Origin of the sequence: Sphingomonas rosea (genome assembly GCF_039538065.1) — a bacterium.
Taxonomy (GTDB): Bacteria; Pseudomonadota; Alphaproteobacteria; order Sphingomonadales; family Sphingomonadaceae; genus Sphingomicrobium; species Sphingomicrobium rosea.
Genome location: NZ_BAABBR010000001.1, coordinates 672,140 through 728,579, shown reverse-complemented (window position 1 = coordinate 728,579; position 56,440 = coordinate 672,140). Strand labels below are relative to the sequence as shown.

Genomic DNA, 56,440 nt, shown 5'->3' with positions numbered 1-56,440 from the left:
CCCGTTGCTGCCGCGACTGCGCAGCCGACCGCTGACAAGGCGAGCGAGGGGCCGCTGATCCTTGCCTTCGGTGACAGCCTGACCGCCGGCTACGGCCTTGGCCGTGGTCTCGGCTTCGCGCCGCAGCTCCAGGACAGCCTTCGCCGGCACGGCCTCAAGGCGACCGTCCACGACGCGGGCGTGTCGGGCGACACCACGCAGGGCGGGCGCGCGCGGCTCGGCTGGACTCTTCAGCGCCTCGGGCAGAAGCCAACGCTGGCGATCGTCGAGCTTGGTGCCAACGACATGCTGCGCGGGGTTGATCCCAAGATCACCGAAGCCAATCTCGACGCCATTCTCGGCGAACTCCATCGGCAGGGCATTCCGATCCTCGTCGCCGGCATGCTCGCCGCGCCCAATCTCGGGCCTGATTTCCGTCGCCGCTACGAAGCCATCTTCCCGACGCTCGCACGCAAATATGACGCCGAGCTCTATCCGTTCATGCTGCAGGGCGTGGTCGGCAATCGCGCACTGCTGCTCGGCGACGGCGTGCATCCCAATTTCGAAGGCGTGAAGCGGATCGTCACCGGCATGCTGCCGACGGTCCAGCGCGCCCTCAAGCGGCGCGACCGAAGCTAACCGCCGAGCTGGGCGAGCGCATCCTCGCTGAGCGGCTCGGCGAACTGTGCGCCGAGCTTGCCCGCGGCGGTCCAGCGCACCACCGCGCTTGCCCGTTCGCGGCCGGGCAGGAGCAGCCAGACCCGCGCACCCACCTCATATTCCGCGCTGGTTTCGGCCATGAAGCCCTCGGCGGAGATGTTGAGCACCCGCGCTTCGGTCCCTGTCGTCCCCATCTCTCGGACATGCGCCTCGAGATCGACCGGCGCGCGCGGCAGGCCACGGCGATCGCCGCCCGACGGGTCCTGGGCGATATGGGCGTCGATGACCAACCGAGAAAACTCCTGGGACTGCAAACTTAGGATGGGATGGCGTCGGCCGGGCCGCTTGCCAAGCGGTCGCTATGGCGCAATCGGCAATTAAAGGCCAGACCAAGCTAAGCCTTGGAGCAACAAGACGAAAAGACTGTTGCGTGAGGTCGAATGTGGCCTGCCGGACACTGGAGAATGACGTTCATCTCGGGTAACAGGAGGCAAGGGCAGAAGGCCCGCCGATAAGGAAGAGCGAAGGGTGGCGACAATGCGTGGGTATGCGGTGGCTTCGGTGGTTCTGGCGTTGAGCGCCGGCACGGCATTGGCGCAGACGCGCCCGGCAGGAACGCCGGCGAACCCGGTGGTGTCGACGCCTCCGACGACCGATCCGCTCGCGCCGCAGCCCGCGCCCGGTCAGGCTGCCACGACGGTGCAGCCGGTGGTTGCGCCGCCGGTGGTCCAGCTTCCGCCACCGGTGTGGCAGGCACCGCAGGTGCTCGAGTTGCTGAGCTACATCCGCGGTGTCGGCAAGGAGGGGCTCGATCCGCGTGACTATGATCCGGCGGTGCTCGACGCGGCGCTGAAGGCTGGCGACCCGGTCGCTTATTCGGCGGTCGCCACCAGCACGTTCGACAAGCTCGCCAAGGATGTGGCGCTCGGCCACGTCCGCGGTTCGGCCCGGGTGCAGTGGTTCGTCAAGGATCCGGACATGCCCGAGGGCCGCAGCCGGACTCTCCTTGACCAGGCGTTCGCGGGCGAGGGGATTGCCGCCGTGCTCGACGGCCTGCTTCCGACCCATCCTCAATATGGGTCGCTCCGCCAGGCACTGGCAAAGGCGAGCAAGACCGACACTGCGACCGTCGCCAAGATCCGTCTCAACATGGATCGCTGGCGCTGGCTGCCGCGCGACCTCGGCAGCCGCTACATCATCGTCAACGTGCCGGGCGAGCATGCGACGCTGGTCGAGAACGGCGTCACGCGCTGGAAGAACAAGGCGATTGCCGGCGCGACCAAGACCCCGACCCCGCAGCTCGCGGTCGAGGCGACCGGCGTGATCCTCAATCCCTGGTGGGAAGTGCCGCCGAGCCTGTCGAGCGACGTTGCCGGCAAGAAGGGCTATGTCGCGGTCAAGGGCAAGGACGGAAAGGTCCAGCGTTGGCGGCAGCCGCCGGGCCCGGGCAATGCGCTCGGCAAGATGAAGTTCGTGATGTACAATCCGCAGAACATCTATCTGCACGACACGAACAATCGCGGCCTGTTCGACAGCCAGGCGCGGTTCTTCAGCCATGGCTGCATCCGCACCAAGGACATTCTCGATCTCGCCAGCCAGCTGCTGGCGGATGATGGCGGCGAGTGGAATGCCGAGCGGGTCCAGACCACGCTCGCGGCAAACAAGACCGTGCAGGCCAATTTCGTGAAGAAGGTGCCGGTCTACATCGTCTATTTCTCGGTCGCGGCCCTGACCGACGGCAGCATCGTCAAGTACACCGACCTCTACAAGCGCGACGCGCCGGTGATGGCCGCGCTGATGGACCGCGACGGCGGGACCAAGCCCGCGGTCAAGTCGGCGGCCAAATAACAAAAGAGGGCTCCGGCGACAGCGCCGGAGCCCTCTTTCTTCTCAGCGCCCGCTGAAAGTCAGGCGATCTTGTCGGCGTAGATGAGGCGTCCGTCGGCAAGCTGCCGCATCACTTCGAAGTGGCTCTGCTGGCCGAAGGCGAAACAGCCTTCCGAACGCCCAAGCTTCCCATGGAGCGCGATCATGTCCTGCTCGGCATACCAGGCCGAGTGGACGACGATGGCGCGGCCCAGGGCATTGTTGTTGGTCCAGTCGAGCCCATCGACCTTCATCGAGAGCCCGTACTTTCCCTGATAAAAGTCGCCGCTCGAATAGGCGCCGTTCGACGTCGCATTGCTACCGAACGCATTCGAGAATTGCTCGAGGAAACCGGTGTGGCCGGTGTCCGACCCGCGGCCGTGCGCGACGAAATGGCTCGCGACCTGACCATTGGCCAGATCGACCACGTGGAAGCGCGCCTCGCGGCTCGCCTTGGAAAAATCCACCACGCCAATCTTGTCGGTGTGCCGAAGCGAATTGCGGTGCCGCTCGAGCGCGTCCTTGGCTCGGGCGAAGAGCGCGGGATCGACCCCGACAGGCGCGGCCGGCATCGACGCAACATTCGCCGGAACGGTCGCGACCGGGGTCACGGGCACCAGCGGCTCGCTTGTCAGCGCCTTCTGCCCGGCAATGAGGCCGGGCAAATCCGCGGCGAGCGCTGCGCCGGAAACCAGGGCGGCCGCGCCGCCGAGGCCCAGATTGCGCAGCATGTCGCGGCGATTGAAGCTCATGAATTCGTGCCCCCGGAAAATCGAAAGTGCAGAAAGTCGTATACATGCCAATAGGTTAACACGCGATAACCATTGCGCGCGCCGGCCCTCGTCCGACCGCGCGGACTCGGCGTTTCGTCGCAGTCGCGGAACGCCGCTTGTCGAATCGGGTCATCGCTGTTAGGTGCCTGCCCTTCCGGCGGGCGACGTGCCTGCGCGGACCGCTTTGGTCGCCTGTACCTTCCGGCTCTGGTCGAGGTCGGTGCGATGCCTAGCCGCTCTTGAAAGGCGCGGCGTGGGCGCAACCTTTAAGACATGGAGTGACGGACCTTTTATGCAAATCATCGTTCGCGACAATAATGTCGACCAAGCGCTGCGCGCGCTCAAGAAGAAGCTGCAGCGCGAGGGCGTCTACCGCGAGATGAAGCTGCGCCGTCACTACGAGAAGCCGTCGGAGAAGCGCGCGCGTGAGCGCGCCGCAGCGATCCGCCGGGCCCGCAAGCTCGAGCGCAAGCGCGCCGAGCGTGAAGGCGCCCGGTAAGGTTCCGGCCGGCTCACTCTTGACCGGTATCAAGGCCGCCCCTTACCGGGCGGCCTTTCCATTTGTGCTCCAGCCAGCGAGAACATCCCGATGAGCGTCACCCAGGTCCCGATCCGCCCCGTCGCCGCCGGCACCAAGCTGCGGCTTGCCTTCGGGCTCATCCTGCTGGTGCTGGCCGGCGCTGCCCTTGCCTGGGCGGGCGCCGCGCCGATGCGACCCGAGGTGAAGCCGAGCGGCCTCGAAATCCGGACGATCAAGCCTGGCCAAGGTCCCAAGATCACCGCGATGGACGGTGTCCTGATCGATTATGTCGGGACCACGCCCGACGGGACCAAGTTCGACGAGGCGCAGGACGCGCCGCTGCTCGTCGGTCAGGTCGTTCCGGGCTTTGCCGAGGCGCTCCAGAACATGCAGCAGGGCGGTCGCTACAAGATCCGCATCCCCGGCGCGCTCGCCTACGGCGCCAATCCGCCCCCGGGTTCGAAGATCCCGCCGAACAGCCCGCTCGACTTCGAGATCACGGTGAAGCGGGTGGTGGCGAATGCGGCGCTGCAGGCAATGCAGCAGCAGGGTGGCCAGCTGCCGCCGGGTCAGTAACGCCCTTTCGCTCGGAGATCTTCTCGAGCGTCACCTTGAGCGTCGCCATGATGGGGTCGGCGAGCAGCAGTCCGAGGAAGCCGAACAGGGCGCCGAAGACCAGCTGCGCCGCCAGCACCATCGCGGGCGGCAGGTCGACCGTCTTGCGGGCGATGTAGGGCAGGATCAGATAGCCGTCGATGTTCTGGACGGCGAAGTAGGTGACGATCGCCCAGATTCCCTGATCGGTCCCGGCCGAGAAGCCGACCGCGACCATCAGCAGTCCCGAGACAATCGCCCCGACATTGGGAATGAACGCAAGGATACCGGTGATCAGGCCGAGCAGGGCTGCCATCGGCACGCCGCCTGCCCAGAGCATGAAGAAGGTGAAGATCCCTTCGACCAGCATGCCGACGAGGCGGCCGAACAGCAGCCGGCGAAGCGTGAAGCCGACGCTCGCGAGGATATGATAATATTCGCCGCGGTGGCGGAGTGGGATCATCCACGCGACGCCCCGGTCGTAGACCTTGGGCTCGGTCGCGAGGAAGATGCCGAGGACGATGATCAGGAAGGCGTTGGTCAGCGCCGCGACGAACCCGCCGATCGCGCTGGTCAGCCGCCCGAAGCCGCTGGTCCCTGCAGAGATCGCCCCGCCGCCGAGGTTACTGGCAAGCCCGCGCAGCACGTCGGTGAAATGTTCGACCGGTCCCTGCGGCACGAGCCCGATCTGCATTGCCCAGGCGTAGAGCCGGAGCGCCTGCGTCTCGATGGTCGCGGCGAGCGCGGCGAACTGGCCGACGAAGGTCGAGCCGGCCGTGTAGAGAACCCAGCCGAGGAAGCCGAAGGCGGCGAGCGTGACGATGGCGAGCCGGAAGCCGCGCTTTATAGGGAGAACCCGACCGAGGAGACGCGTCCCTCCGTCCAGCAGCACCGCGAAGACCATTGCGCCGACGATCAGCAGCAGTGGCTTGGAGAGAAAGATCAGCGCGGCGACGGCGAGGATCGAGCCGATCCAGACCCACGCCTTGCGAAACTCGGTGCGGACCAGCGGGTCCTCGAATTCGGTCGGTCCGGGAAGCTCGACGTGCCCTGCGATCTCCTGCCCCCCGGTCATGCTCAGACCCCGGAGCGAAGGCTGGTGCCGGCTCGGCCTCCGCGCAGGCTGGTGAACCAGCTGATCGGGTTCCACCATTCCGCCTGCCCGTCGAGGCTGAAGGTGACGAACTCGGCCCGTCCACCGATATTCTCCCACGGCACCGGTCCGCCGAGGCCGCCCTCGTCGAGCGTGTAGCGGCTGTCGGCGCTGCGATCGCGATTGTCGCCCATCAGGAAGACGTGGCGTTCGGGAACGGTGACGGGCCCGAAGTCGTCGCCTTGCGACTGGCCGAGGTCGACCGTGTCATAGGTCGCGCCATCGGGCAGGGTCTCGCGGACGATCGGCAGCGAGCAGGCGAACTGGCCATTGCCGGTCTGCACGAGCCGTCCGGCGAACTGGACGGGCGAGCAGGGTGCGTTGGCGTCGACCGGCACGAGGCGCGGCGGAAGGATCTGGCGCTTGACCGGGACGCCATTGAGAATGAGGCGGCCGCCGCGAACCTCGATCGTGTCGCCGGGAAGTCCGATCACGCGCTTGATCCAGTCTTCCTTGCGGCCGGGCGGGGTAACGATGGCGATGTCGCCCTGCTTGGGAAGGCTGCCGAAGATGCGGCCCTTCTGTTCGGGCCAGACGTAGAAGCTTGGGCTCACCCACGACCAGCCGTAGGGATACTTACTGACCACCAGCCGGTCGCCCTTTAGCAGGTTGGGCATCATCGATTCGCTGGGAATGTAGAAGGGCTTGGCGACGAAGCTGTGAAACAGCAGCACCGCGATCAGCACCCAGAACAGACCCTTGATCTCGCGCCACAGGGCCGAGCCCTTGTCGGCCGGCGGCGCCTTGTCGTCGGGCGTCGCGGCGGGCGCCTGCGAAGCGGCCTCGGCCTTTTGGACTACGGTCTCGCTCACTCAACTCTCCGAAAGGGGGACGGCCTCGAGGATCACGAAGGCCTGCGCCCAGGGGTGATCGTCGGTCATGGTCAGATGCACATGCATGGCGTGGCCCGCAGGGGTGAGCGCGTCAAGCCGCGCCCGGGCCCCTCCATCCAACTGTAGCGTGGGGGCGCCGCTTGGTCGATTGACGACCCCGATATCCTTCATGAAGACCCCGCGCTTGAAGCCGGTCCCGACCGCCTTGGAGAAGGCTTCCTTGGCGGCGAAGCGCTTGGCCAGCGTGCCCGCGGCGGTGAAGGGGCGGCGCGCGGCCTTGGCCTGCTCGACCTCGGTGAAGACGCGGTTGAGGAAGCGCTCGCCGAAGCGGTCGAGCGAATTCTGGATCCGCTCGATGTTGCAGAGGTCCGAGCCGAGGCCGACGATCAACGCGCGCTGTCCATCAGGTCGCGCATGCGGCGGATGCTGGTTTCGAGGCCGACGAAGATGGCTTCGCCGATCAGGAAATGGCCGATGTTGAGCTCGGCGAGCTGCGGGATGGCGGCGACGGGGACGACGTTGGCGAAGGTCAGGCCATGGCCGGCATGGGGCTCGATCCCGTTCTTGGCGGCAAGCGCGGCGGCGTCGGCGAGGCGCTTCAGTTCGGCTTCGCGGCCGTCCTCGGGGAGATGGGCGTAGCGGCCGGTGTGAAGCTCGACCACCGGCGCGCCGAGCGAAGCGGCGGCGTCGATCTGCGCCGCCTCGGGTTCGATGAAGAGCGAGACGCGGATGCCCGCGGCGCCGAGCTCGTCGCAGAAACGGGCGAGGTGGTCGCGCTTGCCGGCGGCGTCGAGCCCGCCCTCGGTGGTCCGTTCCTCGCGCTTCTCGGGGACGATGCAGGCGGCGTGGGGGCGGGTCTGGAGCGCGATCCGGAGCATCTCCTCGGTCGCGGCCATCTCGAGGTTGAGAGGGAGGGCGATCTCGTTCTTGAGGCGGACGAGGTCGTCGTCGCGGATGTGGCGGCGGTCCTCGCGGAGGTGGGCGGTGATGCCCTGCGCGCCGGCCGCCTCGGCGATGTGCGCGGCGCGGACCGGATCGGGAAAATCGCCGCCGCGGGCGTTCCGGATGGTCGCGACATGGTCGATGTTGACGCCGAGTCGGAGGGGAAAGGTCATCGGCGGTGCATCACTAAAGGTCCCAGGATCCCCCTGCGATTTAGTGACCCCATCCCCCTTCGTACAGGGTCACGGCGAAAGTCACGTACTGTGACCCTGGCTCGCCTCGCCCCGGAGCGCGAGGCAAGCGCCCCCCGGACCGGCATGACAGGCGAAATCCTATTGTTCAATCATGCGGTCGGACAGGCGGCGGCGGAGAGCAGGTCGTAGACGAACCCCTTGCCCTGCCACACCTCGCCGAGCGCGAAATCGTCGCTGCTGCGATTGGTGAAGAGGACCACTGCCACGTCCTTGTCGGGGAGGATGAAGTTGCGCGCCTGCACACCCTGGATCTCGCCGTCGCGCTGGACGATCTGCACGGGGTCGGCGCAGCCCTCGAGCTTGCCGGGGAAGACCCATTGGCCGAGCGCCTGATAGCTGCGACCGCCCTCCGCAGTCCACATCAGCGCGCGGGCGGCGGGCGAAAGGAGCTTGCCGGTCATCAGCTGGCGGTCAAAGCGAAAGACGTCACGAGCGGTGCCGATCAGGCCGCCCGAGGTCGAGAAGGTATCGAGCCGGAAGCGCGGTTCGGGCTTGCCGGCGACGAAGCCGGGGACGCCGAGCTCGCCCGGCCGCGCCATGGTCATGCCCGCGGGCCAGCCCCGCCACCCTTGTGGGTCGGCGAGCAGGTTGCGACCCATGACCGCGCCGCCAAGGACGAGATAATCGCAATTGTTGTAGGCGAAGTCGGCGCCGGGTTTGCCGGGCCGCGACGAGCAATGGGCGATCGCCTGGGTGAGCGGCTGGTTGTAGAAAGCCGGCACACCCGCGGCATCCTTGGGCGTTTCGTCGGGGTTGGGAAGACCGCTGCGGTGGGTCAGCAGCATTCGCCAGGTGACGTCGCCGAGCCCGTCGATCGGAGTATCGAGCGACCCGGGCACGCGACCTTCTTCCATGGCCTTGAGGAAGAGCGTGGCCGTGACCTGCTTGGTGATCGAGGCGAGGCGCCAGTGCGCGCCGACCTGGTGCTTCGCTTTGCCGCTCGGTGCAACGGCGCCATAGGCATTGTTGAGGACAATCTTGTCGCCCTTGCCGATCAGGATCTCGCCGGCAAAGCCGCTGTCGGCGGCAATCTTGTCGACAGTCGCGCCGAGCGGAGCGGCGGCAAGCGCAGCGGCGGCGGCGAGGGGCATGATCACGCGGCGCGGCTGCCGGGCTTGATCGCGGGGATGGCGGCGAGGTCGGGGGGAAGCGCGTCGGCTTCGTAGGTCGGGACGTCGAGGCGGATGAGGGGTGTGAAGGGGACGCCGAGGTCGGCGGTGCCGTTCGATCGGTCGACCAGCGCGGCGGCCGCGATCACCTCGCCGCCGGCCGCCGTGATCGCCCTGATCGCCTCGCGGCTCGAAAGGCCGGTGGTGACGACGTCCTCGACCATCAGGACCCGGGTGCCGGGCTCGAGGCGGAAGCCGCGGCGCAGCTCGAACGTGCCGGTCGGGCGCTCGACGAACATGGCCGGGAGGCCGAGCGCGCGGCCCATTTCGTGGCCGATGATCACCCCGCCCATCGCGGGCGAGACGACCGCCTGCAGTTGGGCACGGAGCGACGGATCGATGCGCTCGGCGAGGGCGGTGGCGAGCCGTTCGGCGCGACGCGGATCCATCAGGACTCGCGCGCACTGGAGGTAGCGCGGGGACCGAAGACCCGAGGAAAGGATGAAATGACCCTCGAGAAGCGCCTCGGCGGCCCGGAACTCGGCCAGAATATCGTTTTCGGTCATTGTTTTGGCCCCTTCCCCCGGCGGATCGGACACCGCTTTTCGGATGGGTTGTTCTATGGCAGCCCGGCGGGCACAGACAAGCGCTTGAGCGTGCGGGAACCCCTGCCTATAAGGCCGCCGATTTCAGGTGGCCCGGCCGGGTCGACCGATGGCTTGAACCTGTGACCGGGGCTGAGATGAACTTGAGAAATTGGTTGATTGCGCTTGCTGCCGCCGGGATGGTTCCCGCGGCCGCCCAGGGACAGACGGCGACGACGGCGGCTCCGCAGGAACAGCAGCAAGCTGCGACCCCGGCCGGCCCGAGCGCCGCCGCCGCCAATCCGGCCGCGACGCCTGCTGCGACCGCGACCGATCCCACCCCGGGTGCGAGCGCCGTTGCGCCCGCCACCGGCGCCGCGCCCGCCTTCCAGCATGCCGCGCCGACCCCCGGCATCGGCGTTCCCGATGGCCGCGCGGGCCTGCAGGACCAGTTCTCGCCGGTCGGCAAGGAGGCCGCCGCCTTCCACAACAACTGGCTGCTCGTGCTGTGCGCGATCATCAGCGCGGTCGTCCTGATCCTGCTGATTTACGTGATCCTGAAGTTCCGCCGCGGCGCGAACCCGGTCCCGAGCCGCACCAGCCACAACACGGTGGTCGAGGTCATCTGGACGCTGGCGCCAGTGCTGATCCTGGTCGCGATCGCGGTTCCGTCGATCCGCCTCATCCGCCACCAGTACAGCCCGCCGCCCGCCGACCTCACGGTCAAGGTGGTCGGCAACCAGTGGTACTGGACCTACCAGTATCCGGACAACGGCGGCTTCGAGATCGTCTCGAACATGCTCCACGAAAAGGGCGAGCAGCCGGCCGGCGCCAAGTTCCGCACCGACGCCGACGGCCCCAAGCTGCTCGCGGTCGACGAGCGGCTGGTGATCCCGGCGGGCAAGGTGGTGAAGTTCATCGTCACCTCGAACGACGTGATCCACAGCTTCGCCATGCCGGCCTTCTGGATCAAGACCGATGCCAACCCGGGCATCCTCAACGAGACCTGGGTCAAGGTCGATCGCCCCGGCGTCTATTTCGGCCAGTGCTCCGAACTGTGCGGCGCGCGCCACGGCTTCATGCCGATCGCGATCGAGGTCGTGACTCCCGAGCGCTACGCGCAGTGGGTCGCCACCAAGGGCGGGACCATGCCGGGCGCGACCCCGGCCGCGGCGCCCGACAGCACCGGCTCGACCACGGTGAGCCCGGCCGCGGTGACCGCCGCGCCGACGCCCGCCGCCGCCCCCGCCAATTCTTCCGCCCCCGCTGCGACCCCCGCGGCCGGCGCGGCCAACTAATCTTCGAGAAGCGGACCCAAGATGGCCACCACCGCCGACACGCTGAAGCTGACCCCGACCGAGGGGCACCACGCGCACGACCATGCCCATGACGACCATGGCCACCCGGGCTTCTTCGCCCGCTGGTTCATGTCGACCAACCACAAGGACATCGGCACGCTCTACCTCATCTTCGCGATCATCGCGGGGATCGTGGGCGGCGCGCTGTCGGGCATCATGCGCGCCGAGCTCGCCGAGCCGGGCATCCAGATCCTGACCAAGGCCTGGCCGATCGGCGCGGGCAGCGCCAACATCGACGAGGCCTATCACCACTGGAACGTGCTGATCACCGGCCACGGCCTGATCATGGTCTTCTTCATGGTCATGCCGGCGCTGATCGGCGGCTTCGCCAATTGGTTCGTGCCGATCATGATCGGCGCGCCGGACATGGCGTTCCCGCGCATGAACAACGTCAGCTTCTGGCTGACGGTGGCGGGCTTCTGCAGCCTCATCCTCTCGACCTTCACCAGCGGCGGCACCGGCATTGGCGCGGGCACCGGCTGGACGGTCTATGCCCCGCTCTCGACCAGCGGCTCGGCCGGGCCGGCGGTCGATTACGCCATCTTCGCGCTCCACCTCGCCGGTGCGGGCTCGATCCTTGGCGCGATCAACTTCATCACCACCATCTTCAACATGCGCGCGCCGGGCATGACCCTGCACAAGATGCCGCTGTTCGTGTGGTCGATCCTGGTCACCGCCTTCCTGCTGCTGCTGGCGCTGCCGGTGCTCGCGGGCGCGATCACCATGCTGCTGACCGACCGCAACTTCGGCACGGCCTTCTTCGACGCGAGCGGCGGCGGCGACCCGCTGCTCTACCAGCACCTGTTCTGGTTCTTCGGCCACCCCGAAGTGTACATCATGATCCTGCCGGCGTTCGGCATCGTCAGCCAGATCATCGCCACCTTCAGCCGCAAGCCCGTCTTCGGCTATCTCGGCATGGCCTACGCCATGGTCGCGATCGGCGTGGTCGGGTTCGTCGTCTGGGCGCACCACATGTTCACCGTCGGCCTCGACGTGAACGTGAAGATGTACTTCACCGCCGCGACCATGATCATCGCGGTCCCGACCGGCGTGAAGATCTTCAGCTGGATCGCGACCATGTGGGGCGGGTCGATCACCTTCCCGACCCCGATGCTGTTTGCGATCGGATTCATCTTCCTGTTCACCGTCGGCGGCGTGACCGGCGTCGTGCTCGCCAACGGCGGCGTCGACACCTACATGCACGACACCTATTACGTGGTGGCGCACTTCCACTACGTGCTCTCGCTCGGTGCCGTGTTCGGCCTGTTCGCGGGCTTCTACTACTGGTTCCCGAAGATGAGCGGGAAGATGTACAACGAGCCGCTCGGTAAGCTGCACTTCTTCGTCATGTTCGTCGGCGTGAACCTGATCTTCTTCCCGCAGCACTTCCTCGGCCTCGACGGCATGCCGCGGCGTATCCCGGACTACACCCCGGCGTTCGCCTACTGGAACTACGTCTCGTCGATCGGTTACCTCGTGACCGTGGCCTCGATGGCGGTGTTCTTCGGCAACATCATCTGGTCGCTGATCGGCGGCAAGAAGGCGCCGGACAATCCCTGGGGCGAAGGTGCGACGACGCTCGAGTGGACCCTCCCGAGCCCGCCGCCGTTCCACCAGTTCGAGACCCTGCCGAAGATCGACTGAGGCAGTCCGGACCCGAACAAGAGAAAGGCCCGTCCCGCGCGATGCGGGGCCGGCCTTTCTCGTTTCAGGCGACGGCGGTCAGAGGCTGCGCTTGAGCGCGGCGAGGCAATCGGGGTCGAGCGCGGTGCCGGCGGCGGCGTCCATCGTGGCGAGCGCCTCGTCGACCGACATCGCCGCGCGATAGGGGCGGTCCGAGGTCAGCGCGTCATAATAGTCGCAGGTGGTGATGATCCGGGTCTCGCGGCCGATCGCGGCGGCGGGAAGGGCGAGGGGATAGCCGGTGCCGTCGAGCCGCTCATGGTGGGCGGCGGCGATGTCGGCGATGTCGGCGAGCGCGCCGATCCGGCCGAGGATGGCGCGAGTGTGGGTGGCATGCGTGCGCATCTCCTGCCACTCGCGTTCGTCGAGACCGGCGGGCTTTTCGAGAATCGCGCTCGAGACGCCCAGCTTGCCGACATCGTGGAGAACCGCGGCGCGGCGCAGCCAGCGCGCGCGGTCGGAATCGAGACCGAAGGCGCGGGCCATCCGCCCGGACAGGTCGCCGACGCGCTGCGAATGTCCGGCGGTAAACGGGCTCTTGGCGTCGATCACCTGGCCGAAGGCGTCGGCGATGGCGTCGAGATAATCCTCACCCAAGCGCTCTGTGTCGTCCATGGGCGCGAGGCGGACGACCCGGCCTTCGAGCGTCGGCGAGCCGAGGTTGGTCCAGAAGGTCGGGCTCAGCGCGGCTTCCTCGAGCGCGCGGACGAGGTCGGGATCGAACCAGATGCCGCTGCGGCGGCGGGCCTCGTCGAGTGCGGCCTCGGGCCCAGCATGGCCGTGAAAGACGTCGACCACCTGCGCGAGGAGCGCGATGCGCGACACGAGCGGGATCGCGAAGCCCTGGAGCCGGCCCGGGCGGCCCGAGCCGTCCCAATGCTCGTCGAGACGGTAGATGCCCTCGCATACCACTGGCGAGAAGCGCAGCGTGCGGGCGATGTCGGCGCCGCGGGTGCAACGCGAGACGATCAGCTCCTGCGCAATCTCGTCGCCGTTCCTCAGGATGTTGCCGATCGCCGACAGGCGGCGACCGAGCGGCTTTCCGCGGGCGGTCTTGCTGAAGACGAAGTGCAGGGTGGCGGCGAGGCTGGTCCCGACGGTCTTGTAGCCCTGCTTGAAGGCGCGATCGTCGGCTTCGTAGAGCTCGCAGATGCGCGCCGCGTTGCTGCTGCAGCCAAGGTCCTTGAGGAGCAGGGTGTAGTAGAGGTCGCCGAGGTCGCGCCTGGGGAGGCCGAGGGCCCGGCCGACCTGCATCCCGATCCAGCAGGCGCGGATGCAATGGCCGGCGGGCTGGCCTTCGGTGAGGTCGAGGGCATAGCTGAAGGCGGCAATGATCTCGGCGCGGGTGGCCATGGGGACGCTGATCGATCGATGAAACATGCAGCCCGTTTAGCTGCTCCAGGTTAACGTCAGTCCCAGCGGTTAGGGTTAAGGACGCCCTTGGCCCGAGCAGTCCCGCTCGCTATCCTGCTGAAAGATGGAAGCCTCGGGCGACTATTATGCGACCCTCGGGGTCGAGCGCGGTGCCGACGATGCCGCGATCCGTCTCGCCTATCGCACGCTGATGCGGCGCTATCATCCCGACATCAACCGGTCGGACGATGCGGCGATCCAGGCGCAGGCGATCAACGAGGCCTATGCCTGCCTCAAGGACCCGGACACGCGGGCGGCCTATGACCGGCAACGGGCGTCGCCCAAGCCCGGGCCGATCTTCACCGGACCCGACCAGAGCTATCGGCGCCCGCGGCCGCGCGCGACGCACTGGCAGCCGCCGCGGCCCTATGAAGTCGAGGTCGAGCCGCCCTCGCGCAAGGCGAAGGTCGTCATTCTCGGGCTGGCGGCGCTGGTGACGATCTTCTTCTTCACCTTCACCTCGATCACCCCGCCGCCCGAGCCGGTGCCGGCCCGAACGGCGCAGGCGGGCCAGACGATGGTCGACCCGACGCGCGAGCCCGGGTGCCGCTATGCCGACGGTCCGTGCACGGTGATCGGCGCGGACGGCAAGGCGCCCGCACCCGCGCGCTAGCCGGCGACCCGCTTGGCCGCGGTGATCTTGATTCCCGGCGAGAGCATCTGCCCCTTCATTGCGCCGAGGCCCTTTTCGGGATCGGTGGGCGAGGCGAAGATCGCCTTCACCACGTCCATGCCCTCGACCACATGGCCGAAGGGCGCGAAATCGTCGCCGAAGGGGATGGCGCCGATCGTGATGAAGAAGTCGCTCTTCGCGGTGCCCGGCCCGGCATTGGCCATGAGGATGGTGCCGGGCTCGTGTCGGATCCCGGTCTTGCTCGCCGGCTCGTGGGCAATCGCCGGGTAGAGCAACTTGGCGTCCCTGGTGATGCCGCCCTGGATGAGGCCATTGTCCTTCCCGTAGGGCATGGCGCGGTAGAAGGTGATTCCGTCGAAGCGCCCGGCATCGATGTAGCGGAGGAAATTGGCGGTCGTGACCGGCGCTCGGCCGCGGTCGAGATCGAGGACGATTCGCCCCTTTTCGGTGTCGAGCGCGACGCGGACGAGGTCTTCCTTGGCGGGAGCCTGGGCGGCGGGAGCGGCGGCGCTCGGCAGGGTCGCCTGAGCAACGCCGGCGGCGAGCGCCAAGCTGCTGATCGCAATCAATAATCCATTGGTCATGCAACGACCTTATGCCGCCTTTCGCTGCCACGTAAAGCGGACTATAGGGCGCCCATCCATGAGCATTGCCGTCCCCACCCGCGACCTTCCGGCCGACTGGCGCGACCTGTTCGCGCTGACCAAGCCCCGGGTCATGACCCTGGTGGTCTTCACCGGTCTCGCCGGCCTGCTGGCCGCGCCCGGGACCATGCACCCCGTGCTGGCCTTCACCGCGATCCTGTGCATCGCGCTCGGCGCGGGCGGGGCGGGCGCGCTCAACATGTGGTACGAGGCCGACCTCGACGCCAAGATGAAGCGGACCGCCGGGCGGCCGCTTCCCGGCGGTCGGCTCGACCCGCAGACCGCCTTCCAGTTTGCGGTGGGCCTGAGCGCGGGCAGCGTCGTCCTGATGGACCTTGCCGCCAATCATCTCGCGGCGGCGATCCTCGCCTTCTCCATCTTCTTCTACGTCGGCATCTACACCGTCTGGCTCAAGCGCCGGACGCCGCAGAACATCGTCATCGGCGGCGCTGCGGGCGCCTTCCCGCCGCTGATCGGCTGGGTTGCCGCGACCGGCAAGATCGAGCTGCTGCCGGTGCTGCTGTTCCTCAACATCTTCCTGTGGACCCCGCCGCACTTCTGGGCGCTGTCGCTGTTTGTGAAGACCGATTACGCCAACGCCGGCGTGCCCATGCTCCCGGTGGTGGCGGGCATCGAGACCACGCGGCGGCAAATCGCGCTTTATTCGGTGCCGATGGCGGCGGTCGCGATCGCGCCGTGGCCGCTCGGCCTGACCGGGCCCATCTACGGGGTCGTGGCGAGCGTGCTCAGCGTCTACTTCCTGTTCCTGAGCCTGCGGGTGCTGGCCAACAAGGCGACCGAAGCGGCGGGCATGGGACCGGAGAAGGCGTTGTTCAAATTCTCGATCGTCTATCAGTTCGCGGTGTTCGGCGCGCTGGTCGTGGACCGCTTCCTGTGAGCCTGCCCGAGGACGAAGTGGTCCGCGCGCGGCAGCGCAAGGCGGCCAAGACCACCGCGATGCTCCTGTTCGCTTTCATCGCGCTGACCTTCTTCATCACCATCGCCAAGATGACGGTGAATCGGTGACCAGCGCGGCGGCGCCCGATCTCGCCCGCCGCAACCGGACGGTCGCGCTGCGGGCGGTCGCCTTCGTGCTATTCATGCTCGGCCTCGCCTATGCGAGCGTGCCGCTGTACCGGATCTTCTGCCAGGCGACGGGCTTCGGGGGTACGCCGATGCGGGCCGATGCGGCTCCCGGCGCGCAGGCCGCGCTGGCTCCGGTCGGGGTCCGCTTCGATGCCAATGTCTCGCCGGCCATGCCGTGGGAATTCAAGCCCGAGACGCGGCTGACCAAGGTCGTACCGGGCGAGCGGATCGTGACCTATTACAGCGCCAAGAATCTGACCGCGCGCGAGACCACGGGGACTGCGAGCTTCAACGTCTCGCCCGAGATCGCCGGCCAATACTTCAGCAAGCTCGAATGCTTCTGCTTCACCGAGCAGACGCTGCACGGCGGCCAGAAAGTGCAGATGCCCGTGGTGTTCTTCGTCGATCCGAAGATCCGCACCGACCCCGCCACGGCGCACATTGACGAGATCACGCTGTCCTACACTTTTTATCCGGTGGAAAAGCGCGCCGAGGCTCGCTAGAGCGCGGGCGCAGTTTTCACGATTTCGAGCTTTCGAGGACCCATGGCCGCGACGCGCAACCATCCGTATCACATCCTGCCCCCGAGCCTGTGGCCCCTGATCGGTGCCTTCTCGGGGCTCGCGCTGACCGCAGGCGGCGTGCTCACGATGCACGACAATCCCTACGGCAAGTTCGTTCTGCTGCTCGGCGCGGCGGGCGTGCTGCTGACGATGTTCAGCTGGTGGCGCGACGTGGTGCACGAGAGCCATGCCGGCGATCACACCCCGATCGTGCAGCTCCACCTGCGCTACGGAATGATCCTGTTCATCGCCTCGGAAGTGATGTTCTTCCTCGCCTGGTTCTGGGCCTTCTTCGACAACGCGCTCTTCCCGAGCGCGGTCGACGCTGTCGGCGGGGTCTGGCCGCCCAAGGACATGGCGGTCATCAACCCGCTCGGCTTCCCGCTCCTGAACACGCTGATCCTGCTCTGTTCGGGCACCACGGTCACCTGGGCGCACCACAGCCTGATCAACAATGATCGCAAGGGCCTCGAGACCGGCCTCCTGCTGACGATCATCCTCGGGGCGATCTTCAGCGCGATCCAGGCCTATGAATATGCCCACGCGCCGTTCGGCTTCACCACCACCAGCGGCGGCAACGTCTACGGCTCGACCTTCATGATGGCGACCGGTTTCCACGGCGCGCACGTCCTGATCGGGACCATCTTCCTGATCGTCTGCTACATCCGCGCCAAGAAGGGCGATTTCACCCCCGAGAAGCATTTCGGCTTCGAGGCAGCGGCCTGGTACTGGCACTTCGTCGACGTCGTCTGGCTGTTCCTGTTCGTTTCCATCTACCTGTGGGGCGGCTGGGGCGCCGAGTGGCACGGCTGATTTCGAACACGGGACCGGCGGGCGATGTGCTCGCCGGTCGCTGCCCCCAATGTCACGAGGGCCGGCTGTTCGCCGGCCCTGTTCGTTTTCGCGCCCGCTGCGAGCGCTGCGGGCTCGACTTCGCGCAGTTCAACGTCGGCGACGGGCCGGCGGCCTTCCTCATTCTCATCGTCGGCGCGCTGCTGGTGATCGGCGCGGTCTGGCTCGACGCCGCGCTCGAGCCCGCCTGGTGGGTCCATCTCGTCTGGCTCCCGCTGGGGCTCGGGCTGACGCTCGGCGGGCTGCGGCTGGCCAAGGGGTGGCTGCTCGGTGCGGAATATCGCAATGCCGCGCATGAAGGGCGGCTGGTCCAATGAGGCGCGTTCCGGTGTTCGCGACGATCGTCGTCCTGGCGGCGGTGGCGGTGATGATCGCGCTCGGCTTGTGGCAGCGAGACCGCGGGCAAGAGAAGGAGGCGCTGATCGCCCGCTTCGCGCGCAACGTCGATGCGCCGCAGCTTACGCTCGCGCGCGGCACCGATCTTTCGCTCAACCAGCTGCGGCCCGTTCGCCTCGACTGTGAGGATGCCGCGACGCCCGATCTCGCGGGGGCGGGCAAATATGGCTTCCGGGTGATCGCCCAATGCCGGCGCTCGTCGCTCGGCGAGCCGATCGCGGTGCAGCTCGGGACCCAGGCACGCCCCGGAGCACTGCCGGCGTGGAAGGGCGGGCTCGTCACGGGATATCTGTCGACCGCGCCCGACAGCCGCTCGCTCCTCCGGCTGCTGAGCGATCACCGCCCGGCCCCGGCGATGGTGGTGGCCGATCCGCCGCTGGCCGGCCTGTCGGCCAATCCGGGGCCGGACCTGTCGGAAATCCCCAACAATCATCGCAGCTACATGGTGCAGTGGTTCGCCTTCGCGGCCATCGCACTCATCATTTACGGCGTCGCGCTGCGTGCCCGGTGGCGCAAGGCATGAGCGCGGTCAGCCAGCTCGGCAATGGCCTGACGGTCATCACCCGGGCGATGCCGGGGCTCGAGACCGCGAGCATCGCGCTGTTCGCGGACGTCGGTTCGCGGCACGAGGAGGCGCGGCTGAACGGGCTTGCACACCTGTTCGAGCATATGGTGTTCAAGGGCGCCGGCGGCCGCTCGGCGCGGGCACTGAGCGAGGCGATCGAGGACGTCGGCGGCGAGCTCAACGCCTGCACCGAGCGCGACGGGACGAGCTTCACCGCGGCGGTGCTGGGCGAGCATGTCGCGCTTGGCGTCGAACTGCTCGGGGCGCTGATCGCCAGGCCGCATTTCGACGCGGACGATCTCGTGCGCGAAGCCGAGGTGGTGCTGCAGGAACTGGCCGAGGCGGAGGACACGCCGTCGGACATCATCTTCGATCAATTGTGGAGCGCGGCCTTTGCCGACCAGCCGCTCGGGCGCTCGATCCTCGGCAGCGAGGAGAGCGTGCGCGGGATCGGTGTCGCGGACCTCTTCGGCTGGCGCGACACGCATTATCGCGGCGGCTCGATGGTGCTGTCGGCGGCGGGCGCGGTCGAGCATGAGGCGGTGGTTGCCCTGGCGGAGCGGCATTTCGGCGGGCTTGCCGGCGGGACCGCGCCCAAGCCCGTGGCGGGGCGGTTCACGGGCCACCGGCGGCGCGGGCGGGCCAAGGCGGACCAGGCACAGCTGACGCTCGGCCATGCGGGCCCCGGGATCCACGGCGAGGAGTATCTGGCCGCGCGGCTGTTCGCCGACGTGGCCGGCGGCGGGACCTCGTCGCGATTGTTCCAGGCGGTGCGCGAGGAGCGGGGGTTGGCCTATACGGTGAGCGCGGGGCTTCACCCGCATGACGAGATCGGGCTCCTCCATGTCCATGCCGCGACGGCGCGCGAGCAAGGCCGGTCGGCGCAGGCGCTGATCGCGGACACGCTGGCCGAAACGGCGGCGGGGCTCGAACAGCGCGAACTCGACCGGGCGCGGATCCAGGTGCGTGCCGGGCAGGCGATGGCGCTCGAGACGCCGTGGGGGCAGGCGGCGCAGGCGGCGCGGCAGTGGCTGACCCACGGGCGGCTGATCCCGCGCGCCGAACTGCTGGCAAAGCTCGACGCGCTCGATGTCGACCGGGTCCGTGCGGCGGGCTCGGCGATGCTGGCGAGCGGACCGGCCGAAGCGACGCTCGGGCTTCCGGCGGCGAGGGCGGCATGAGCGGACTCCTAACCATCGTCGCCGAACCCTGGGCCGACTGGGGCCTCGTCGACAGCGGCAATGGCGCCAAGCTCGAGCGCTACGGGCGGTTCACCGTCGCTCGGCCCGAGCCGCAGGCGATGTGGGCGCCGGCGAACGAGCAGTGGGATCCCGATGCGACGTTCGTTCCCGGCAGCGACGAGGATGGCGGCGGACGCTGGGTCCAGCACCGGGTGGTGCCGGGTGGCTGGAACCTGAAGCGCGACGGGGTACGGTTCGAGGCGAGCCTGACCAATTTCCGGCATCTCGCCTTCTTCCCCGACATGGCGCCGCAATGGGACTGGATGCGGGCGCGCGCCGATGGCGCCGAGGTGATGAACCTGTTCGGCTATACCGGGGTGGGGACGCTCCTGTTGAGCGAGGCGGGGGCGCGGCTGACCCATGTCGACGCGTCCAAGAAGAGCGTGGAGCAGGGCAAGGAAAATGCCGCGCTGTCAGGGCTGTCCGACCGGCCGATCCGCTGGATGATCGACGATGCCGCCAAATTCACCGCACGCGAGGTGCGGCGTGGGCGGCGCTACGACGGGATCCTCCTCGATCCGCCCAAATTCGGGCGTGGCCCGACGGGGGAAGTGTGGCGGCTCGAGGAGCAGCTCGCCGGACTGATCGAGGACTGCGGGCGGCTGCTCGACGAGAACAGCCGGTTCCTTGTGCTCACGGTCTATGCGGTGCGAATGAGTGCGATCAGCCTCGGCGTGCTCCTGAACCAGAAGCTCGCGCATCTCGGCGGACGGGTCGAGGTCGGCGAGATGGCGATGCGCGAGGAAGCGCGCGGGCTGCTGCTACCGACCGCGTTGTTCGCACGCTGGGTGAAGGACTAGGTCCGGGCCGCGCGCATGGCGGCGCCCGCGACAAAGGGCGCGCCGATCACCAGGAACAGGCTGACCGCGGCTTCGAGCTGGAGTGCGCCCGCGCGTGGATCGCCGGCCGCGCTGGCAGCGAAGATCAGCAGGGGAATGGCGAGCGGGAGGAGGAGAAGGCCGCCGAGTGCGGAGGCCTGACGAAGGCCGGCGGTGAGGCTGGCGACCGCGATCGCGAGCGCGGCGAGGCCCGGGGTCCCGATCGCGAGCGTGACGAGCGTCCGTGTGAGCGCCTCGGCGGGTAGTCCGAGCAGGACCGATCCCGGAACGGCGGCCAGCAGCAGTGGCGGGCCGAAACTCAGCCAGTGGGCGAGCACCTTCGCCAGCGCGACTTCCTCCATGCTGAGGCCGCGCAAGGCCAGCTGGTCGAGGTGGCCAGAGGCGCGGTCAGGCTCGACCAGCCGCTCGACCGGCAGCAGCGCGGCGGTGAGCGCGGCGACCCACATCAGGCCGGGGCCGACGCGCGCGAGGAGCCTGGCGTCGGGGCCGACCGCGAAGGGAACGAGCGCGGCGACGAGCAGGAAGAAGATGATCGGCAGGAGCGCGCTCCCGCCGAGCGCACGGCGAAGATCGCGAGCGACGAGCCGGCGGATCACGGCCGTAGCTCCAGCGTCCGCCAGTCGGCGCCGGGAAGTGGCTGGTGCGAGGCGGCGAGGATCGCGCCGCCGCCGGACAGATGGCCCGCGATCAGACCCGAAAGGCGCTCGACCGAGGCGGTGTCGAGGCCGTTGGCGGGCTCGTCGAGCAGCCACAATGGCGCGCCCACGACCTGGACCCGGGCAAGGGCCGCACGGCGGAGCTGGCCGGTCGAGAGGAAGCGGACGGGGACCTCGGCGATCCCGCCCAAGCCGACCGCGTCGAGCGCCTGCGCGGGGGTCGGTGCGCTCGGCACCGCCCAGAAGGCGAGCGAGCGCTCGAGGGCAAGCTCGGGATCGAGCGCTGGGCGCTCGTCGGCCAGCGCGCCGGGCGCGGCGGTGACCCGGCCGGCGAGCGGACGGAGGAGGCCGGCGGCGAGGCGCAGGAGGCTCGACTTGCCGGTGCCGTTGGGGCCGGTGACGAGCATCGCCTCGCCGGGCGCCAGGGCCAGCGACAGGCTTTCGAACAGCAGCCGCCCGCCACGCCAGCAGGCGACGTCCTCGAGGACGAGCAGGCTCATTCGCCCGCCGCTTCCTCGAGCCCGTGGATGTCGTCGTCCGACAGGCCGAAATGATGCCCGATCTCGTGGATCACGACATGGGCGACGAGATGCTCGAGCGTTTCCTCGCTTTCGCACCATTCGAGCAGGATCGGCGCGCGATAGAGGAAAACCTGGTCGGGGAGCCGGCCGCTGTCGTCGACGCTGCGCTCGGTCAGTGGGCGGCCGACATAGAGGCCGGTGAGCTCATAGGGATCGTCCATCCCCATTTCGGTGAGCGTCTCTTCGTCGGCGAACTCCTCGACCAGCAGCACGACCTCGCGCGCGGTGGCGGCGAAGGGCTCGGGCAGGCGGGCGAGCGCGGCGGCGGCGAGCGCCTCGATCTCGGACAGGGACGGGGCAGGACCGAAGGGACGCATCGTCCGCGGGTGTAACGATCCGCGGCGCGAACCCCAAGCGGGTTGTGGGCCAGCCCGCCAACCCCTAAGAGCGCCGCCATCCAGGCACGAAGAACAAGTGCGGAGCGGTGGCCGAGTGGTCGAAGGCGCTCGCCTGGAAAGTGAGTATACGGCAAAACCGTATCGAGGGTTCGAATCCCTCTCGCTCCGCCACTTCTTCAGCTGAAGCGAAGCGCTTGTGCTCGCGGCCTCCACGAACGGGATGGCAGTGGGCGGCCTCGTTGATCTGGAACCTTGGCCGACGACTTCCCAGCGGGGACATCCTCACGATCAACTGGCATGGCCTCAAGGCCCGCGTCGTGGCTTTCTCTTCGCCCCATGCGCCGAAACGTCGTCCCGACAACTTTCAAGCCTGAGGTGATCGTGATGAAGTGACAAAGCAATGCAGATTCATGGCAACATGATGGACGCCTGCACCAAGACACGCGATCTCCGTCGTCATGTATCTCTTTTATTGATGACTGTTCGACCGGCGTTTAATTGCCGTTTAGACCCATCATGGTTCGTCATCAAAGCCATCTTGGAACGCCATCTTGGCGTTTGCGGTGAGTATAGCGCTCCCCTTATTGGGGGAGTTGTCGGCCTTGTTGCGTATTTCTGGTTCATCCACGGGCATTGCGGGGACGCTGCGGAGCGTCCGAGCCGACCGTCCAGATACGCCGGTTGCAGCCTCCGGTCGACGCGGCGCGGGGGCGACGAACATCGATACGCTCCGCGGTCTCGCCTGCCTGTTCCTGGTCGGTTACCACGCCGCGCTCGGTGCGACGCAGCACCTCGACACGCAGAGCGCGGGCCTCGCCTTGTTCAACGAGGTCTTCGCGCTGGTCCGGATGCCGCTGTTCAGTTTCCTGTCGGGCTATGTCTACGCCTACCGCCGCGCCACTCCCGGCAATCTTCCCCGATTCACGGCGGCAAAGATCCGGCGTCTCCTCATCCCGTTCGTGACAATGACCATCGTCTTTCTGGCGATCAGGACGATCGTGCCGGGGATGGCCGGGCCGACGATCGCCGATGCCCCGCATGCGCTGATCTTCGGCTATTCGCAGCTATGGTTCCTTCAGTCGATCATGGTCGTGTTCGTGATCGTCGCGGTCACCGAATGTCTCCTTTGGCGCAAGCCGCAACTCGCCGTCGCGGTGATCATGGCGACAAGCCTCATCCTCTATTTCACGCCGATCCGGGACATTCAGACCTTTTCCCTTGGGCAGGCTTTCTATCTCTTGCCGTTCTTCGCCTTCGGGGTGGTGATCAACAGCTTCGGCAAGGAAGTCGCCCGTCTCCAGCGACTGCTCGTCCCGGTCAGCGCGGGCCTGTTTGCGATCCTCCTCTGGGCAGCGGTGCGGGAGATTTCGGCCACCAGTGCGATTTCGCGGTTCGGCGTGACCGGCCTCGGGGTCGGGCTGACCAGCCTCTACCTCCTGCAGGTCGCAATGCCGCGGTCGAGGGCACTTTCGGCCGTCGGCTCCTATTCCTTCACGATCTTCCTGCTGCATTCGATCTTCATCGCGGTCGTGGTGCGCGTGGGGCCGGCCGATCTCTGGAGTCTCCTCCCGATCGTCTTCGTGGTGGCCCTGGCGGGTCCCGTGCTGATCGAGCTTCTGGTCCATCGCTTCGCCCCCGAGGCGGCGTGGGTGCTGGGGCAGCGCCAGCCAGCGACGCGGCGCGACCCGGCTATTGCACTCGCTCACACCTGAGCGAAAAGCCGTAGCCGAGGCGGGCGGACCAATGGCTCGCGCACGCCGAAAGGCCTTTTCGGGTTGCGCATGACGGCCCGGCATGGAAACGCGGGGCGACCGTCAACGGGGAACCGCCGCGCGCCATGAAGACAAACGACGAGAGTATCTCCGCCGCCCGGGCCTCGCTCGGCACATTTGTCGGGGTGCTTGCGGCGCTGGCCTTCTTCATCGCGACCGGGGTCATCACCTATCTCAACATCCAGGCGGTGCGGTCGGAGACCAACCGGGTCACCGCGACCCACGAGGTGATCACCAGCCTGGGTGACCTGCTGTCGGCGATGCAGGATGCGGAAACGGGGCAGCGCGGGTTCCTGCTGACCGGCAACCAGGCCTATCTCCAGCCCTATCGCGATGCCGAGGCCCGGAGCCAGGCGACGCTGGCCAATCTCGACCGCCTGACCCACAATGATTCCGCGCAGCAGGCGAGCCTGCGCGCGTTGCGGCCGCAGATCGCGACCAAGTTCCGGAGCCTCGCGACATCGATCAGGCTGCGCCAGAGCGACGGGCTCGCGGGGACTCTCGCGGCGGTCAACCCCGACCGCGACAAGAGCGAGATGGACGCGGTTCGGGCACGGATCGCGCAGATGCGCTCGGACGAGCGACAGAGCCGCGTGGCGCGGCTGGAAGCGCGCGATGCGGCCTTCCGGACGGCGACCCTCAGCGCGATCATGGCCGCGCTCCTCGGCATGGCGCTGACGATCGCCATCGGCTTCCTCACCCATCGCTCCACCGTGGCGCGCCGCCGCCAGCTCTGGCTGCAGACGGGCGAGGCCGAGCTCGGCCAGGCGATGCTCGGCGACAAGAATGTCGCGGAGCTGAGCGGCGACATCGTCGATTACCTGACAGGCTATACGGGCGCGCAGGCGACGGTCCTGTTCAAGGGCGAGCATGGCGTGTTCGAGCGGATGGCGATGCTCGGCGTGCCGGGCGACGCCAATGTCCCGCAGCGCTTCAAGCTGCGCGAGGGGCTGCTCGGGCGGGTCGCCGAATCGGGCAAGCCGATGGTCATCGACGACATTCCCGACAGCTATATCTCGATCGGGTCGGCGCTCGGCCAGGATCGCCCGCGTCACCTCGTCATCGCTCCGCTCAAGGCCGACGGCCTCGTCAATGCGGTGATCGAGCTCGGTTTCCTCCAGCCGGTCGATGGGCAGGTGCTCGAACTCCTCGACCAGGTGGCGGGCCTTGCCGGGACCGCGCTCCGTTCGGCCAAGTATCGCACCGAGCTCCAGACCCTGCTCGGCGAGACGCAGCGGCAGTCGGAAGAGCTGCAGGTCCAGAGCGAGGAGCTGCGCGTTTCGAACGAGGAGCTTGAGGAACAGAGCCGCGCGCTCAAGGAATCGGCGGTCCGACTGGAACAGCAGCAGGTCGAGCTCGAACAGACCAACTCGCAGCTCGAAGAGCAGGCGCAGCTGCTGGAGCGGCAGCGCGACGACCTCGCGAAGACCGGCGCGGCGATCGAACTCAAGGCGCGCGAGCTCGAGCAGGCGAGCCAGTACAAGTCCGACTTCCTCGCCAACATGAGCCACGAGCTGCGGACGCCGCTTAACTCGCTCCTGATCCTGTCCAAGCTGCTCGGCGACAACCCGACGGGCAACCTGACCGACGAACAGGCGCAGTTCGCCAAGACGATCCAGGCGTCGGGCAACGACCTTCTCAACCTCATCAACGACATCCTCGACCTGTCGAAGATCGAGGCCGGCCATATCGAGGTGCGGCCCGAGGCGGTGGAGATTGCCCGGCTGACCAAGGACCTCCGGCGGACGTTCGACCCGATCGCGGCGGAGCGCGACCTCGAATTCGAGATCGCGGTCGACGAGGACGTACCCGCCGACATCGTGTCGGATCGCCAGCGGCTCGAGCAGATCCTCAAGAACTTGCTCGCCAACGCCTTCAAATTCACGGGCAGCGGCAAGGTGACCCTCGGGATCGCGCGGGCCGGATCCGACCGGGTGGCGCTCACCGTCACCGATACGGGGATCGGGATCGCGCCGGACCAGCAGCAGGCGATCTTCGAAGCCTTCCGGCAGGCCGATGGCTCGATCAACCGCAAGTTCGGCGGCACGGGTCTCGGGCTGTCGATCTCGCGCGAACTCGCGCGGCTGCTCGGCGGCGCGATCACGCTCAAGAGCGAGCCGGGGGTCGGCAGCAGCTTCACCGTCACCATTCCGCTGGAATACGATCCGGGGCTGGTGGCGGCGCGGGCCGAGCCGCGTGCCCTTTCGGCGGCACCCAGGCCCGAGGTGCCGGCCGCCGCGCCAGTCGCCAAGCCGAAGCGCAAGCCCGTGCGGCTGTCGCCGCTCGAGGACGATCGCGACCGGCTGGAAGGAAATCGCCGGGTGCTCCTCATCGTCGAGGACGACCGGACCTTCGCGGGCATCGTGCGCGACATCGCGCGTGAAGCCTCGTTCCAGACGCTCGTCGCCGGCACCGCCGAAGAAGCGCTTGAACTCGCCCGCGAGCACAAGCCGAGCGGGATCGTGCTCGACCTTGGCCTGCCCGACCAGTCGGGCCTGTCGGTGCTCGACCGCCTCAAGCGCGAGGACGAGACCCGGCACATCCCGATCCACGTCATCTCGGCGAGCGATCAGACCCAGACCGCCTTTTCGCTCGGCGCGATGGGCTATCTGGTGAAGCCGGTGAAGCGCGAGGAGCTGGCGCATGCGCTCGAGACTCTCGAAGCACAGCTGACCCGGACGATGCGACGGGTGCTGATCGTCGAGGACGACGACCGCCAGCGCGAGGCGGTCGCCAAGCTGCTCGCCGGGCCCGAGATCGAGACGGTCGGGGTCGGGACCGCGGCCGAGTGCCTGAAGCTGCTGAGCGAAGAGACGTTCGACTGCATGGTGCTCGATCTCTCGCTGCCCGATGCCTCGGGCTATTCGCTGCTCGAGACATTGAGCAAGGACGGCGAACACAGTTTTCCGCCGGTCATCGTCTACACGGGGCACGACCTCAGCCAGGCCGACGAGCAGCGGCTTCGACGCTATTCGAACTCGATCATCATCAAGGGCGCGAAATCACCCGAGCGCCTGCTCGACGAGGTGACCCTGTTCCTCCACCAGGTCGTGTCGGAACTGCCGCCCGAGCAGCAGAAGATGATCCAGCAGGCGCGCAACCGCGATGCCCTGCTGGAAGGGCGGACGATCCTCGTCGTCGAGGACGATGTTCGGAACGTCTATTCGCTGACCAACATTCTCGAGCCGCGCGGGGCCAAGGTCGCGATCGCGCGCAACGGACAGGAAGCGCTCGACGCGCTGGCTCGATCGACGACTGACGGCAATTCGATCGATCTCGTACTGATGGACGTGATGATGCCGGTCATGGACGGGCTCGAGGCCACCCGGCGGATCCGCGACGAGCAGCGCTGGGCCAAGCTGCCGATCATCATGCTGACCGCCAAGGCGATGCCCGACGACCAAGAGAAGTGCCTCGCGGCCGGCGCGAGCGACTACATGGCCAAGCCGCTTGACGTCGACAAACTGCTGTCGCTCGTCCGGGTGTGGATGCCGCGGTGAACACGGAGCCGACCCCGGCGGTCGAGGATATCGAGATCCAGCTACTGCTGGAGGCGCTCGCGCTGCGCTATCATTACGACTTCCGCCATTATGCGCGGGCCTCGATCAAGCGCCGCCTTCGACAGGCGCGCGAGCAGCTCGAGTTTTCGACCTTTTCGGCAATGCAGGATGCGCTGCTGCACAACGAGGGCATGGTCGGGCGCTTGCTCGACTATCTGACCGTGCAGGTCAGCGAGATGTTCCGTGATCCGAGCTACTTCAAGGCGTTGCGCGAGAAGGTCATTCCGCATCTCCGCACCTATCCCTCGCTCAAGATCTGGATTGCCGGGTGCAGCCATGGCGAGGAAGTCTATTCGTTCGCGATCATGCTGCTCGAGGAGGGACTGCTCGACCGGACCATGATATACGCGACCGACATCAACCCGGCCGCGCTCGATGTGGCGAAGAGCGGCGTCTATCCACTCGACCGGATCGCGAGCTTCACCCGCAATCACCAGCAGGCCGGCGGCAGGACCTCGCTCGCCGATTATTACGCCACGGCCTACGGGCGCGCGGTGTTCGACAAGAAGCTGCGTGAGAAGGTCGTGTTCTCCGACCATAGCCTGGTGAGCGACGAGGTCTTCACCGAGTGCCAGCTGGTCTCGTGCCGCAATGTGATGATCTATTTCGACCGACCATTGCAGGATCGCGCGGTCGGACTGTTCCGCGAGTCCCTGACTCGGCGCGGATTTCTTGGGTTGGGCTCGAAGGAGACATTGCGCTTCTCCGACCATGCCGACGCCTTCACCGAGTTCGTCCGCGAAGAGAAGATCTACCAGCGGAGCGACGCGTGACCGCGGCGGTGGTGATCGGGGCGTCGGCGGGCGCGGTGCAGGCGCTGTCCGACATTCTTCCGCGGTTGCCGGCCGAGTTTCCGCTGCCGATCCTGGTCGTCGTCCACGTGCCCTCGGCGCCGTCGGGGCTGACCCAGCTCTTCTCCGCCAAATGCGCGGTCGCGGTGGTCGAACCCGACGACAAGGAGCAGATCCGTCCCGGCACCGTCTATTTCGCGCCGCCCGGCTATCACCTGCTCGTCGAACCGGACGCAAGCATCTCCCTGTCTTCCGACGAGCCCGTGCTCTTCTCGCGTCCGTCGATCGACGTGCTTTTCGAGAGTGCGGCCGACGCCTTCGGTGCGGAGCTCCTCGGGATCGTCCTCACCGGCGCCAACGAGGATGGATCGCGCGGCGCGCTGGCGATCGAGGCGGCTGGAGGGCAAATACTGGTCGAAGACCCCGCGACGGCCTATGCCGCCGCCATGCCGACCGCTGCCCTTGCCCGTTGCGCGACCGCAAGGACCCTGTCGCTCGACGCCATCGCGGACCATCTTCTCGGCTTGGTAGAGCGATGAGCGTTTCGACCATGCCCGTCGACCTTCTGATCGTCGACGACCTCCAGGAAAATCTCGTCGCGCTCGAAGCGCTGCTCAAGGCACCGCACCTCACCTTCCTGCGCGCCCGGTCGGGCGAGGAAGCGCTCGAATTGCTCCTCAAGCACGACATCGCGCTGGCGTTGCTCGATGTGCAGATGCCCGGGATGGACGGATTCGAGCTGGCCGAGTTCATGCGCGGCAACGAGCGCTCGCGCCGGGTCCCGATCATCTTCGTGACTGCCGGCAGCGGCGACGTCCATCGCCGCTTCCGCGGCTACGAGGCGGGCGCGGTCGATTTCATTCAGAAGCCGATCGAGGCCGACATCCTGCGGAGCAAGGTCGGCGTGTTCGTCGACCTTCACCAGCAGCGGCTCGCGCTAGCGCAATCGGCCGACTTGCTCGAGGGGCAGGTCCGGGCGCGAACCGCCGAGCTCGAGCAGGCGATGGAGCGGCTCCGGCAGGAAGTGGCCGAGCGCGAGCGGGCCGAGGCGTCGCTCCGGCAGAGCCAGAAGATGGAAGCGGTCGGACAGCTGACGGGCGGGATCGCGCACGACTTCAACAACATGCTGACCGGCATCATCGGATCGCTCGACATGATGCGCCGCCGGATCGCTGACGGGCAATATGATCGCGTCGATCGCTACCTCGACACCGCGCTGACCTCGGCCGAGCGGGCCGCGTCGCTGACCCACCGCCTGCTCGCCTTCGCGCGCCGGCAACCGCTCGACCCGCGGCCGGTCGCGGTGGCCGAGGTCTTGCACGCGGTGGCGTCGCTCGCCGCGCACGCGCTGCCCGAGAATGTCCGCCTTCGGCTCGATATTGCGGAGGGGCTTCCGCCCGCGCTGGTCGATTCCAATCAACTCGAGAACGCCGTGCTCAACCTTGCGGTCAATGCGCGCGATGCGATGCCCGAGGGCGGCGAGGTGACGATCTCGGCAAGGATGGCCGAGCAAGCCGACGGGCCGCTCGCGCCGGACGGCGGCGAGCTCCTTCTCATCTCGGTCGCCGACACCGGCAGCGGAATGTCGCCCGAGGTGCTCGAAAAAGTGTTCGAACCTTTCTTCACGACCAAGCCGCTGGGGCAGGGGACCGGGCTTGGGCTGTCGATGGTCTATGGCTTCGCCAAGCAAAGCGGCGGCACCGTGCGGATAAACAGCGCGCCGGGCGAAGGCACGCAGGTGTGTCTCTATCTTCCGACCAGCAAGGCCGAGACGGTCGGCGATGTCGAGGATGCCGCCCCCGCAATCCAGGGCTCGGGCGAGCGGGTGCTGGTCGTGGAGGACGAGGAGGCCGTGCGGATGCTGATCCGCGAGGTGCTCAAGGAACTGAACTACGAGCCGATCGAGACCTCGGACCCCGAAGACGCGCTCGCTCGGCTTGGGTCGGACGAGCGCATCGACCTCATGGTCTCCGATATCGGCATGCCGGGGATCAATGGCCGCGAACTCGCCGACCGGGCCCGCCAGCTGCGGCCCGACCTGCCGATCCTGTTCATTACCGGCTATGCCGAACACGCGACGACGCTGACCGATTTCCTCGGTCCCGGCATGTCGCTGATCACCAAGCCCTTCTCGCTCGAGAAGCTGGCCAGCAGTATCGGCGGGCTCGCCGAGGCGGCGCGAAGCTAGGCCGCGACGCCGGCCGGCATCCCGCCGGCGGGGCAATAGCGCGCGAGATACTCGGCGTGCGAAGGCATGCGGTCGATCACGTAGCGGACCGACTTCTCGATCTCGTTGAACTCGCCGCGCAGCTTGTCGGCGGGGATCCGCGCGGCCATCGGATTATGGCCTTCCATCGCGATCCCCTGGCCCATCATCACCGCCGCCCAACTGGTCTCGGTGAAGAGTTCATCCTCCTCGCGGAAGATCTGCCCGTTCAGGCGGAACAGCTCCATCTTCTCGGTCAGCGTGTCGGGGACGGCCATCGTCCGGACGTGATTCCAGAAGTCCGAGTCGGTGCGCGCGGTGGCGTTGTAATGGAGGATCAGGAAGTCGCGGATGCGAAGATATTCCTTGGTCGTCAGGCGATTGAAGGCTTCTTCCTGGACGGGCGTGATGCCCTCCAGCGACAGCAGGGAGATGAGCTTGTTCACGCCGGTGTTGATGAGGTGGATCGAGGTCGACTCGAGCGGCTCCATGAAGCCCGCCGCGAGGCCCAGCGCAACGACGTTGCCGTTCCAGAACTTCTTGCGGCGGCCGGTCGTGAAGCGAAGGAAATTGGGATCGGCCTGCGGCTTGCCCGCGAGGTTGCCGGTCAGCGTCTCGAGCGCGGCGTCGTCGGACAGGTATTCGCTGCAATAGACATGGCCGTTGCCGTTGCGCTGCTGCAGCGGCACGCACCATTGCCAGCCGGCCGAATGGGCGGTGGCGCGGGTGAAGGGCGCGGGCGGCGAGTCGTCCTCGCGCAGGCACGGCAATGCGACCGCGCGATCGCAGGGCAGGTAATGGCGCCAATCCTCGTAGCCGGTCTTCAGCGCCTGCTCGATCAGGAGCCCGCGGAAGCCCGAGCAATCGACGAACAGGTCGCCCGCCACGACCGTGCCGTCCTGCATCGTCACCGACTGGACGAAGCCCGTTTCGCCGTCGAGTGCCGCATCGGCGACCCGGCCCTCGCGCCGCACAACGCCGCGCTTCTCCGCGAGGAGGCGGAGGTATTTGGCGTAGCGGCCGGCGTCGATGTGATAGGCGTAATTGACCGGGGGCAGGTCCTCGCGGCGATAGTCGTCGGTGCGCGCAAACTTGCCGAAATAGGCGGCCATCGTCTCGAGATTGAAGACCTGGATCGGGCGCGGGTCCCCGAGCGATCGCGCCCGGTGCCAATGCTGCTGGAAGCCGACACCGTCGATCGGATAGCCGTAGGCGCCGAACGGGTGGATGTAGCTTTCGCCCTGCTGGCCCCAGTTGACGAACTGGATGCCCAGTTTGAACGTCGCCTGCGTCGCGGCCATCATCTCGCGCTCGTCGATGCCGAGCAACTGATTGAACTCGACGAACGGCGGGATGGTCGCCTCGCCGACGCCGACGGTGCCGATCTCCTCCGATTCGATCAGGGTGATGGCGAGGTCGTTGCCTTCGCGCAGCCGCGACAATGCGGCCGCCGCCATCCACCCGGCCGTGCCGCCGCCAACGATGACGATGTGCCGTATAGCCGCCACTGCCTGTCCCTCCACAATGCGGGATGAAACTCGCCGAGCACAGTGCGCGAGGCAAGATGTGAACGTTCATTATTTTTTGTTGTGAACGTTCACGAGCCAAGTTATCTCTTGGGATAGGTATCGGGGGTAGTGCGCCCCGCGCCGACGCCATCTGGCAGGGGGAGACACACTTTGATTCGTCGTCATCGGAACGGGATTGGTGCAGGCCGGCTCTGCATCCTGACCAGCGCCTCGGCCTTTGCGCTGATGGCCGCGCAGCCCGCGTTCGCGCAGGATGCCGCGCCGGCCAATCCCAAGGCCGGCGACGAGGAAGAGGTCGCCAAGACCCCCGAAAAGGATCCCAACGAGATCGTCGTCACCGGTTTCCGCGCCGCGCTTGGCAGCGCGCAGTCGCGCAAGCGCCGGGCCGACACCGTGGTCGACGTCATCACCGCCGAGGACATTGGCGCGCTTCCCGACCGCTCGGTCGCCGAAGCCCTGCAGCGCGTCCCCGGCATCAACATCGGCCGCTTCGAGAAGAGCAGCGATCCCGACCGCTTCTCGGTCGAAGGAACCGGCGTCATCCTGCGCGGTCTTCCGTTCGTGCGCTCCGAACTCAACGGCCGCGACATCTTCTCGGCCACCGGCGGCCGCGAGCTGAGCTTCAACGACGTCTCGTCCGAGCTGCTTGGCCGAGTCGAGGTGTTCAAGAACGTCACCGCCGACATGGTCGACGGCGGCATCTCGGGCACGGTCAACCTCGTCACCCGCAAGCCGCTCGACCGCAACGGAATCCACGTCGCCGGCTCGATCGAAGCCAATTACGGCGACATGGCCAAGAAGTGGACGCCCGGCGTCTCGATCCTCGGCTCGAACACCGTCGATACGCGGATCGGCCGCTTCGGCCTTCAGGCCGGTTTCACCGATTCGCGCCTCATCTCGCGCACCGATGCCTCGCAGCTCACCGATCCCTGCTATCGTGCGGCGACGCTCGACGGGCCCTGCCTTCGCGTGAACGCGGTCAATTCGGGCGGCATCTTCGGCGATCCCAATTTCACCGAAGCCAACTTCCCGCCGCCCGGCACGGTTGTCGCGCCCAAGGGCGCCGGCGTCCGCACCACCGAGCTCGAGCGCAAGCGTCGCGCCTACAATGCGTCGGTCCAGTGGGAATCGTCCGACGGCAAATTCATCGCCACCGGTGAGTGGCTGCGGTCCAAGACCAGCTTCTTCACCGACGAATATGCGCTGCTCGCCCTGGTCAACGACGACGCGCTCTACCCCGTCCCGCGGGCTGGCAGCACGTGGCAGTTCGACAGCAATGGCGTGTTCCAGAGCGGCATCCTGACGCAGCGCCCCGGCGATGCCTATGCTAACCCGTTCGGCCGCGGCGGCATTCCGCTCGAAAGCCTGCGCTTCCAGCGCGAAGCCAAGGGGACGACCGAGGACTTCTCGTTCGACGCCAAGTGGAACGTCAGCGACCGCCTGAAGCTCAATTTCGAGGCCCAGCGGATCACCTCGGACCTTGAGCGCAATTCGGTCATCGGCGCGATGAGCACGTGGGCCGACGTCGCGATCGACGCCACGGGCAAGACTCCCAAGGTGTCCTTCCTGGCGCCGATCGGTTCGCCGTCGGATTATTTCTCGAGCGGCTTCTACAACTATTACTGGTTCCTCCTCGACAGCATCGAGAAGAACGACGCCAAGCTCAGCAGCCTGCGTGCCGACGCCGAATACAAGATCAGCGATACCGGCTTCATCAAGAACGTCCGCTTCGGTGCGCGTTGGGCCGATCGCGATCGCACCACCCGGAACACCAACTTCAGCACCTGGGGCAATCTGTCGGCGCCGTGGGCCGGCCGCGCCGGCTGCGCGCCGTGGAATGCGGGCCCCAACTGCCCGTTCGTTCCGGGCCGCTTCTACACCGGCCTTCCGGGTCAGGAATTTGCGATTGCGGGCGGCGCCTTCGTCAGCGACTTCCCCAACTATTCGTCGGTCCGCAGCCCGTTCGGTGACAATTTCCAGCGCGGCAATGTCCCGATCCCGATCCCGAACGGTTCGTCCTATTTCTTCGGCGGCGATGACTTCCTGAAGGAATATCTTGCTGGGATTAGCAAGCAGCAGGCGACCGAGATCAACAATTTCTCGCAGACGCCCAACCCATTCTTCGGCGTGCAGGGTCGTTCCTACACGCAGATCGACGGCAAGACCGTCGCCTGCACGCCCTACTGTCCGCCGGAAATCTCGGCAGTGGGCGAAGTGACCAAGGCCGCTTACGGCCGGGTCGACTTCGGCGGCGGCCTCGGCGGCGACGTCAAGGTCGATGGCAATATCGGCGTCCGCTACGTCCAGACGCGGGTCAAGACGACCGGGCTGATCGGCTTCCCGAACGGCTTCTCGTTCGACAACGGGCCGAGCGGCAACAAGGACGGCAAGGTCCAGGTCGCCGAGATCGTCGCGGCCTGCAACCAGACCCCGCCGGGCCAGTCGCTGCCGGGCTATTGCAGCCTGTCGCCGGCGCGCCAGCAGGAATTCGCCAACGCCTTCACCGGCGAATTCCTCAACGACAATCGCGCGATCACCTTCGATCACTGGCTGCCGAGCTTCAATGCCAAGTTCGACTTCGGCCGCGGCAAGCTTGTGCGCGTCGCGGTGTCGAAGGGCATCTCGCGCCCCGACCTCAACCTGTTCTCCTCGGGTGGCACGATCGGCGACAATACCAACGACCTGCGCGCCGCTGGCACGCTCGAAACGGGGCCGCTATTCCAGTTGTTCACCGGCAACCGCAACGTGCGCCCGGTGACCTCGTGGAACTACGATCTGTCGCTCGAGTGGTACTTCGCTCGTGTCGGCTCGCTCACCGGCGCCCTGTTCTACAAGGACATCAAGGGCATCGTGAATGGCGGCGTCGATCTGCAGCCCTTCACCAGTCCGGGCGGCCTGACCATTCCGGTCGAGGTCAACGGTCCGATCAACGGAAGCAAGGGCAAGCTCAAGGGCCTCGAAATCGCCTATCAGCAGGTCTACGACTTTCTGCCCGGCCTGCTCGGCGGCCTCGGCACGCAGCTGACCTACACCTATGTGGACGGCGGCGACTTCCGCAACACGCAGGTCGGCGGCGCTCAGCGCAGCTCCTTCGCCTCGCAGCAGCCGCTCGCCGGCATCTCGAAGCACACGGTCAACGCCGTGCTGTTCTACGAGAAGGGCAAGTTCGCCGCGCGCACGGCCTACAACTGGCGATCGGACTTCCTGATCACGCCGCGCGACGACATCTTCCCCTTCTCGCCGATCTGGCAGGAGTCGAGCGGGCAGCTGGACGCGTCGGTCTTCTATTCGCTCAACAAGCGGATCAAGTTCGGCGTGCAGGGGGTCAACCTGCTCGACGAGGTGACGCGCACGACGCAGGTCATCGACTTCGACGGCAACCGGGTGACCCGTTCGGCCTTCCGCAACGACCGGCGCTTCACCTTCCTCGCCAGATTCGACTTCTGATCGAAGGCGCGGGGGATCATGTCCCCCGCGCCGTTTCGCGCGTGTAGAAGGGAAGGCCGATGACCTTGCGTCCCGCCATGTTGCTCGCCGCGCTCGCCCTCGCGGGTTGCACCGCCGCGGATGGAGGGCGTGCCGTCGCCGCTCCGACGCCGGTCAAGCTCGGCCCCGACAGCCCGAAGAAGATCGTCGCCACGGTGGCCATGCCGGGGCCCGGTGAGGCGCGCGAGCCGGCACGGGAACGCGGCTGGCAGCTCGTCTGGTCGGACGAGTTCGAGGGCACGGCCGTCGATCGGACCAAGTGGGACTTCGACCGCGACTGCTGGGGCGGCGGCAACAACGAGCGGCAGTGCTACACCGACCGAACCGCCAATGCCGCGGTCGGCGGCGGCCTTCTCACCATCACCGCCCGCAAGGAGCGCTTCACGGGCCCGGCCCAGCCCGCGCAACTGCGTCCGGCCTCGGGCGCCGTCGAGAAGGTCACCAAGGACTTTACGTCGGCGCGCATGGTGACCCGGGGCAAGGCATCGTGGACCTATGGCCGGATCGAGATGCGCGCCAAGCTGCCGGCCGGGCAGGGGACCTGGCCTGCGTTCTGGATGCTGCCCGAGGACAAGACTTACGGACCGTGGGCGGCGTCGGGCGAAATCGACATCCTCGAGGCCGTAAATCTCGGCGTTCCTTGCGCTTCCTGCCCGGGCAGTCGCGAGAACACGATCCTCGGCACGCTGCACTTCGGCGGCCAGTGGCCCGCCAACGCGTTCAACAGTACCGAAACCAAGGCGGTCGATGTCCTCGACGGCTTTCATACGTTCGGCGTGGTGTGGGCGCCGGGGCGGATCGACTGGACCTATGATGGCCGGGTCTATGCCACCAAGCGCCGCGGCGAATGGTGGAGCGCGGCATCGAACAGTCCCGACGCGCCGTTCGACCGCGCCTTCCACCTCATCCTGAACCTCGCGGTCGGCGGCGGCCTTTCCGAGGAGCGCGGCGTAACGGGCGTCGACGAGACGATCTGGCCGCAGACGATGCAGGTCGATTGGGTGCGGGTCTGGCAATGCCGGCCCGACGGGGCTAGCGGGCAATCCTGCCAGGGAGACCGCTAAGCCGATGCCGAGAAGGCGCCAGGCCGTCACGATCAAGCATGTCGCCGCCGATGCCGGGGTTTCGCTTCAGACGGTAAGCCGGGTCATCAACGCCGAGCCCAATGTCCGCGAGGAGATGCGCGAGCGGGTACAGGAAGCGATCGACCGGCTGGGATACATTCCCTCGATCGCGGCGCAGCGGATGAGCGGCTCGCGCTCCTACCTCATTCTCGCGCTCAACGACCGTGACCGCACGATCGAGGCGTGGCGCGCGCGGCAGGGCTCGGACTGGGTCGACCAGATGCTGCTGGGAGGCATGCTGAAATGCGCCGAGCATGGCTACCGGATGCTGTTCGAGTTGGTCGACACGCATGACGATCATGTCGAGCGCGAGCTGACGGCGACGCTTGCCGCGCTTCAGCCGGACGGCGTGATCCTGACGCCGCCCCATTCGGACAATCCCAAGATCACCGCCTTCCTCGAAAGCCGCCGCGTGCCCTATGCCCGGATCGGCTCGACCGGACAGGCCGGCGGGATCCCGCTGGTCATGGGCGACGAGGATGCGGCGCGTGACGCGACCGCCAAGCTGGTCGCGCTCGGCCACCGGCGGATCGGCTTCATCGCCGGCTCGGCCGAATATTCGCTGAGCGAGTGGCGCAAGGCGGGCTGGCGCGACGCGATGGCGGAAGCGGGGCTGCCGCGCGAAGGGCTCTGCGTGCGGGGCGACTTCAGCTATGACTCCGGCGTGGCGGCAGCGCGGGCATTGCTGTCGCTCGAGCCGCGGCCGACCGCGATCCTGGCCAGCAACGACCAGATGGCGCTGGCGACCCGCGACGTCGCCGAAGCCATGGGGATCGCCATTCCGCAAGCGCTCTCGCTGGTCAGCTTCGACAACACCCCCGTCACTACCTTCGCCAATCCGCCGCTGACCGCGATCGATCAGCCGATCGCCGAGACCGTGAGCCAGGCGGTCGAATTGCTGATCGCGGCGAGCCGGGGCGAGAAAATGCCCAGGCTTCCGGTGGTGGTGCCCGCGCGGCTGATCGAGCGCGGCTCGACCGGACCGGCGCCCGTTTGACGCAGGGCAGCGTCCCGGCGCTTCAGTCGCGGCGCTTCCTGTGGCTCTATGCGCTCGCGGTGGCCGGCGGATCGGTCGCCTATGTGCCCTTTCTCACGATCCTGCTGCCGCTTCGGATCACCGCGATGGCAGCCGACCAGGATGTCGCCTGGCTGGCCTTTGCGACCTTTTTCGGCGCGATCTCGGCGAGCCTGTCGAACATCGGCTTCGGCTGGGCGAGCGACGCGACCCGCCGACGAGTGCCGTGGATCGCGGCGGGTTTGCTATTGTCGTCGCTGCTGCTCGGCGCCTTCGGGATGACCCGCTCGCCGTGGCAAGTGATCGCCCTGCTCGTGGCGTGGCAAGTCGGGCTCAACATGATGCTGGCGCCCTTGAGCGCTTGGGCGGGGGACGTGGTCCCTGATCAGCAAAAAGGGGTTCTCGGCGGATTGCTCGCTTTCGCGCCAGCGGCGGGAGCCGGGGCGGGGGTGCTGGTGACCCTGCCTGGACTGGCCTCGGCGGACGTGCGGCTGTGGCTTGTCGCATTATTGGTCTTCCTCTGCGTCATGCCGGTGCTGCTTGTCGGACGACCGCGCCGCATTACCGATGTCGACGGACGCCCGACGGAAGCCGGCCCACGTTCCCGGCGGCGGGGCGAGATCGTGCGCATGTGGCTGGCGCGGCTGCTCGTGCAGATTTCGGAGGCGGCGCTCTTCGCGTTTTTGTTGTTCTGGTTTCGCGCGATCGATCCGGCGATGACCGACGCCCGCGTCGCGCAGATCTTCGGCTTGATCCTGCTTGGTGCGGTGCCGCTGGCGCTGGCGGCGGGGCGCTGGGCCGACCGCCACGATCGTCCCTTCGCGCCGCTCACCTTGTGCGCGGCCGGCGCCGGCGCGGGGCTCCTCGTCATGGCCTCGGCGAAGGGGCTTGAGGTCGCGATCGGGGGCTACGTCCTATTCGGCTTGTCGGCCTCGGTCTTTCTCTCGCTCCACAGCGCACAGACACTGCGGGTGCTGCCGCGGCCCGACCATCGCGGGCGCGACCTTGGCGTCTTTAACCTGACGAACACCGGACCCTCGCTCGTGATGCCGTGGCTGACGCTTGCGCTGGTGCCGAGCTTCGGTTTCACCGGCCTGTTCCTCGCGCTCGCCGGCTGCGCGCTCGCGGCGACCATTCTTCTGTGGCGGATGCGCGCGGCGCGTTAGCCGCTTGCAAAGGCAGGGGGTGCATGCGAGACATTTCTTGAGAACGTTCTCATGGAGCGGGGCGGGTGAGCGTGACACAAGGATCGAGCAAGCTGTTGGCCGCGGCGGCATGGAGCTGCCTGCTGGCCGGATGCGCCACCACCGAAGTCGCGGCGCCGCCCGCGACGGCCCCGGTTGCCGCCGAGAGCGAGGATGCCCGGATCGCGGCCCTGCTGTCGCGCATGTCGCTCGAGCACAAGGTCGCGCAGCTCATCCAGCCGCAGATCAATTCGGTCACGCCCGAAGAGATGCGGACCTATCGCTACGGCAGCTATCTCAACGGCGGGAACGGCGGTCCCTACGGCAATGAATATGCGCCGGCCGCCGACTGGCTCAAGCTTGCCGACGAAATGTGGGACGCCTCGACCGCGCCGCTTTCCAACGGCGAGCCTGCGATCCCCGCCATCTGGGGTACGGATGCGGTGCACGGCCACACCAACGTCGTCGGCGCGACCATCTTCCCGCACAATATCGGGCTCGGCGCGACGGGCGACGCCGACCTCGTCCGCCGCATCGGTGCGGCGACCGCGGCCGAGATCGCGGCGACCGGCATCGACTGGAATTTCTCGCCCACCGTCGCGGTCGCGCAGGACGACCGCTGGGGCCGGACCTACGAAAGCTATTCGGAAGATCCCGCCGTCGTCGCCGAGCTTGGCGCGGCGCTGGTCGAAGGGCTGCAGGGCAAGACCAGCCCGGGCGGCCACATCGGCGCGGGCCATGTCATCGCCACGGCCAAGCATTTCTTCGGGGACGGCGGCACCACGCACGGCGTCGACCAGGGTAATGTCGACGGCGATCCCGCGATGCTCGAGGCGCTCCACGCGCGCCCCTATCCGGCGGCGATCGCGGCCGGGGTCGAAGCCGTGATGGCGAGCTTCAACTCGATCAACGGCACCAAGATGCACGGCAACAAGCCGCTGCTGACGGGCCTGCTGCGTGGCCGGATGGGTTTCACCGGCGTGGTGGTCGGTGACTGGAACGGCCATGCGCAGATTCCGGGCTGCACCAATTCCAATTGCCCGCAGGCCCTGCTGGCCGGGCTCGACATCTACATGGTGCCCGACGACGCCAAGGCGCTTCACGCAAGCCTTCTGGCGCAGGTCAAGGACGGGACCATCCCGATGACTCGGCTCGACGAGGCGGTGACGCGCGTGCTTCGGATGAAGCTGCGCGCCGGACTGCTCGACGCAGGTGCCAAGCGCCCTTCGCAGCGCGTGAACGGCGGCGATCTTGCGTTGCTCGGGTCGCCTGAGCATCGTGCCATCGCGCGCGAGGCGGTGGCGAAGAGCCAAGTCCTGCTCAAGAACGACGGCGTTCTCCCGCTCAAGGCCGGCGCGTCGATCCTCGTCGCCGGGCGAGCGGCCGACGACATCGCGCAGGCGGCGGGAGGCTGGACGCTGACCTGGCAGGGCGGCGATGACCTCACCAATGCGCATTTCCCCGGCGCGACCTCGATCTGGGCCGGACTTCGTGATGCCGCGACACAGGCCGGGGGCAGGGCGGTCTATTCGCCGAGCGGCAGCTACGCCGCCAAGCCCGATGTCGCCATCGTCGTCTTCGGCGAGAAGCCGTATGCCGAGTTCGCGGGCGACCGAAAGGACATGGTGTTCGCCGACACCGAGGGCCTCGATCTCCTGCGCAAGTATCGCGCGGCGGGCATCCGGACGGTCGCGGTGTTCCTGTCAGGCCGTCCGCTGTGGATGAACCGTGAGCTCAACGCCGCCGACGCCTTCGTCGCGAGCTGGCTTCCGGGCGGCGAAGGCGCGGGCGTCGCCGACATGCTCTACGGCCGCCGCGCGGCGACGGGGCGGCTCGGTTTCAGCTGGCCGGCGGGGTGCAACGGCCAGCCGGTCAACGGTCCCGAAGGAGCGCTCTTCCAGCGCGGTTACGGCTTGTCCTTCGGGCAGACCGCGCCGGTCGCGAAGCTGCCCGAGACGTGCGCGATCCTCGATGCCCGGTCGGCCGAATGGTTCGATCTCGGCCGGCTCGGCAATGGCATCGTGGCGCGTGGCGGCGACGTGACGCTGCCCAACCTGCGCGGGAGCGGCGGCGGGATCACGGCGCGCGGGATCGACCGCAACCGCCAGGAGGACGCCCGCGAGATCAGCTTCGCGCCCGGCGCGACCCTGACGCTCGCCGATAGCGGTCGCGGCACCGGCGGCTTCCGGCTGGTCTACGAACTTGCGAATGCGCCGACTGCGCCCGTCACCCTCACGACCGGCGGCAAGACGATCGATATCACCGCGGGGCTGACTACCTCGGCCGGCAAGGGCTGGCGCGAGATGATCGTCACCGGGGCCTGCGCACCCGGCAATGGCCGGACGTTGTCGATCACCAGCGCGGGGGCGCTGACGCTGCGCATCGCCCGCATCGCGAGGCAGGACATTCCGGCCGGGGTCGACTGCTCGTTCTGATTTTCCATAACGGAGGCGAAACGGCAGGAACCGGCGAAACGGACAGGGCATTAACCAAGCCAAAAGGGGTTGTGGGAGAAAAGGAGCGGGCGTCGTGGAAGGAAGCTTTACGTGCCCGCTGCTGCCATTGCCATGTTCCGAGCCCTGAGCGAGCGCCTCCACGGTCGCTCGACCGGCATGCTCGCACGGCTCGAGCAGCGGCTTCCGCAGATCGCGGTCGGCTGGTTTCTCCTCGTCGCCGTCGCATCCGTGCTTCGCATCCTGTTCAGCCCTGCGGCAAGCGCGGGCGAAACGACGGTTGCGCCCTACATCCTCCTGACCGTCGCGCCCGTCGCGACCTTCGTCCTGGCGCTGCGCTGGTTCGCCGATGGCGACCGGCTGCCGCAGCCGAGCTTGCGCCTCGCGCAGGTCGGTCGCTGGCGGGATGTCGGACGCCATGAAGCAGAGCGCCATGCGCTCTACGGCACCAGCGGGATCATGCTGTCGCTGCTGATCGGCATGCTGATCAATGTGCCGGTCCGCACCGCCGAATATCTCGTGACCATGCCCGCCATCTCCGCCGGAGCACCCGCGTGGCTTGCGACCCTGCATCTAGCGATGACGGTCGACGTGGTCCTGCTCAGCAGCCTCTACGTCATCGCCTTCGTGATGGCGCTGCGCCGCGTCGCGCTGTTCCCCCGTTTCCTCCTCCTGGTGTGGATGGTCGACATCGCGTCGCAACTCTTCATCGCGCATGTCAGCATGGCCGTCGGACTGCCGACGGGCGTCGCGGGCGCGTTGCACGGGCTGCTCGACGGCAATGTGAAGAAGGTGTTGATCAGTATCGCCCTTTGGCTTCCTTACCTCCTACTTTCGACCCGAGTGAATGTTACTTTCCGACATCGCTTGCCAGCGTGAGTCATCACGACTCGTTCTGATTCCGAATTGATTCTCTTGGCGGGAATCGCGCTAAATCTGCCACTTTGTGATCCTGAACGGTAAAATCAGAATCCCGAAGCGGAACAGTTTGGCGGTGCCAAAATCAGCCCAACTCAAATCCTTAGGCGCCATTCACAATTCATCGACGCTCGTCGGCGCCAAAGTGCGTCGTTGACATAAAATCAGGTTTAACATTCTCTTAACCCTAGCCGACCGGCCTGGGGGTCCGTCGGCGCTGCCTTGGGGGGCGTATTTCCCGGGTTTCGGCCGCGCCGAAATACCAATTGTCGAGGGGGGAACCTCGACACCAGTCCGTGACGCTTGATCCGGGGACGTTCCGCGCTGGGGCGGGTCCTTCAGGGAAGGAGAATGCACGTGACTTTCATCAAGATGCTCAAGGACGACGCGGGCGCCTCGGCGGCCGAATATGCCCTCATCCTCGCCATTGTCGGCTCGGGTATTGCCGTTGCCGCGCTCGCGCTCGGCGGGTCCATTGGTAACGCAATGAACAACGCTTCGGGCTGCATCGACGATCCGAGCGACACCACCTGCGCGCCGGCGGCCGCGGGCTAAGTCGTTTCCGGGCTGTTCGTGTGACAACGCGAACAGCCCAATCGACTGATGACTGGCCGCAGCTCTCGATAGCCGACGATGCCGAATAGTCTCTAGCGGGGAATAAGACTGATGAATCGCCAATCCTTGATGGCTCTGGGCATCGCGGTCTTTATCGGCCTGATCGCCGTCATCCTCGCCAATGCCTTCCTGACCGCGGGCAAGAACAGCCAGACGCCCGACGGCATGGTGAAGGTCGCCGTCGCCGCGGTGCCGCTCCAGTACGGCACCGCGCTGAAGCAGGAGAATATCCGCTTCATCAACTATCCCAAGGACGCGCTTCCGGCCGGCAGCTTCAGCGAAGCCGCGGAGCTGATCGCGCCCGGCAAGCGTCGGATCGCGCTGATGCCGATCGCCGCGAACGAACTCATCCTGGCCGGCAAGGTCACCGGACCCGGCGCGGGCGCGTCGATCGCCGCGCTGTTGCCGGAGGGCAAGCGGGCGGTGTCGGTCCGGATCAACGACGTCTCGGGTGTCGCGGGCTTCATCCAGCCGGCCGACAGCGTCGACGTCCTCATCACCCGCCAGATTGCCGGCAAGACCGGAAGCAACGAACAGGTGACCGATGTCCTGCTGCAGAACACGCGGGTCATCGCCATGGGCAAGCGCGCCAAGAGCGACGAGGAAGGCAAGCCTCTGGCCGCCAAGACCGCGACGCTCGAAGTGACGCCGCTCGAGGCGCAGAAGCTCGCGCTCGGCCAGCAGGTCGGCGATCTGAGCCTCGTGCTGCGCAAGCCCGGCGAGCAGGACGATGCACTCGCGCTCTCGACCGTCAGCCTCGAGGACCTGCGTTACGGCACCTATGCCGGCACCTATCGCCCGCAGCTCGCGGCGGCGAACCTCGCCGCGCCGCCGAACCCGGGCTGGACCGCGGTGAAGCCGGCACGTGCGCCCGTTCGCAAACCCACGCCAAAACCGCTCGCCCAACCGATGGTGCAGGCCGTGCGAAACAGTGTCGACGTGGTCAGGGGGACCACGCAAACCAGTTACGAAGTGGGGGGCTTTGGTGGTTAGTCGATCGATCCTCGCTGCCTTGGGCAGCATGGCCGCGCTGGTGCTCGCGCCGGTCTCGGCCGCCGCCCAGGTGGCGACCCTGACGCAGGCGCAAGGGGTGCATGCCGGCGAGCTCGTCGTGCCGGTAGCGAAGAGCCAGGTGCTTCGGTCGGACCGGCCGTTCGCCAAGGCGCTGATCGGCAATCCCGAGATTGCCGACGTCCTGCCGCTGACCAGCAGCAGCCTCTACGTGCTGGGCAAGAAGGCGGGCACCACCAGCCTCACCCTTTACGATCGCAACAACACGCTGATCGCGGTGATGGACGTGGCGGTCGGGCCCGATGTCCTCGGCCTGCGCCGCCAGCTCGCCGAGCTTTTCCCGGCGGGCCAGATGGGGGCGCGACTTTCGAACGATGCGGTGGTGCTCGAAGGCATGGTGCCGAGCGGGCCGATGGCGGACCGCGCGGTCCAGCTCGCCGAAACCTATGCGCCGGGCAAGGTCGTCAATCTCCTCTCGGTCGGCTCCTCGCAGCAGGTCATGCTCGAGGTCCGCTTCTCCGAGGTGAAGCGCTCGGCCTTGAAGCAGATCGGCGTCGGCACCTTCGTCGGCTCGGACGCGGGCAAGCTGACTGGCGCGATCGGCGGCGGCGCGGGGCTGGTCGGATCGGGCCCGCCGACGCTCGGCGCGATCACCGACAGCTTCGGCATCATCTCGCGGACGTTTCGGGCGTTCGGAAGCAACTTCAACCTCACGCTCGACGCGCTCGAGCGCAAGGGCGCGATCACCACGCTCGCCGAGCCGACCCTGATCGCGCTGTCGGGCGAGACGGCGAGCTTCCTCGCGGGCGGCGAGTTCCCGATCCCCACCGTCCAGGGCAATGGCGGGGGGACGAACAACGGCGGCGGCAGCCAGGCGATCACCGTCCAGTTCAAGCCATTCGGCGTCAGCCTCGCCTTCACCCCGACCGTGCTGGCCGACGGGGTCATCAACCTCGTCGTCGAGCCCGAGGTCAGCTCGATCGATCCGACCGCCTCGGTGATCATCAACGGGCTTCGCGTGCCGGGCCTCCAGACCCGCCGCGCCAAGACCGTGGTCGAGATGCGCGACGGCGAGAGCTTCGCCATGGCGGGCCTGCTTCGCCGCGACTTCCAGGATACCATCCGGCAGGTGCCGCTGCTCGGCTCGCTGCCGATCATCGGAACGCTGTTCCGCTCGACCGGCTTCCAGCGCGAGGAGACCGAGCTGGTGATCATCGTCACCCCGCGGCTCGTCCGGCCGGTGCGGCCCGACCAGCTCAAGGTCCCGACCGACCGGGTGCGCACCCCGAACGAAGCCGACCTCTTCCTCCTCGGGCGAACCGACACCGGCGTCGGCGCCGCGCCCGAACTCGGAGTGACGAGCCCATCAACGCCGCCGCCTGCAGCGGGCGGGGCCCCATCCACTGCCGCGGCCAAGCCGACCGGCTTTGAAAAGGATTATGGCCATGTCCTCTAAGCACCGCCTGATCCTCATCGTCGCGACGGCCGGCCTTGCCGGCTGCAATACGGTCGATGCGCGCACCGGCTCGGTCGATCGCCAGTTCGGCGAGGCTGTCGCCTGGAACAAGGCGGTGCAGACGATCAATCCGGATCCCGTCTACGCCGCCGACGCGCGCCAGCCGGGGAGCGATGCCGACAAGGCCGCCGCGGCCGCGAAGCGCTACCGCACCGACAAGGTGAAGGACGTCCAACGGGTCAGCACCTCGCAGGCAGTGAGCGGAAGCGGTGGTGGTGGTGGCGGCGGCGGGGTCAACTAAGGGGAGTTTTGAGTCGTGCTCGGTAAGTGCCGATGGCTGGCGGGAGAGGAAACGGGAGCGGTTGCTCCGATCGTCGCGCTGTCGCTTGTCGGTTTGATCGCGGCCGGAGGTATCGCCTTCGACTATGCCCGCATGGCGACCCTCGACACCGAACTTCAGAGCGCCGCCGATCAGGCCGCGCTGGCTGCCGCGAGCCAGCTCGACGGTGAAGCCGGCGCGTGCGGCCGGGCCGTCGCCGCGGCCCGCGAAGTCATTCAGAACGAGACCCGCCTCGCCAATGACGGCGGGGGCCTGCCGGTGACGATCGCCGAAACGGGAGTCTGCGACGCCGATGGTTCGGGCATCACCGACGACACGGCTTCAAGCATCCGCTTCTTCGCCGACAAGGCTGCGACCACGCCGGCCGAAACGGTCGCGGAAGCGCGGTTCGTCGAAATTGTCGTGGGCGCGCGGCGCGCCAATTTCGCGCTGACGCCGATCGTCGGGGCGATCACGTCCGGCGACCTTCCGGCCAAGGCCCGGGCGGGTCTCGGCACGGCGCTGTGCAAGGTGCCGCCCTTGATGATCTGCCCCCCGACCGGCGCGGCGATCGACTGGGACGCGATCCGCGGCGCCGGTATCCGGGCCGTCTCGCAGACGGGCAACAACTGGTCGCCGGGTAATTTTGGCTACATCGGCCCGCAGGATGCCGGCTCGACGCAAAAGGGGCTGGCATTCGAGAATCCGGTATTCCAGTGCCAGCAGATCGAGGGCAGTCAAAGCGTCAGCACGGGTTCCCCGACCCCGGCGATCACGGCGATCAACACCCGCTTCGACATCTACGACATCAGCAGCGGCGCCGGCGTGACCCTGGCGCCATGCCTCGGCTCGGCCTGCCCACCGGCACAAAACGTCACCAAGGACCTGGTTCGGTCGAGCGGCGCCAAGCAGTGCGGATTCAAGGCGAACCATACCACCAATCTCAATAATGAAGGCTGGCACCTCATCGGCACCGCGGCCAATCGTTTCTCGCCGCGGGCCAAGCTGGCCGGCGATACGGCGATGACGCGGATCGACGCGAACAACGTGATCGACGCCATGGGGCTGCCGCGCGACAACTGCCACTACACGAGCTACAACTCGGCTTGTCCCGGCACGAACCCGCGCTTTGGTGACGGCAAGTGGGCGCGCGGCGACTATTTCAACAAATATCATGCGTCCCGGATCCCGGCGAACGCGTCGACGATGACCCGGTACGAGACCTATCGCTGGGAGATAGACAACAACTTCATTCCCGGTGACACGAGCGGGACCGACCGCCAGTTCGGGACGCCCCAGTGCAACGCCACCGTGCCCGATCCTTCCCGTGACCGCCGTGTGGTGCAGGTCGCGGTCGGAAGTAATTGTTCCGCCCTCAAAGGTGCCTCCACGCCGGTAAAGATCGGCAAATGGGTCAACATGTTCCTCGTCGAACCAGGCGTGGCGCCTCCCGGACGCGGAAATGGGGACGGCGGCAACGAGATCTATCTGGAAGTCATCGGAACGGTCGATCCGGGCGGCGCTGCCGCGCAAGTGGTGCGGCGCGACATGCCGTATCTGGTGCGGTGATGGGGTTGATCCGCCGCCTTGCGAGCGAAGAGCGCGGCACTGCCGCCGCCGAGACCGCGATGGTCACGCCGCTGCTTCTGATCCTAATGTTCGGGGCGCTCGAGACCGGCAATTTCTTCCTCGACGAGCATGTCGTGGTGAAGGCCGTCCGCGACGGCGCGCGATATGCGGCGCGGCAGAATTTCGGCAGCATGCCCTGCGATGGCACGGCCGCCGACGAGGAGGCGATCAAGAACCAGGTCCGCTTCGGCACGCCAGCGGTGGCGGACGGCGACCAGCCCCTGCTCCGCTACTGGACCAGCAACGACACGATCACGGTCACCATCCAGTGCGCGGATAACAGCGCCGACGCGACGACCGGGGAGCGGCCATTTGCGGGTGTTTACACCGCGCGGGACGATGTTCCCTATGTCACTGTCTCGGCGACGGTGCCCTATTCGCCGCTCGCTCGGCTGATCGGTCTCGACTTCGACGGGCTGAGCGTCACGGCGTCGAACCAGGCGCCGGTGGTGGGCATATGATCCGCCGCGCCCGCGCCATCCTTGCCTGCGAACGAGCGGCGAGCGCCGCCGAATTCGCCCTCGTGCTCCCGATTCTCGGCCTGCTTCTCCTCGGTACGATCGATGCCGGGCGGCTGATGTGGGAAATGAACAAGGCGGAGAAAGCGACCCAGATGGGCGTCCGTTATGCCATCGTCAGCGACCCCGTGGCCACGATCGTCGACAACGACTTCGTCGGCTCCGACAACATCCCGGGGGGCGACAAGGTGTCGGTGGCCTTGTTCGACAATGCCGTGTGCACGAGCGCGGCCTGCGATGTGACGGGCACCACGAAAGCGACCGGTGACATCGATACCGACGCGTTCGATGCGATCGTTGCCTGGATGCAGAAGTTCGATCCGACGATCGCGGCGGAAGACGTGACGGTCACCTATCGCAACGTCGGCCTCGGCTATGCAGGAAATCCGACCGGCCCCGACGTCTCGCCGCTAACCACGATCGAGGTCGGCAATCGTACCTTCACGCCACTGATCCTGTTCGGCGCGGCGACCCTGAATCTGCCGCCCGCCAAAGCCTCCCTGACCCTCGAGGATGGCGATTGCTCAAGCACGGATGAGTGCGGTGCGTCGAACTGAGCCTGACCGCGAGCGCCGCTTCGAGCGTGCACGGGCCGCCTGCCGGAGGCACGGGCAATGACAATGATGAATCACAGCGACACGGCCAAGGTCTGGCGACTTCAGGGCAAGGAGGTGGGCGTCCATCTCTATCTGAGCGGAGCCGACGGCGACCTCGACGCCCTGTTCGGCGCACGCGTCCTCGGCATGCCATTGTCGCTCAGCATCCTGCCGGTCACCGAATGGGTCGATCCGACCGAGATGTCGCATGCGGCCGTGGCGGTGATCCAGGTCGATGCCGACACGCCGGCCTCGATCAAGCGGTTCGAGCGGCTGGTCGCGGCGGCGGGCGACATGCCCATCATCGCGGCGGCCTACGAGCCGCCTCTGGCGCTGGTCCGGTCGCTGCTCCGGAGCGGGGCGCACGACGTGCTTCCCCTCCCGCTATCCCTCGACGATCTCGAAACCTCGATCGCGCCGCTGATGGCCGAGATCGAGCGCAAGGACGTTGCGGCGGTCGCGCGTTCGTCGCGGCTCGTCAGCGTGATCAAGGCGCGCGGCGGCTGCGGCGCGACGGCGATGCTGACCCAGCTCGCCTGCCGCTTCGCGCACAACGAGGCTGCGCACGGGCGGGAGGCCTGCCTGATCGACCTCGACGTCCAGTTCGGCGACGTCGCCTTCCAGCTCGGCCTCAAACCCAAGCTGTCGCTCGCCGACCTTATCGAAGCCGGCGCCCGTCTCGACAGCGAGCTTCTCCGCTCGGTCGCCGTTCAGCATCCGAGCGGGCTCGCGGTCGTCGCTGCACCGCCGCAGATGCTGCCGCTCGAGGCGATCACCAGCGACCAGGTCCTCGCCGTCGTCGAGCGGGCTCAGCGCGACTATGGGACGGTGTTCGTCGACCTTCCGGCCAACTGGACCCACTGGTCGCTGTCGCTCGTCGCGCGGAGCGACCGCGTCCTGCTCGTCACCGACCTCAGCATCCCGGGCCTCTACCAGGCGCGCCGCCAGCTCGACCTACTCGCCGAACAGGAGCTTGGCGCAGTACCGGTCGAGATCGTCCTCAACCGGATGGAGAAGTCGCTCTTCAAGACCGTGAAGACGAGCGACGTCGAAACCGCGCTCGGCCGAGACGCGGACTATACGCTCGCCAGCGACCCGCAAGTGATCGGCCCGGCGATCGACCGCGGCGTCCTCATCGACGAGATCAAGCGCAAGAGCGTGCTCGCCCGTGACCTCGACACGCTGGAGGCCGGCCTGGTCTCGAAACTCGGGCTGGAGCGCTGAACCATGTGGCAGATCCGCAAGCCGTCGCAGACCGCCGACACTCCGACCGAGGAGCGGGTCGCCCCGCTGCAGGAACGGCGGGTAATGAACATCGGCGATGCCGGGGCCTTCGCCAACCGCGATATCCACACCGACCTCAAGGTCGAGCTTCACCAGCGGCTGCTCGACCTCATCAATCTGTCGAAGCTCGACTCGATGTCGCGCGAGCAGATCGAGGAAGAAGTGGGCGAGATCCTGCAGGAGGAGATCGCCAAGCAGGCCCATGCGCTGAACCTCGCCGAGCGGCGCCAGCTGGTCGACGACGTTCTCGACGAATTGCTTGGCCTCGGACCGCTCGAGCCCCTGCTCAAGGACGGGACGATCACCGACATCCTCGTCAACGGGCCGAACCGCGTGTTTGTCGAGCGCTACGGAACGCTGGAGATGAGCCCCGCGCGGTTCAAGGACGAGCGGCATCTGTTGCGGATCATCCAGAAGATCGTCTCGGCGGTCGGACGCCGCGTCGATGAAAGTTCGCCGCTGGTCGATGCCCGGCTTGCCGACGGAAGCCGGGTCAATGCGGTCGTGCCGCCGCTCGCGCTCGACGGCTCGCTGCTGTCGATCCGCAAATTCGCCAAGGTGCCGATCTCGATGGAGCGGCTGGTCGAGATCGGGGCGTTGCCCGAGCAGGTCGCCGAAGTGCTTCGCGCGGTCGTGCGTTCGCGCCGCAACGTTCTTATCTCGGGCGGCACGGGCTCGGGCAAGACCACGATGCTCAACGCGCTGTCGGCCTTTATCGACAATCGCGAACGCATCGTGACGATCGAGGATTCGGCCGAACTCCAGCTCCAGCAGGTGCACGTGGCGCGGCTCGAGACCCGTCCGCCCAACACCGAAGGCAAGGGCGAGATCGCCCAGCGCGACCTCGTCCGCAACGCGCTGCGCATGCGGCCTGACCGGATCATCGTCGGCGAGGTCCGTTCGGGCGAGGCATTCGACATGCTGCAGGCGATGAACACGGGCCACGACGGCTCGATGACCACGGTTCATGCCAACACCGCGCGCGACGCGCTCTCCCGCGTCGAGCAGATGATCGGCATGTCGGGCATTGACATTTCGCCGCGCTCGGCGCGCGCCCAGATCGCCTCGGCAATCAACGTCGTGCTCCAGCTCGTGCGCCTGTCCGATGGTCGCCGCCGGCTGACCAGCGTGTCGGAGATCACCGGCATGGAGGGCGACGTGATCACCATGCAGGAGATCTTCCGCTTCCGGCAGACCGGGCGGTCGGCCGACGGCGAGGTGCTCGGCCGGTTCGAGGCGACCGGAGTCCGCCCGCGGTTCCTCGACGATGCGATGGCGCACGGCATCACGCTCTCGGCCGACCTGTTCCGGCCGGACATGAGGTTCGAGCCATGAGTGCCGAACTGCTGAAGGTCCTCGTCCTCGTCCTCATCTTCGCCTCGGTGCTTCTGCTGTCCGAAACGCTGGTGAGTGCCATTGCTCGCGCGCGCGGCACGCACAGCGCGGTGAACGAGCGTTTGCGGATGATCGGGCGCGGGGCGACCCGGGCCGAGGCACTGAGCCTGCTCCGCCGCCACAACCTCGACCTCGAGGGCCGCGCTCCCGCGCCATTCCGCCCGCTCATCCGCTCGCTCGAGCGGACGTTGCTGGCGGCGGGGGTGGCGATGCCGACCTCGCAATTCCTGATCCTCTTGGTCGCCGCGCCGCTCGTGATCCTCGCGATCATCGTCATCGCGATGCTTGTTGCCGGTGCGCCGGTAGGGCCGGGACGGATCGTCCTGGTCGGCACCGTGGCGCTTGCGATCGGGCTGTTCATCCCGCTGCTCGTCCTTCGGGCACGGGCGCAGAAGCGGGTCCGCAAGATGCAGGAGCAGTTTCCGGTGGCGCTTGATGTGTTCGTTCGCGGGCTTCGCGCTGGCCACCCGGTCGCCGCCGCGCTCGACCTCCTTACGGTCGAAATGCCCGACCCGATCGGAAGCCAGTTCGGGATCGTGGTCGACGAGGTCACTTACGGCGCCGAGATGCGCGATTCCCTGGGCGCGCTGGCGGAGCGCTGGGACCTCGACGACATGCGGATGTTCGTCGTCTGCCTCGCCGTCCAGAACGAAACCGGCGGCAATCTCGCCGAAATCCTCGAAAATCTCTCAAAGGTGATCCGGGACCGCGCCTCGATGCTGATGAAGGTCCGCGCGCTGTCGAGCGAGGGCCGGATGACCGGCGTGATCCTGACCCTGCTCCCGATCCTGACCTTCGGCGGCCTGTTCGCGCTCAATCCCAAATTCTACCTCCAGGTGGCGGACGATCCCCTGTTCCTGCCCGGCTTCCTCGCTCTCATCCTCCTCTACCTCGTCGGCTTCGTGACGATCCGGCGGATGGTCGATCTGAAGGTCTAGACGGTCATGTCCGAACTCCTCGTCGACAACAGTCTCGCGCGCTTGAGCCTGCTCTTGCTGCTATTCGTGATCGTCGTCGGCGGCGCCTTCACGCTGTTCAACCTCGTCGTCGCCCGGAACCAGGCGCGTCAGCGGCTCGTGGTCGGCAGCGCCGGCATCGAGGAGACGGTGCGGGTCGGTTCACTGCGCAGCGACCGAACCGAGGGCATGTGGGCGAAGCTCGTCGACGCGATCGAGAAGAGCGGGCTCAGCCTCACCGACACCAAGGACCAGGAACTGCGGAAACGGATGGTCGCCGCTGGCTTCACCAGCCCCGTCGCGCCCCGTGTCTACACCCTGGTGCGCCTGTCGCTGGTATTGCTGCTGCCCTCGCTCGTGCTCCTGATCCACTATGTTCGCGGCGACGGCACGGGCCTGATCTCGCTTTACGTCCAGGCGATGGTCGCCGCCCTCGCGGGGCTCTATTTTCCGGCGGTCTTCGTCCGGGCCAAGGCCGACCGCCGTCAGCAGGAACTCGTGAACGGCTTTCCCGATGCCCTCGACCTCATGCTGGTCTGTGTCGAAGCAGGTCTCGGGCTCGAGGCGGCCTTTGCCAAGGTCGGACAGGAAATGGTGCAGTCGCACCCGCTGATCGCCGAGCAGCTCGGCACGGTGGTTCTCGAACTGCGCGCCGGCCGCAGCCGCGAGGAAGCCTTGCGCCGCCTCGCCGACCGTGCCGGTGTCGACGAGATCCGTGCGTTCGCCACGCTCCTCATCCAGTCGACCAAGCTCGGCTCCTCGGTCGGCCAGACCCTGAGAATCTACGCCGCCGAAATGCGCGAGAAGCGGCGCATGCGTGCGGAGGAAAAGGCGCATCGCCTGCCGGTGCTGATCTCGATCCCCCTCGTCGCCTGCATGCTTCCGGTAATGATCGGGGTGCTGATGCTCCCGGCTTTCATCCGGGTGATCCGCACGATCCTTCCAGCCATGGCCGCGGGAGCGGGAAATTGACGCGCGCCGCCGCCTGGGTGCTCGTCGCTGCGCTGGCAATCCTTCCTGGGTGCACGGCGCCGCAGGTCGCGATCCGGCCACAGGCTTCGCCGCTCGCCGCCGGGCAGCAATCGGCCGCTTTCCGTGTCGCAGAGGCGCGCGGCCATTTCGCGCTCGGCAATATCGCGCTCGCCTCCGAAGGATTTCGCCGGGCACTGCGCGAGGAGCCGGTCAACGTGGACGCGATGAACGGCCTTGCCGCCTGCTACGACCGGATGGGCCGGTTCGACCTGTCGCGTAGCTATTACGAGCGGGCCCTCGCGCTCGCGCCGAACGACCCGCGGCTCTACGCCAACCTCGCGACCTCGCTCGCGCTCCAGGGAAAGGCCGACGAGGCGGCAGCGGTGCGGGCCGAGCTCGCGCAGCGCCTCGGCACCGGCGGTCCGGTCAGTGTGGCGCTCCCGGCGCCCAGGCCCGTAGTGACCGCGAGCGACGAGGCCGATCCGCTCCCTCTGACCGCCGCCGCAAGGCTCGAGCGGATCAGCCTTGCCGAGGTCATGCTGGTGACCCGCAACCGGCCCGAGGTGCCCAAGGCCGCCGAGCGGATGGCGATGACGTCCGCCGCTCCGGCCCCCGCAGTCGTGCTGCTCAACGCCGCGCGGGTCGAGCGCCTCGCGGCAACGACCCGCGAGCGGCTCGTGCAACTCGGCTGGAAGGACGTCGCCATCGGCGATTCGACGCAAGTCCTGCCGGTGTCGCGCATCACCTATCCCGAGCATCGCCGCGAGGAAGCCAGGCAGGTGGCGCGGCAGCTACGGATCGATCTTCGCCAGCCGCTGGGCGGCAAGGGCGACAAGGTCGTTGTCCTCCTCGGTCGCGATCTTGCGGGACGGAAGCCCGGCGCATGATCCTGCTTGTCGCGGCTGTAGTCGCCCCGGGCCCCGCCGTCGCCGAAGCCGTGCGTGCGCTCGACGCCGGGCGGCCCGAACAGGCGCGCGAGATGATCCGGATGGCGGTCGCGCAAGGCGCATCCGGGCCAACCGTCGACCGGTTGCTCGCCGACCTCGCCTTTACCGAGCGGCGATGGGACGAAGCCGTGGCCCGCTACGATGCGCTTCTGGCCGAGGCGTCGGACGATGGTTCTCTCATCGAGCGGAGCGGGATTGCGTTGCTGCACCTCGACCGGGTCTCCGAAGCGATCTTTCGCCTCGATCGCGCCACGCGGGCGCCGCATCCAGGCTGGCGAAGCTGGAATGCGCGGGGGGTTGCCGCGGATCGGCAGCAGGACTGGGTAACCGCCGATCGGGCTTACGCCGCGGGCCTCGCGCTCGCGCCCGACAATGGCGTGCTGCGCAACAATCGCGGCTGGTCGCTGTTGCTGCGCGGTCGCTGGGCCGAGGCGGCCGACTGGCTCGGCCAGGCGCAGGCCCTCGATCCCGACAACCGACGGATCACGGCCAATGCCGATCTCGCGCGGGCGGCGGCGGAGGCAGGGCTTCCCCAGCGGCGGAACGGCGAGCGCGGGAGCGACTTCGCCGCACGGCTCAACGATGCCGGGGTCGTGGCGCTCCGCCAGCATAACCCGGCCAAGGCCATCGCCGCTTTCGCCCAGGCGCTGGAAGCGAGCGACCAATATTATGTGCGCGCCGCCAACAACCTCGCGCTCGTCGAGGCAGGGCGGCGCGACTAGCGCATCCCGCGCTTGCCCGAGGCACCCGACGGCGCAAGCATGAAGCGGAAATAGTCGGCTTCCCGGTGCACTTCGGCGAGCTGGTCGGCCGACGAGCGCACCCGGAGTCGCACGGGGCCGTCGGCAAATGCGAAATGGCTGTGGTCGCCCTCGTCGAGACTTTCCTGCAGGAAGTAACCGCGACGCCGAAGCTCGGCGGCGATGGCGGCATGACTGACGCCCGGGCGACGGGCGATGTCCATTGCACGGCCGGACAAGTGCCAGCTGTTCGGCACCCCGCCGACGCGCCGATTATGCTCGACGCTCCGCCGCGTGCTTGTCACCCGGCCGAACAGGGCGCCGATCTGGGCCGCCGCCTCGATCCGGAAACCGGCGGCACCGATCCTCGGGCGGACAAAAGCCACAGGCTTGACCACCGCCGCCGGCGGCCGCGCCCCCACGACCCGAACGCCGAAATCGGTCGGCGCCGCAGCCTCGCCAAGCATCATCGCGATCAAGCCCGCCAGCATGCTGCCCCCGCTCAAGCTTCGAGCGAAGTTTTATGCCTTTGGCGCCCCGGGGTCGAGTCTCGCGGCGTGCCGCTTCGGGTCAGCGAAGTCCCATCTTGTCGAGCTCGCCCGTCACCAGCGGATGGTAGAGCGGCCGCGCCTCGCGATAGACGCGGACCGCGATCGGCCGGCCCCAGCGCGGATCATCGGCAAGCGTCTTGATCAGCGGGCGGACGAACTTGCGGCGGCCCTGGCTGGTGAGAAAGCGCTCGAGCGCCGGCACCGCGGGATCGTACTTGTTGGCGACCGCGAGGCTCAGCCAGGCGTAGAGCACCTCGTTGTTGCCGGTCTCGTTCAGGCGATAGGCGCGCTCGAGTCCGTCGAGACGGGCGCGGGCGAGCGTGCGCGGCAACTTGTTGAGGAAGCGCAGGCGCTCGTCGGTGGTCCAGCCGCTCCAACGCGCGGGCGGCGCGCCACCGGCCTCGTAAGCGCTGACCGCGCGATCGACCTCGGCAAAGGCCTGCGGGTCGGCCGGAATGCTGTTGGCCGGCACGCCCGGACCATAGACCCAGGCATCGAGCTGGAGCTTGCGCTCGAGCGCCGGATTGCCGCGCACCAGCTCGCGGCGGACGTCGGCAAGGAACATGGCGCTGGTCACCGGCTGGAAGGCATGGCGATCGAACCAGCCGCGCAGGAACGCGTCGAAGCGCGGACGCCCGACATTGGCCTCGATCATCCGCAGGAAGGCCGCGCCCTTCTCATAGGCGATGTCGGTCAGGCCGACGTCGGGATTGCGACCGCGAAGGTCGATATGGAGCCGGGTGTCGGCACCCTTGGTCCCGCCATTGTCGGTAATTGCTTCGCCCAGCGCGTCGATGCCGAGCGCGACCTGCTGCCTGGCGACCTTCGGCCCGTAGATTTCCTCGACGATCCGGCGCTCGGCGTAAGTGGTCGTGCCCTCGTTGAGCCAGAAGTCGGCCCAGGTGGCATTGGTCGCGAGATTGCCCGACCAGCTGTGGGCGAGCTCGTGCGCGACGAGGCTGACGAGGCTCTTGTCGCCAGCGATGAAGGTCGGCGTCAGGAAGGTGAGGGTCGGGTTCTCCATGCCACCGAAGGGGAAGGAGGGCGGCAGCACGATCATGTCGTAGCGGCCCCAGCGATACGGCCCGAACAGGCGCTCGGCGGTGGCCACCATCTTCTCGGTGTCTTCGAGTTCGCGCGCGGCGGCGGGAAGGGTGGCGGGCTCGGCCCAGACCCCGGTGCGGGGACCCAGCGGCTGGAACTTCAGGTCGCCGACCGCGATCGCGATCAGATAGGGGGCGACCGGCTTGTCCATCGCGAAGGTGAAGGTGCGGGTGCCGCTGGCTGAATTGGCCAC

The 56,440-nt window shown here is 67.5% G+C and carries 55 protein-coding genes and 1 tRNA gene (2 of these 56 cut by a window edge); 40 read left to right on the top strand and 16 right to left on the bottom strand.

Annotated features, from left to right (window positions below; genetic code table 11):
* Positions 1–618: the 3' portion of an arylesterase gene (locus ABD693_RS03530; protein WP_344695621.1), read on the top strand. 60 nt of this gene lie to the left of the window's left edge; only the last 618 of its 678 coding nucleotides appear in the window; its start codon lies off the left edge, out of view; its stop codon occupies positions 616–618.
* On the opposite strand, the gene ABD693_RS03525 is transcribed toward ABD693_RS03530, so the two are convergent.
* On the bottom strand, positions 615–929 hold the full coding sequence (locus ABD693_RS03525) for a PilZ domain-containing protein (RefSeq protein WP_344695620.1): 315 nt from the start codon (positions 927–929) through the stop codon (positions 615–617). The genes ABD693_RS03530 and ABD693_RS03525 overlap by 4 nt on opposite strands.
* 247 nt (positions 930–1,176) lie before the next feature.
* Between ABD693_RS03525 and ABD693_RS03520 the strand changes: the two genes are divergently transcribed.
* A complete protein-coding gene (locus ABD693_RS03520) occupies positions 1,177–2,487 on the top strand; it encodes a L,D-transpeptidase family protein (RefSeq protein ID WP_344695618.1) in 1,311 nt (436 codons plus the stop codon).
* Positions 2,488–2,546: 59 nt separating this feature from the next.
* On the opposite strand, the gene ABD693_RS03515 is transcribed toward ABD693_RS03520, so the two are convergent.
* On the bottom strand, positions 2,547–3,257 hold the full coding sequence (locus tag ABD693_RS03515; protein ID WP_344695617.1) for a murein L,D-transpeptidase catalytic domain family protein: 711 nt from the start codon (positions 3,255–3,257) through the stop codon (positions 2,547–2,549).
* A gap of 313 nt (positions 3,258–3,570) precedes the next feature.
* On the opposite strand from ABD693_RS03515, the gene rpsU reads away from it, so the two are divergent.
* The gene (gene rpsU / locus ABD693_RS03510) at positions 3,571–3,777 is read left to right on the top strand and encodes a 30S ribosomal protein S21 (RefSeq protein ID WP_029941857.1); all 207 of its coding nucleotides are present in this window, start codon (positions 3,571–3,573) and stop codon (positions 3,775–3,777) included.
* A gap of 90 nt (positions 3,778–3,867) precedes the next feature.
* Positions 3,868–4,374, top strand: coding sequence for an FKBP-type peptidyl-prolyl cis-trans isomerase (locus ABD693_RS03505; protein WP_344695616.1), 507 nt, complete (start codon positions 3,868–3,870; stop codon positions 4,372–4,374).
* Here the strand turns inward: ABD693_RS03505 and ABD693_RS03500 are convergent.
* The 6 genes from ABD693_RS03500 to pyrE form a co-directional block, all read right to left on the bottom strand.
* Complete coding sequence (locus ABD693_RS03500) at positions 4,295–5,467, bottom strand: AI-2E family transporter (protein ID WP_344695615.1); 1,173 nt, start codon at positions 5,465–5,467, stop codon at positions 4,295–4,297. The two genes, ABD693_RS03505 and ABD693_RS03500, sit on opposite strands and share 80 nt — an antisense overlap.
* A 2-nt stretch (positions 5,468–5,469) precedes the next feature.
* Complete coding sequence (lepB, locus tag ABD693_RS03495) at positions 5,470–6,357, bottom strand: signal peptidase I (RefSeq protein ID WP_425567245.1); 888 nt, start codon at positions 6,355–6,357, stop codon at positions 5,470–5,472.
* Positions 6,358–6,768 (bottom strand): holo-ACP synthase, encoded by a 411-nt coding sequence (gene acpS / locus ABD693_RS03490; protein WP_344695614.1) that lies wholly within the window; start codon positions 6,766–6,768, stop codon positions 6,358–6,360.
* Positions 6,765–7,493 (bottom strand): pyridoxine 5'-phosphate synthase, encoded by a 729-nt coding sequence (locus ABD693_RS03485; RefSeq protein WP_344695613.1) that lies wholly within the window; start codon positions 7,491–7,493, stop codon positions 6,765–6,767. Before ABD693_RS03485 ends, acpS begins: the two co-directional genes overlap by 4 nt.
* Before the next feature lie 170 nt (positions 7,494–7,663).
* Positions 7,664–8,665 (bottom strand): serine hydrolase domain-containing protein, encoded by a 1,002-nt coding sequence (locus ABD693_RS03480; RefSeq protein ID WP_344697564.1) that lies wholly within the window; start codon positions 8,663–8,665, stop codon positions 7,664–7,666.
* A 2-nt stretch (positions 8,666–8,667) separates the two neighbouring features.
* Entirely contained in the window at positions 8,668–9,249 is a 582-nt protein-coding gene (pyrE, locus tag ABD693_RS03475) for an orotate phosphoribosyltransferase (RefSeq protein WP_344695612.1), read from the bottom strand.
* 218 nt (positions 9,250–9,467) lie between these two features.
* On the opposite strand from pyrE, the gene coxB reads away from it, so the two are divergent.
* Together coxB and ctaD are read left to right on the top strand one after the other, a co-directional pair.
* Positions 9,468–10,565 (top strand): cytochrome c oxidase subunit II, encoded by a 1,098-nt coding sequence (gene coxB, locus ABD693_RS03470; RefSeq protein WP_344695611.1) that lies wholly within the window; start codon positions 9,468–9,470, stop codon positions 10,563–10,565.
* A gap of 21 nt (positions 10,566–10,586) precedes the next feature.
* Positions 10,587–12,269, top strand: a complete 1,683-nt coding sequence (gene ctaD, locus ABD693_RS03465) for a cytochrome c oxidase subunit I (protein WP_344695610.1) — start codon at positions 10,587–10,589, stop codon at positions 12,267–12,269.
* Positions 12,270–12,347: 78 nt separating this feature from the next.
* Here the strand turns inward: ctaD and ABD693_RS03460 are convergent, their stop codons facing one another.
* Positions 12,348–13,661 (bottom strand): HD-GYP domain-containing protein, encoded by a 1,314-nt coding sequence (locus tag ABD693_RS03460; RefSeq protein WP_344695609.1) that lies wholly within the window; start codon positions 13,659–13,661, stop codon positions 12,348–12,350.
* Between the two features lie 124 nt (positions 13,662–13,785).
* On the opposite strand from ABD693_RS03460, the gene ABD693_RS03455 reads away from it, so the two are divergent.
* Entirely contained in the window at positions 13,786–14,334 is a 549-nt protein-coding gene (locus ABD693_RS03455; protein ID WP_344695608.1) for a J domain-containing protein, read from the top strand.
* Here ABD693_RS03455 and ABD693_RS03450 read toward each other — a convergent pair.
* Positions 14,331–14,939: a peptidylprolyl isomerase gene (locus ABD693_RS03450; protein ID WP_344695607.1), complete on the bottom strand. Its 609-nt coding sequence runs from the start codon at positions 14,937–14,939 to the stop codon at positions 14,331–14,333. The genes ABD693_RS03455 and ABD693_RS03450 overlap by 4 nt on opposite strands.
* Positions 14,940–14,997: 58 nt before the next feature.
* On the opposite strand from ABD693_RS03450, the gene ABD693_RS03445 reads away from it, so the two are divergent.
* From ABD693_RS03445 to ABD693_RS03410, 8 genes are read left to right on the top strand one after another with little or no spacing between them, the layout of a single operon-like run.
* The gene (locus ABD693_RS03445; RefSeq protein ID WP_344695606.1) at positions 14,998–15,897 is read left to right on the top strand and encodes a heme o synthase; all 900 of its coding nucleotides are present in this window, start codon (positions 14,998–15,000) and stop codon (positions 15,895–15,897) included.
* Positions 15,894–16,025 (top strand): hypothetical protein, encoded by a 132-nt coding sequence (locus ABD693_RS03440; RefSeq protein ID WP_344695605.1) that lies wholly within the window; start codon positions 15,894–15,896, stop codon positions 16,023–16,025. Before ABD693_RS03445 ends, ABD693_RS03440 begins: the two co-directional genes overlap by 4 nt.
* Positions 16,022–16,588 carry a cytochrome c oxidase assembly protein gene (locus ABD693_RS03435; protein WP_344695604.1) on the top strand — a complete coding sequence of 189 codons (567 nt, stop codon included), beginning with the start codon at positions 16,022–16,024 and terminating at the stop codon, positions 16,586–16,588. Before ABD693_RS03440 ends, ABD693_RS03435 begins: the two co-directional genes overlap by 4 nt.
* 42 nt (positions 16,589–16,630) lie before the next feature.
* A complete protein-coding gene (locus tag ABD693_RS03430; protein WP_344695603.1) occupies positions 16,631–17,461 on the top strand; it encodes a cytochrome c oxidase subunit 3 in 831 nt (276 codons plus the stop codon).
* Positions 17,449–17,817, top strand: a complete 369-nt coding sequence (locus ABD693_RS03425) for a DUF983 domain-containing protein (protein WP_344695602.1) — start codon at positions 17,449–17,451, stop codon at positions 17,815–17,817. The genes ABD693_RS03430 and ABD693_RS03425 overlap by 13 nt, the downstream gene beginning before the upstream one ends.
* Positions 17,814–18,419, top strand: coding sequence for an SURF1 family protein (locus ABD693_RS03420; protein ID WP_344695601.1), 606 nt, complete (start codon positions 17,814–17,816; stop codon positions 18,417–18,419). Before ABD693_RS03425 ends, ABD693_RS03420 begins: the two co-directional genes overlap by 4 nt.
* Positions 18,416–19,642 (top strand): M16 family metallopeptidase, encoded by a 1,227-nt coding sequence (locus tag ABD693_RS03415; RefSeq protein ID WP_344695600.1) that lies wholly within the window; start codon positions 18,416–18,418, stop codon positions 19,640–19,642. Before ABD693_RS03420 ends, ABD693_RS03415 begins: the two co-directional genes overlap by 4 nt.
* Positions 19,639–20,502 (top strand): class I SAM-dependent methyltransferase, encoded by an 864-nt coding sequence (locus ABD693_RS03410; protein ID WP_344695599.1) that lies wholly within the window; start codon positions 19,639–19,641, stop codon positions 20,500–20,502. Before ABD693_RS03415 ends, ABD693_RS03410 begins: the two co-directional genes overlap by 4 nt.
* On the opposite strand, the gene ABD693_RS03405 is transcribed toward ABD693_RS03410, so the two are convergent.
* Genes ABD693_RS03405 through ABD693_RS03395 form a run of 3 tightly spaced genes read right to left on the bottom strand, consistent with a single transcriptional unit; the run spans position 20,499 to position 22,095 of the window.
* The gene (locus ABD693_RS03405) at positions 20,499–21,137 is read right to left on the bottom strand and encodes a heme exporter protein CcmB (protein WP_344695597.1); all 639 of its coding nucleotides are present in this window, start codon (positions 21,135–21,137) and stop codon (positions 20,499–20,501) included. The genes ABD693_RS03410 and ABD693_RS03405 overlap by 4 nt on opposite strands.
* Positions 21,134–21,697, bottom strand: a complete 564-nt coding sequence (ccmA, locus tag ABD693_RS03400) for a heme ABC exporter ATP-binding protein CcmA (RefSeq protein ID WP_344695596.1) — start codon at positions 21,695–21,697, stop codon at positions 21,134–21,136. The genes ABD693_RS03405 and ccmA overlap by 4 nt, the downstream gene beginning before the upstream one ends.
* On the bottom strand, positions 21,694–22,095 hold the full coding sequence (locus tag ABD693_RS03395; protein WP_344695595.1) for a metallopeptidase family protein: 402 nt from the start codon (positions 22,093–22,095) through the stop codon (positions 21,694–21,696). Before ABD693_RS03395 ends, ccmA begins: the two co-directional genes overlap by 4 nt.
* A gap of 101 nt (positions 22,096–22,196) precedes the next feature.
* Between ABD693_RS03395 and ABD693_RS03390 the strand changes: the two genes are divergently transcribed.
* The 6 genes from ABD693_RS03390 to ABD693_RS03365 all read left to right on the top strand — a co-directional run bounded on the left by ABD693_RS03390 (position 22,197) and on the right by ABD693_RS03365 (position 30,427).
* A tRNA-Ser gene (locus ABD693_RS03390) sits at positions 22,197–22,287 on the top strand.
* Between the two features lie 431 nt (positions 22,288–22,718).
* Positions 22,719–23,828, top strand: a complete 1,110-nt coding sequence (locus tag ABD693_RS03385) for an acyltransferase family protein (protein WP_344695594.1) — start codon at positions 22,719–22,721, stop codon at positions 23,826–23,828.
* Positions 23,829–23,953: 125 nt separating this feature from the next.
* Positions 23,954–27,388, top strand: a complete 3,435-nt coding sequence (locus tag ABD693_RS03380) for a response regulator (protein WP_344695592.1) — start codon at positions 23,954–23,956, stop codon at positions 27,386–27,388.
* Positions 27,385–28,221, top strand: coding sequence for a CheR family methyltransferase (locus tag ABD693_RS03375; RefSeq protein WP_344695591.1), 837 nt, complete (start codon positions 27,385–27,387; stop codon positions 28,219–28,221). Before ABD693_RS03380 ends, ABD693_RS03375 begins: the two co-directional genes overlap by 4 nt.
* On the top strand, positions 28,218–28,778 hold the full coding sequence (locus tag ABD693_RS03370; RefSeq protein WP_344695590.1) for a chemotaxis protein CheB: 561 nt from the start codon (positions 28,218–28,220) through the stop codon (positions 28,776–28,778). The genes ABD693_RS03375 and ABD693_RS03370 overlap by 4 nt, the downstream gene beginning before the upstream one ends.
* The gene (locus ABD693_RS03365) at positions 28,775–30,427 is read left to right on the top strand and encodes a response regulator (RefSeq protein WP_344695589.1); all 1,653 of its coding nucleotides are present in this window, start codon (positions 28,775–28,777) and stop codon (positions 30,425–30,427) included. The genes ABD693_RS03370 and ABD693_RS03365 overlap by 4 nt, the downstream gene beginning before the upstream one ends.
* Here ABD693_RS03365 and ABD693_RS03360 read toward each other — a convergent pair.
* Positions 30,424–31,953 carry a tryptophan halogenase family protein gene (locus ABD693_RS03360; RefSeq protein ID WP_344695588.1) on the bottom strand — a complete coding sequence of 510 codons (1,530 nt, stop codon included), beginning with the start codon at positions 31,951–31,953 and terminating at the stop codon, positions 30,424–30,426. The two genes, ABD693_RS03365 and ABD693_RS03360, sit on opposite strands and share 4 nt — an antisense overlap.
* 171 nt (positions 31,954–32,124) lie before the next feature.
* Between ABD693_RS03360 and ABD693_RS03355 the strand changes: the two genes are divergently transcribed.
* From ABD693_RS03355 to ABD693_RS03265, 19 genes are all read left to right on the top strand, one after another.
* Positions 32,125–35,421: a TonB-dependent receptor gene (locus tag ABD693_RS03355; RefSeq protein WP_344695585.1), complete on the top strand. Its 3,297-nt coding sequence runs from the start codon at positions 32,125–32,127 to the stop codon at positions 35,419–35,421.
* Between the two features lie 59 nt (positions 35,422–35,480).
* The gene (locus tag ABD693_RS03350) at positions 35,481–36,524 is read left to right on the top strand and encodes a glycoside hydrolase family 16 protein (protein WP_344695584.1); all 1,044 of its coding nucleotides are present in this window, start codon (positions 35,481–35,483) and stop codon (positions 36,522–36,524) included.
* 4 nt (positions 36,525–36,528) lie between these two features.
* Positions 36,529–37,581, top strand: a complete 1,053-nt coding sequence (locus ABD693_RS03345) for a LacI family DNA-binding transcriptional regulator (protein WP_344695583.1) — start codon at positions 36,529–36,531, stop codon at positions 37,579–37,581.
* Positions 37,578–38,765, top strand: coding sequence for an MFS transporter (locus ABD693_RS03340; protein WP_344695581.1), 1,188 nt, complete (start codon positions 37,578–37,580; stop codon positions 38,763–38,765). Before ABD693_RS03345 ends, ABD693_RS03340 begins: the two co-directional genes overlap by 4 nt.
* Positions 38,766–38,830: 65 nt before the next feature.
* On the top strand, positions 38,831–41,218 hold the full coding sequence (locus tag ABD693_RS03335; protein WP_344695580.1) for a glycoside hydrolase family 3 protein: 2,388 nt from the start codon (positions 38,831–38,833) through the stop codon (positions 41,216–41,218).
* 111 nt (positions 41,219–41,329) lie between these two features.
* Complete coding sequence (locus tag ABD693_RS03330) at positions 41,330–42,115, top strand: DUF2569 domain-containing protein (RefSeq protein WP_344695579.1); 786 nt, start codon at positions 41,330–41,332, stop codon at positions 42,113–42,115.
* A 396-nt stretch (positions 42,116–42,511) separates the two neighbouring features.
* On the top strand, positions 42,512–42,709 hold the full coding sequence (locus ABD693_RS03325; RefSeq protein WP_344695578.1) for a Flp family type IVb pilin: 198 nt from the start codon (positions 42,512–42,514) through the stop codon (positions 42,707–42,709).
* A gap of 111 nt (positions 42,710–42,820) precedes the next feature.
* Entirely contained in the window at positions 42,821–43,762 is a 942-nt protein-coding gene (cpaB, locus tag ABD693_RS03320) for a Flp pilus assembly protein CpaB (RefSeq protein ID WP_344695577.1), read from the top strand.
* The gene (locus ABD693_RS03315; protein WP_344695575.1) at positions 43,755–45,236 is read left to right on the top strand and encodes a type II and III secretion system protein family protein; all 1,482 of its coding nucleotides are present in this window, start codon (positions 43,755–43,757) and stop codon (positions 45,234–45,236) included. The genes cpaB and ABD693_RS03315 overlap by 8 nt, the downstream gene beginning before the upstream one ends.
* A complete protein-coding gene (locus ABD693_RS03310) occupies positions 45,226–45,537 on the top strand; it encodes a hypothetical protein (RefSeq protein WP_344695574.1) in 312 nt (103 codons plus the stop codon). Before ABD693_RS03315 ends, ABD693_RS03310 begins: the two co-directional genes overlap by 11 nt.
* Before the next feature lie 15 nt (positions 45,538–45,552).
* Positions 45,553–47,124 (top strand): pilus assembly protein TadG-related protein, encoded by a 1,572-nt coding sequence (locus tag ABD693_RS03305; protein ID WP_344695573.1) that lies wholly within the window; start codon positions 45,553–45,555, stop codon positions 47,122–47,124.
* A complete protein-coding gene (locus ABD693_RS03300; protein ID WP_344697563.1) occupies positions 47,124–47,645 on the top strand; it encodes a TadE/TadG family type IV pilus assembly protein in 522 nt (173 codons plus the stop codon). The genes ABD693_RS03305 and ABD693_RS03300 overlap by 1 nt, the downstream gene beginning before the upstream one ends.
* Positions 47,642–48,259, top strand: coding sequence for a TadE/TadG family type IV pilus assembly protein (locus ABD693_RS03295; RefSeq protein WP_344695572.1), 618 nt, complete (start codon positions 47,642–47,644; stop codon positions 48,257–48,259). Before ABD693_RS03300 ends, ABD693_RS03295 begins: the two co-directional genes overlap by 4 nt.
* Positions 48,260–48,316: 57 nt before the next feature.
* On the top strand, positions 48,317–49,522 hold the full coding sequence (locus ABD693_RS03290; protein ID WP_344695571.1) for a CpaE/TadZ family protein: 1,206 nt from the start codon (positions 48,317–48,319) through the stop codon (positions 49,520–49,522).
* 84 nt (positions 49,523–49,606) lie between these two features.
* Positions 49,607–50,917 (top strand): TadA family conjugal transfer-associated ATPase, encoded by a 1,311-nt coding sequence (locus ABD693_RS03285; protein ID WP_344697562.1) that lies wholly within the window; start codon positions 49,607–49,609, stop codon positions 50,915–50,917.
* On the top strand, positions 50,914–51,915 hold the full coding sequence (locus ABD693_RS03280) for a type II secretion system F family protein (protein ID WP_344695570.1): 1,002 nt from the start codon (positions 50,914–50,916) through the stop codon (positions 51,913–51,915). The genes ABD693_RS03285 and ABD693_RS03280 overlap by 4 nt, the downstream gene beginning before the upstream one ends.
* Positions 51,916–51,921: 6 nt before the next feature.
* A complete protein-coding gene (locus ABD693_RS03275; RefSeq protein WP_344695569.1) occupies positions 51,922–52,905 on the top strand; it encodes a type II secretion system F family protein in 984 nt (327 codons plus the stop codon).
* A complete protein-coding gene (locus tag ABD693_RS03270) occupies positions 52,902–53,792 on the top strand; it encodes a LytR C-terminal domain-containing protein (RefSeq protein ID WP_344695567.1) in 891 nt (296 codons plus the stop codon). The genes ABD693_RS03275 and ABD693_RS03270 overlap by 4 nt, the downstream gene beginning before the upstream one ends.
* Positions 53,789–54,574, top strand: coding sequence for a tetratricopeptide repeat protein (locus tag ABD693_RS03265; RefSeq protein ID WP_344695566.1), 786 nt, complete (start codon positions 53,789–53,791; stop codon positions 54,572–54,574). Before ABD693_RS03270 ends, ABD693_RS03265 begins: the two co-directional genes overlap by 4 nt.
* Here ABD693_RS03265 and ABD693_RS03260 read toward each other — a convergent pair.
* A complete protein-coding gene (locus tag ABD693_RS03260; protein WP_344695565.1) occupies positions 54,571–55,083 on the bottom strand; it encodes a D-Ala-D-Ala carboxypeptidase family metallohydrolase in 513 nt (170 codons plus the stop codon). The genes ABD693_RS03265 and ABD693_RS03260 overlap by 4 nt on opposite strands.
* 79 nt (positions 55,084–55,162) lie before the next feature.
* On the bottom strand, positions 55,163–56,440 hold the 3' portion of the coding sequence (locus tag ABD693_RS03255; RefSeq protein WP_344695564.1) for a M1 family metallopeptidase. Its footprint extends 636 nt past the window's final position; the window shows 1,278 of its 1,914 coding nt (coding positions 637–1,914); its start codon lies beyond the right edge, outside the window; its stop codon occupies positions 55,163–55,165.

Bases quoted from the DNA above. Each gene is read 5' to 3' on its own strand.
- ABD693_RS03460 (WP_344695609.1), bottom strand. From the start codon at position 13,661: ATGGCCACCCGCGCCGAGATCATTGCCGCCTTCAGCTATGCCCTCGAC.
- coxB (WP_344695611.1), top strand. From the start codon at position 9,468: ATGGTTCCCGCGGCCGCCCAGGGACAGACGGCGACGACGGCGGCTCCG.
- ABD693_RS03345 (WP_344695583.1), top strand. From the start codon at position 36,529: ATGCCGAGAAGGCGCCAGGCCGTCACGATCAAGCATGTCGCCGCCGAT.
- ccmA (WP_344695596.1), bottom strand. From the start codon at position 21,697: ATGAGCCTGCTCGTCCTCGAGGACGTCGCCTGCTGGCGTGGCGGGCGG.
- ABD693_RS03430 (WP_344695603.1), top strand. From the start codon at position 16,631: ATGGCCGCGACGCGCAACCATCCGTATCACATCCTGCCCCCGAGCCTG.
- pyrE (WP_344695612.1), bottom strand. From the start codon at position 9,249: ATGACCGAAAACGATATTCTGGCCGAGTTCCGGGCCGCCGAGGCGCTT.
- ABD693_RS03285 (WP_344697562.1), top strand. From the start codon at position 49,607: ATGAACATCGGCGATGCCGGGGCCTTCGCCAACCGCGATATCCACACC.
- ABD693_RS03505 (WP_344695616.1), top strand. From the start codon at position 3,868: ATGAGCGTCACCCAGGTCCCGATCCGCCCCGTCGCCGCCGGCACCAAG.
- cpaB (WP_344695577.1), top strand. From the start codon at position 42,821: ATGAATCGCCAATCCTTGATGGCTCTGGGCATCGCGGTCTTTATCGGC.
- ABD693_RS03420 (WP_344695601.1), top strand. From the start codon at position 17,814: ATGAGGCGCGTTCCGGTGTTCGCGACGATCGTCGTCCTGGCGGCGGTG.
- ABD693_RS03295 (WP_344695572.1), top strand. From the start codon at position 47,642: ATGATCCGCCGCGCCCGCGCCATCCTTGCCTGCGAACGAGCGGCGAGC.
- ABD693_RS03500 (WP_344695615.1), bottom strand. From the start codon at position 5,467: ATGACCGGGGGGCAGGAGATCGCAGGGCACGTCGAGCTTCCCGGACCG.
- ABD693_RS03455 (WP_344695608.1), top strand. From the start codon at position 13,786: ATGGAAGCCTCGGGCGACTATTATGCGACCCTCGGGGTCGAGCGCGGT.
- ABD693_RS03445 (WP_344695606.1), top strand. From the start codon at position 14,998: ATGAGCATTGCCGTCCCCACCCGCGACCTTCCGGCCGACTGGCGCGAC.
- rpsU (WP_029941857.1), top strand. From the start codon at position 3,571: ATGCAAATCATCGTTCGCGACAATAATGTCGACCAAGCGCTGCGCGCG.
- ABD693_RS03485 (WP_344695613.1), bottom strand. From the start codon at position 7,493: ATGACCTTTCCCCTCCGACTCGGCGTCAACATCGACCATGTCGCGACC.
- ABD693_RS03365 (WP_344695589.1), top strand. From the start codon at position 28,775: ATGAGCGTTTCGACCATGCCCGTCGACCTTCTGATCGTCGACGACCTC.
- ABD693_RS03300 (WP_344697563.1), top strand. From the start codon at position 47,124: ATGGGGTTGATCCGCCGCCTTGCGAGCGAAGAGCGCGGCACTGCCGCC.
- ABD693_RS03515 (WP_344695617.1), bottom strand. From the start codon at position 3,257: ATGAGCTTCAATCGCCGCGACATGCTGCGCAATCTGGGCCTCGGCGGC.
- ABD693_RS03275 (WP_344695569.1), top strand. From the start codon at position 51,922: ATGTCCGAACTCCTCGTCGACAACAGTCTCGCGCGCTTGAGCCTGCTC.
- ABD693_RS03480 (WP_344697564.1), bottom strand. From the start codon at position 8,665: ATGCCCCTCGCCGCCGCCGCTGCGCTTGCCGCCGCTCCGCTCGGCGCG.
- ABD693_RS03520 (WP_344695618.1), top strand. From the start codon at position 1,177: ATGCGTGGGTATGCGGTGGCTTCGGTGGTTCTGGCGTTGAGCGCCGGC.
- ABD693_RS03290 (WP_344695571.1), top strand. From the start codon at position 48,317: ATGACAATGATGAATCACAGCGACACGGCCAAGGTCTGGCGACTTCAG.
- ABD693_RS03265 (WP_344695566.1), top strand. From the start codon at position 53,789: ATGATCCTGCTTGTCGCGGCTGTAGTCGCCCCGGGCCCCGCCGTCGCC.
- ctaD (WP_344695610.1), top strand. From the start codon at position 10,587: ATGGCCACCACCGCCGACACGCTGAAGCTGACCCCGACCGAGGGGCAC.
- ABD693_RS03310 (WP_344695574.1), top strand. From the start codon at position 45,226: ATGTCCTCTAAGCACCGCCTGATCCTCATCGTCGCGACGGCCGGCCTT.
- ABD693_RS03280 (WP_344695570.1), top strand. From the start codon at position 50,914: ATGAGTGCCGAACTGCTGAAGGTCCTCGTCCTCGTCCTCATCTTCGCC.
- ABD693_RS03450 (WP_344695607.1), bottom strand. From the start codon at position 14,939: ATGACCAATGGATTATTGATTGCGATCAGCAGCTTGGCGCTCGCCGCC.
- ABD693_RS03350 (WP_344695584.1), top strand. From the start codon at position 35,481: ATGACCTTGCGTCCCGCCATGTTGCTCGCCGCGCTCGCCCTCGCGGGT.
- ABD693_RS03395 (WP_344695595.1), bottom strand. From the start codon at position 22,095: ATGCGTCCCTTCGGTCCTGCCCCGTCCCTGTCCGAGATCGAGGCGCTC.
- ABD693_RS03410 (WP_344695599.1), top strand. From the start codon at position 19,639: ATGAGCGGACTCCTAACCATCGTCGCCGAACCCTGGGCCGACTGGGGC.
- ABD693_RS03260 (WP_344695565.1), bottom strand. From the start codon at position 55,083: ATGCTGGCGGGCTTGATCGCGATGATGCTTGGCGAGGCTGCGGCGCCG.
- ABD693_RS03380 (WP_344695592.1), top strand. From the start codon at position 23,954: ATGAAGACAAACGACGAGAGTATCTCCGCCGCCCGGGCCTCGCTCGGC.
- ABD693_RS03415 (WP_344695600.1), top strand. From the start codon at position 18,416: ATGAGCGCGGTCAGCCAGCTCGGCAATGGCCTGACGGTCATCACCCGG.